This window comes from Acinetobacter silvestris (assembly GCF_002135235.1).
In the GTDB taxonomy this organism is placed as follows: domain Bacteria; phylum Pseudomonadota; class Gammaproteobacteria; order Pseudomonadales; family Moraxellaceae; genus Acinetobacter; species Acinetobacter silvestris.
Window position 1 is genome coordinate 1 of sequence record NZ_NEGB01000011.1, and the last position, 52,641, is coordinate 52,641.

The following is a 52,641-nucleotide window of genomic DNA, read 5'->3' on the forward strand; positions in this document are numbered from 1 at the left end:
ATTCAAGCAATTCTTCATCATCAACAAGGTCACACTTGTTAAGGAATACAAGAATGTAAGGTACACCAACCTGACGAGACAAAAGGATGTGTTCACGAGTCTGTGGCATAGGACCATCAGTCGCAGCACATACAAGGATTGCACCGTCCATCTGAGCAGCACCAGTGATCATGTTTTTAACATAATCGGCGTGACCTGGACAGTCTACGTGCGCGTAGTGACGAGCTGGAGAGTCGTATTCTACGTGCGAAGTATTAATGGTAATACCACGTGCTTTTTCTTCTGGTGCAGAGTCAATTGCAGCGTAGTCTTTCGCTTCGCCACCAAATTGTTTAGCACATACAGTTGCAATCGCAGCTGTTAAAGTTGTTTTACCATGGTCGACGTGACCAATTGTACCCACGTTTACGTGTGGCTTATTACGTTCAAACTTAGCCTTAGCCATGAGAGCTTCCTTTTTAAACTACTCATGGGTCTCCCCATGAGCATTTGGTTTTTAACTATAAATTAGTTTGGACTAATAGTAATCGAAAGATTACTCGTCGTCACCTCTTTTACCACCAGTTTGGAACTTAGAAATAATGCCTTCAGCCACGTTACGTGGAGTTTCAGCATATTTAGCAAATTCCATAGAATAAGTCGCACGACCTTGAGACATAGAACGCATTTGAGTCGCGTAACCAAACATCTCAGCCAATGGAACTTCAGCTTTAATCGCTTTAGTACCACCAGGTAAATCGTCCATACCTTGAACCATACCACGACGACGACTTAAGTCACCCATGATATCGCCCATGTAATCTTCTGGAGTTTCAACTTCAACTTTCATGATCGGTTCAAGCAAGATTGGATCTGCTTTCATGAAACCGTCACGGAATGCATATGAACCAGCCATTTTGAACGATAATTCGTCAGAATCGACATCATGGTAAGAACCATCAAATAATGTCGCTTTGATACCCACAACAGGGTAACCAGCCAATACACCATTTTTCATACGTTCTTGAATACCTTTATCAACCGCGCCGAAGAATTCTTTAGGTACAACACCACCTACAACTTCTTCAACGAATTGGTATTCTTTACCAGCTTCTTCTACATCCATAGGCTCTAAACGAACATATACATGACCGAATTTACCTTTACCACCCGTTTGACGTACGAATTTGCCTTCTTGCTCAACAGTCTTTTTGATTGTTTCGCGGTAAGCAACCATTGGTTTACCAATATTCGCTTCAACGCCAAACTCACGTTTCATACGGTCAACAAGGATGTCAAGGTGAAGCTCACCCATACCAGCAATAATCGTTTGGCCAGATTCTTCGTCTGTGCGAACACGGAACGATGGATCTTCTTTCGCCAAACGACCTAGAGCGATCGACATTTTTTCTTGGTCAGCTTTTGTCTTAGGCTCTACAGCTAAAGAAATTACTGGCTCTGGGAATTCCATACGCTCTAGAGTGATGATGTTTTTCTCATCACACAGTGTATCACCAGTTGAAACGTCTTTAAGACCTACACATGCAGCGATATCACCAGCGCGAATTTCTTCAACGTCTTGACGATCATTTGCGTGCATTTGTACGATACGGCCAATACGTTCACGCTTAGCTTTAACTGGGTTATAAACTGGGTCACCTTGTTTAAGTACACCAGAATATACACGTACGAAAGTTAAGTTACCTACGAATTTGTCATTCATAATTTTGAATGCAAGTGCAGAGAACGGAGCTTCGTCAGATGCTTCACGAATCGCTTTAGTTTCAGCTTTGTCGTCAAGAATACCTTCGATTGCTTTAACTTCAGTTGGTGATGGTAAGAATTCAATTACAGCATCCAACATACGTTGAACACCTTTATTTTTGAATGCAGTACCACAAAGCATAGGCTGAATTTCGCAAGCTAATGTACGCGCACGGATACCTGCAACGATTTGTTCTTTCGACAAGTCGCCATTGTTTAAGTATTCGTCCATCAACTCTTCAGAAGCTTCAGCCGCTGCTTCGATCATGTTAGTACGCCATTCTTCAGCAGTAGCAACTAGGTCAGCAGGGATATCGCCATATTCGAATTGCATACCTTGAGATGCTTCATCCCAAATGATTGCTTTCATTTCAACAAGATCAACAACACCTTGGAAATTATCTTCAGCACCAATTGGAATAACGATTGGCACAGGGCTTGCACCAAGACGTGTTTTCATTTGTTCAACAACACGGAAGAAGTTTGCACCAGTACGGTCCATCTTGTTCACGAATGCTAAACGAGGCACTTTATATTTATTTGCTTGACGCCATACAGTTTCAGACTGAGGTTGAACACCACCTACAGCACAGTAAACCATACACGCACCGTCAAGAACACGCATAGAACGCTCAACTTCAATTGTGAAGTCAACGTGTCCCGGGGTGTCAATTACGTTAATACGGTGTTCTGGGAATTGTTTCCCCATACCAGACCAGAAACAAGTGGTAGCAGCAGAAGTAATGGTAATACCACGCTCTTGCTCTTGTTCCATCCAGTCCATTGTTGCTGCACCATCATGTACTTCACCAATTTTGTGAGATACACCTGTGTAGAACAAAATACGTTCTGAAGTCGTGGTTTTACCAGCATCGATGTGAGCAGAAATACCAATGTTACGATAACGAGAAATTGGGGTTTTACGAGCCATGATTTCTTGCATTCCTAAATTTTGTTGTTTAAAACAGGACGCTTTAAGTTGCAATGCAACTTAAAGCGCTTTGATGACAAATCTGTGACAACTGATTTGTCACCCTCCTGATTAAGGCCTGTTTTAGCCGATTAGAAACGGTAGTGAGAGAAGGCTTTGTTGGCTTCAGCCATACGATGCACATCTTCACGTTTCTTGATCGCTGAACCTTTACCTTCAGCTGCATCAAGCAACTCACCAGCAAGACGTAAAGCCATAGTTTTTTCAGAACGCTTAGCAGCAGCATCTACTAACCAACGCATAGCTAGGGCAGTACGACGGGATGGGCGTACTTCCATAGGCACTTGATAAGTAGCACCACCAACACGGCGTGCTTTTACTTCGACCATAGGACGAACTTTTTCAAGAGTAGTCTCGAAAAACTCAACTGGGTCTACTTTGTTTTTTTCTTGAACGCGGTCTAAAGCACCGTAAACGATACTTTCAGCAATAGATTTTTTACCATCTTGCATTACGTGGTTCATGAATTTAGCGATTGTTTGGCTGCCGAACTTAGGATCCGGAAGGATTTCACGGGCAGCGACTACGCGACGTCTTGGCATTTTAATACACCTATAAATATGACACTTCAGGTTTATCCAGCATGAGTACAAAGTGTCATGTACCTTTCGCTGGCCTTACTACACGTCGCTTGAATTTCACAAAATTAAATGCAGAAATCAGACAAGCGAGACGATAAAGGATTGCGGTTCTACGTTCTCAAAATAATCTTAAAAGATTATTTTTTAGGACGTTTAGTACCGTATTTAGAACGAGACTGGTTACGATCTTTAACACCAGCACAGTCTAAAGAACCACGAACGGTATGGTAACGTACACCTGGTAAGTCTTTAACACGACCACCACGGATAAGAACAACACTGTGCTCTTGTAGGTTATGGCCTTCACCACCGATATAGCTTGATACTTCAAAACCTGAAGTTAAGCGAACACGGCAAACTTTACGCATTGCTGAGTTAGGTTTTTTAGGTGTAGTTGTGTAAACACGTGTACAAACACCACGACGTTGTGGACAAGCCTTCAACGCAGGAACTTTTGATTTTTCAACCAAAGTCGTACGACCCTTACGGATCAACTGATTTGTTGTTGCCATTTGGCAAATCTCCCGTTAATAAAAAGCCTCAAAAAATACCACTTTTTGAGGGCATGCAATTGTAAGCGAAGAAGCATAAATGGTCAACATTCGACATGTATCAAATATCAACCATTTCCCGAACTCTAAATCGCCTTACTTTAAAAGAAATTTGAAATTAGTTTTTACCTTTCTCTGACTCAATATCAGAGGAAGGAGTATTTACTTTACTCGCTGATTTACGTGGCGCTCTTTTCTTTTTCAACACTGGGTCTACAGCTTTTTCCTCAGCTACAACTGTTGATAATAGGGAATCTGATGCTACTTTTTGTTCTAACTGAGATATATCCGTTACTTGGGATTTATGTTCAGCAGCATCTACAGACTCCATAGCCAAGCGTTGTAAACCATCATGCACCTGTTGCTCTACATTATGTGTTTCGCTTTCAGTTATAGGCTTCTTTTCTATTTTAATATCGACTATGGCTTTATTTCCCTCAGAATCATTTAATTTAATACCTACATTTCTCCCCACAATATCCTGAAGTAACACAGGACTCGCTTGTGTGAACATGGATTCTGCTTGTTGATATGCAGATAACGTATCTATATCTTGATCTGGATGCTGTATTAAAAATTGACGAGCTTGTGAAAAAACGGTTTGAGCTTTATCCGTTGCATCATCCACCAGTTTCCAACTATATATGGCACTAATGCCCATACCAGCCAAAGGACTCAGTTTTGAAAAAATCTTAAATTGTGGCAAATGGTTTAACCAAGACCATTTAAATAGACCATCTTCATTCATGATCCATTTTTTTAATAACTCAACATCATTGCTTGAACCCAGCAAATTTTGCAGTTGATTTACTTCATGGCTTTGCAACATATTGGATAATGTACGCACCCCAGCCAGCAATGCTTGTTTTTCAGCCACCGACCCCATGTCGATTTGCTTAAAGATATATTCGACAACAGCATGATCTTCGGCTTTGAGTTCAAAACCATATGCACGACCAGTCTGATACACACTCCGTAATGCCAAAATTAAAGATGTCGGCACATCAATTGCTGCCCCAATTACCCCAGTCGCACCTGTAAGCACGCCCTGAATCGAAGCGATGATTTTGTTTTGATTGGCTAAAGCCATACTAATGCGTTGCGCTCGCGCTGGATCCTTGGCCAATTCGTCCAAGCTTTTTGCCCCAACTTCTTTAAGCACGGCCTCAACCGAGCTCAATTCAGCAACAAAGTCATTCAACTTTTCAAAGAAATATTCCGATAATTTGTCATTTAAATCTGGAGAAATAAAAGACACAATATGATTAAGCTTTTTATAATGACGACCTAGCAACTGACTCGACATTTGCGGCAAATGTTCGCGCATCATTTGTTGTGGATTATCATAAGTTTTTTTTTCAAAAGCCCCTTTTTCACGCGCTGTACCTTGAATAATCAGGTGATCGTTCAAACTACGCGATAAAGGACTGACACTGCCCGGTGTCACATGATTGATGACACTTATGCCTGTCTGACTGAGCTTTTTAGCCACTCCAAACACATTAGAAATTAATCCGTTGGATTGTTTATTATTAGAATTTGCCATTTATTGCCCTTGTTCTATGTCTTTGTCATTTATTATGAATACTAGGTGTAGTCACGATTTAAGACAACTTTAATATGTATCATTTAGTTTTAATCCCGTGAACAAATCTGCCAGCATTGCTTTTCAACAACAGGCATAGATTTGCCATAAGAATTCAAAATTCTTTCTGCTATGATGAACATCATTTCAAATTAAAGTTAGCTTGACCACAGCGGTCTCGATATTCGACACAATATCTTGACGATGAGGCTGAAGCAACTTAAACAACATCACCATATAAGGGATCTGTAGATGAAACGTGTTGTAATCACTGGTATGGGTATTAACTCATGTATTGGTAACTCACTTGAGACCGTTACTCATTCTTTACAAAACGGGATTTCAGGAACACACCACAACCCGACATATGCTGAACTGAATTTTAAAAGCCATGTAAGTGCTGCAGCAGAACAAGAATTTGACCATATTGATCGTAAACTAAAGCGCTTCATGGGCGTATGTGCTATGTATGCCTACAATGCGGCAGTTGCTGCAGTAGAACATGCAGGTTTAACAGCCGAGCAACTTGCGGGTAATCCACGTTACGGTATCGCTGGTGGTTCAGGCGGTGGTTCGACAGCTTCTGTCATTGAAATGAAAGAACTGTTAGACAACAAAGGGGCGCGTAAAGTCGGGCCATTCTTTGTGCCACGCAATATGTCTAACACCATTACTGCAAATGTGGGTGTTGCCTTTAAATTACAAGGTGTAGCACATTCTATTACCAGTGCTTGCGCGACCTCTGCAGATGCGATTGGCTATGCTTACAACCTGATTCAACTGGGTAAACAAGATTTAATGCTTGCCGGTGGCGGTGAAGAAGATCACTGGTCACAAAGCTTATTGTTTGATGCAATGGGCGCACTTTGTTCTAAATACAATGACACACCAGAAAAAGCATCTCGCCCTTATTCTTCTGACCGTGATGGTTTTGTCATTGCGGGTGGTGGTGGTTTCGTGGTGCTTGAATCACTGGAACATGCGCAAGCTCGTGGTGCAAACATCTTGGCCGAAGTCGTTGGCTATGCTGCAAATAGTGATGGTGCAGATATGGTTGCACCAAGTGGTGAAGGTGCAACACGTTGTATCCTGATGGCATTAGAAGAAGCCAAACAACATGGTGTAGATCACATTGACTATGTAAATACACATGGTACGTCTACCCCTGCAGGTGATATCACTGAACTTCAAGCCATGGGCCGTGCCTTTGGTGAAGGTCATGTACCACCACTCAGCTCAACTAAATCGATGACAGGTCATAGTTTAGGTGCTGCGGGTGTACAAGAAGCGATTTATTCTATTTTAATGATGCAGAACGACTTTATTGCACCCAACATCAATGTGACTGAACTTGATGAAGGTACCAAAGGTTATGACATCGTACTTGAAAAACGTGATGCAAAATTGAATACTGTCATGAGTAACAGTTTCGGTTTTGGCGGTGTCAATGCCTGCCTCATTTTCAAAAAATGGGAAGGCTAATTTAAGAAATCTTGGTCATTCATTATTGAAACAAATAGTGAATGATCAACTTCTAGCACACTGCCCTTAAAAGGGTAAATTGATGGATGCTCCTTCAGATGCTTTCCTTTGGGTAAAAGCATTACATATTATTGCTGTGGTGTGTTGGTTTGCGGCATTGTTCTACTTACCACGCTTATTTGTTTATCATGCAATGAGTGATGATAGTGTTAGTCATCAACGGTTCGAAGTCATGGAACGTAAGTTGTACCGAGGTATTATGTGGCCATCAATGGTTGCCACACTCATTACAGCGCACTTTTTGGTGGATTGGGGCGATGCAACACGGCATTATCATGAAGCGACATGGTTTTACCTCAAAGTTGGCTTGGTTGGTTTGTTGGTTATTTACCATTTTATCTGTGGCTATTATCGTAAAAAACTGATTGACAATGCCCATTACAAGTCACATAAGTTTTGGCGTTTCTTTAATGAAATGCCAACGCTCATTTTATTTGCCGTAGTGATTCTCGTGGTGGTAAAACCACAGTTTTGATGTATGCGTTTATTTTGAATAAAAGACCTCCCAAAAGGAGGTTTTTTATTGCCTTAACTAAAATTTTTTCACGGATAAATAAATTTAAGATGATTAATAAAAATATTTTCGTTTTATTTTACTTTCATCGCTCACGCTCCTAAATAAAAAAGAATACTCCACAAACTGACACGTGTTACTTAATAAACCGATGTCTAATCATCAAATTCAAAGGCCTTGAGTAATATTTTTCAATCAACCAACTCAATACAAAAGTAGTGATAAAAAATATCGGTAACAATATTAATTTTTCAGTCGGTAAAGTCTCTTTAGGAAAATAAAAAACTTTAATCAAACCCAAAACAATCAAATGAAATAAATACATTTCATAACTACGTTGTCCAATCCAGACCATAGCTTTAGACATTTTCGACTGAGCTTGTACTTGAGAATTTTGTGCAAAACAGAAAATCAAAACCGCAGCGAGCAATGCAAAAATACTGATACTCCACGTGCTCACTTCTTTAATCGGCGCATATACATAAAGGCCGATCATGAGTAACGAAATAAAAATAATAAGCGACTGCTTAAATTTTCCATTCCATTGAAACTTCTGTGCAATCAAGGCAGTTAAACAACCTATAGCGATCCCATCAAAGCTGGAAAAATAATGATACAGATATGCCCCGCTTTCCTCTGCAAAATGTAATGCACGGAAATATGGCGCATAACAAATTACGGCAAGTAATACAAAAATAAAGCCTTTACTACGTCCCAATAGCAAACATAGCAGTGGAAAAACTAAATAAAAAACCTCTTCTACCGATAATGACCACAATACCCCAAGCGCATAATTTACCCAACCATATTTAATAATCAAGATATTCATCCAAAAACTAAACGCGGAAAGAACCGTTAAAGCATAAGACACTTCAATCTCATTCGGCGCTTGGTTCATAAATGGCTTTAAACCCAAACCACTCAATAGCGTGACCATGAGCACCAGCAAAACCAAACATGGGATAATTCTAGCAATACGGCGAATATAGAAATTTTTTACATTAATCCTTGCTAACCTATGTTCTCTTTTTAGGGTATGTTGGGTAATCAAAAAACCTGAAATAACAAAGAACATGGTCACGCCATAATTACCATTGCGGGCAATTAAAGTGCTCAAGCTTTCTCCCCCAATATGTACACCTAAAAAAGTATCCTGCAATTTATATGGAATATTAAAATGGTGTAATAAAACTAAAAGTATCGAGATTCCACGTAGTACATCTATTTTATAATTTCGCATCCACACTGTTCTTATTTTCAAAGAGCTTTATTAAATGATAATAATCATACAATTGCATTTAATTTTTTTATTTTCATTAAAAAAATTTATGTTTATATTTTTACTCATTTCTACACAAAAAAAAGAGCTGGTGTATCAACATCAGCCCTTTTTGTCATTCAAATCAAATGCTCACTAAAGCATTTCGTTCAGATTTTTCATGCGTGGCTTATACATAATATGATACGTTACCGCCAAAATAACCAACCATAGTGGGCTAATAATTAATGCTTTCAGTGTATCTGGCTCTAAGCTTAAGATCACTAATGTAAACAAGAGGAATGCCAAAACAATGTAGGACATCCATATACCACCCGGCATTTTAAATGTTGATTTGGTATGGAGTTCTGGATTCAGCTTTCTATAGCGTAAATAACACACCATAATCAGACTCCAGATACTAATAAACAAAATCACACATAAAGAACTGGCCAAAGTAAAAGCTTCTATCGTGTTCGGCACAAAATACTGTAATGCCGCGCCACTCATAATAAAGCCACAAGAAAACAATAAGCCTTTTGCTGGTACTGCACGTTTAGAAAGCTCTGCTAACTTGGTTGGTGCTTGCCCTTCTTTGGCTAAACCAAACAACATACGACTAGTTGAAAACACACCGCTATTCATAGAAGAGAGTACTGAAGACAATACCACTAAGTTCATAATGATGGCTGAAATTGGAATACCTGCGTGTAAGAACAAGGATACAAATGGGCTTTTATCTGCAGGAATTTCCGTCCATGGCGTTACTGACATCACAATGAACAAGGCAAGAACATAAAATAAGATAATTCGTGTCGGAATTGCATTGACCGCTTTTGGGAGATTCTTTTCAGGATCTTTGGTTTCAGCAGCCATAGTCCCAATCAATTCAACCCCCACAAAGGCAAATAGCGCGATCTGGAAACCTGCTAAGAAGCCTTCTCCACCTTTCGGGAACATGCCACCATGAGACCAAACATTGCTAAAACTTGCGATTGAACCACCTGGCGATTGATAGTGAGCGAATACCATAAATCCACCAATCAAAATCAAACCAACGATGGCTAGAATTTTAATCAGTGCAAACCAAAATTCAATTTCACCAAATAGTTTAACGGTAAGTAGATTAATCCCTAAAACAAAGAGCACACAGCCTGCACTAATCAGTGCCTGCCCCATGGGGGTGAACGTCATGTCTGGAGGCAACCAAAAGCCTAAATAGTTGATAATAGCGGCTAAATCTGCGATACCCACCAAAATCCAGCCTAACCAATATGACCATCCAATATAGTAACCTGCCCCCGGCCCGATTAAATCATGGGCCATATCAATAAATGATTTATAGTGCAAATTCGATAATAAGATTTCACCCAAGGCACGCATCAGGAAAAAGAACATACCACCAATAATCATATAAATGATGAGAATTGAAGGTCCTGCTAGAGAAATGGTTTTTCCAGACCCCATAAAGAGTCCAGTTCCTATCGCACCACCAATGGCAATTAACTGTAAATGACGGTTTGATAATTTTCGCTGTAGCTCATGGGGCGACGATTGTGCGTCTTCGTGTTGGCTTGAAGTGGTCATAAAATATCCTTTTTGACATATCCCTCAACGGGTAAATCATGCTTTTGGCGTTTGAGCGTTCTACTCAATTTGATTTACCCATCCAAGAATGAAACGAAATGGATGACATTTCAGCTTCACTCTAAGTTTTCATTTGTTTCTCAACAACACCACATTACTTTTGTGCTGCTGTTACTGCGATTTCAATCAGCCAATTTGGATTTACTAGATCAGCTTGAATTGTTGCGCGCGAAGGTGCCACACAACCCTGTAGCCAGTCAATCCAAATTGCATTCACTGCTGAAAAATCAGGTAAATTTTTTAAATAAATCTGCGCAGACAATAATCGGGTCTTGTCTGTATTGGCCAATGCGAGCAATTCATCGATGGTCGCCAAGATCTCACGTGTTTGCCCAGCAACATCTGCATCGGTATTTTTAGGTACTTGACCTGACAAATACACCACTTGATTAAACACGGTTACAGCACTCATCACTTCGTTGCTGTTGATCTTTTGGATATCATTGTTTGACATGGTCATGTCCTTATTCTTGATTGATAAAATTGACACGCGCGGTAACCGCACACATCAGTTCATAGCCAATTGTTCCTGAACTTGCAGCGACTTCATCGATGGGAAGAATCGTTCCATTTGACGATTTCCCCCAAAGTACAACCTCGCTTCCAATTTCGGCATCTTTAATATTTGAAATATCGACTGCGAGCATATCCATACTGATACGCCCGATAATTTTAGTCCGAATTGAATTCACCAGCACAGGTGTTCCTGTCGGTGAAATACGTTGATAGCCATCGGCATAACCGCATGCCACAATACCGATTTTCATCGCTTGCTCGGCAATAAAAGCAGAACCATAGCCCACACTGTCCTGACTTTGGATATATTGAATGGCAATAATCTCACTACGCAAGCTCATGCTCGGCTGCAAATTCCAATCTTGAATGGTGTGTGTTGGATAATCTGGGGAGCTACCATAAAGCATAATGCCACTGCGTACAGTGTCTGAATGTAAGGCTGAATGTCTAAGAATCGCAGCACTATTACAAATCGTTCTTTCGCCGGGTAAATCGCGAATGGTTTCTTCAAAAATGCTGTATTGATAGTCAATACCAGACTCACCAAAACGATCACTGTCTGCATCCGAAAAATGCATCATATGGGTGATGGTTTGAATTTGATCAAGCTGCTTTAATCTTTGCCAAGCAGCTTGATAATGTTCTGGATGGAAGCCTAAACGGTTCATTCCACTATTCATTTTTAAATAAACATCAAACTGAGCAGCTTGATGAAATTGCTCAATCCAACCAATCTGATGTTCACTATGAATGGTAAAACTCAAATTTAAATCGAGGCAATCCTGTAAATCTTGCGCTGAGAAAATACCTTCCAATAATAAAATGGCACCCGTCCAACCAAGCTCACGTAGTCGTCTAGCTTCTGCAATATCCAACAATGCAAAACCATCTGCTGTTTTAAATGACGAATAGACATTGTCAATGCCGTGACCATAAGCATTGGCTTTGACTACAGCATAGACTTTGCTATTCGGCATATGTTGTTTTGCAATACTTAAATTGTGCTGCAAAGCTTCGCTATGAATGATGGCAGTAATTGGACGTGACATTTTATTCTTCCTTGAATAATCAAATCTAAATCATATTTAGGCAGCATGTGGATAGCGTTGAATCGACAAGCCATCGGTACTAATATCTGGCTTATGATTCATGACCAAATCACTAATCAACTTGCCTGAACCACAGGCCATGGTCCAACCTAAAGTGCCATGACCGGTATTCAGGAACAGATTTTTATACGCTGTTGCACCAATAATCGGTGTGCTATCAGGGGTCATTGGACGTAAACCTGTCCAGAAAGAGGCTTGAGCTAAATCACCACCTGGGAATAAATCTTGTGTCACCATTTCTAAGGTTGCACGGCGGTCTAGGTTCAAGCCATGATTAAAACCGCTCAATTCAGCCATACCACCGACACGAATACGTTGATCAAAACGCGTAATCGCAATTTTGTACGTTTCATCTAGCACGGTCGATTGCGGTGCAAAAGCAGGATCAACAATAGGAATCGTCAGTGAATAGCCTTTGACAGGATAAACCGGCAAATTCAAATTGAGGGGTTTAAGAAAATCACGTGAATAACTACCAAATGCCAACACATAACGATCCGCAGTCAGGACTTTACCATCAACCACGACACCTTTGATTTCATCGCCTTCAACCACAAGTCTTTCAACATTTTGGTTAAATTTGAAATCAACGCCTAAACCTTTGGCTAAATTTGCTAAGGCATTGGTGAACATATAGCAGTCACCCGTTTCATCATTCGGCAAATGCAAGCCACCAACCAATTTATCTTTAGCATACTCTAAAGCAGGTTCTACTTTGGCAAGTTCATCTTTAAGTAACAGTTCATAATCGACACCGCACTCTTTCAGCACTTGAATATCACGTTGTACCGCATCAAGTTGAGCTTCATTACGGAATACTTGTAGTGTACCTTTCGAGCGATGTTCGTAACTGATACCCGTTTCTTTTCTGAGCTCTCTTAAACAATCACGGCTATATTCTGCAACACGAGTCATACGCTCTTTATTAATGGCATAACTATTTGGATTGCAGTTTTTCAGCATTTGTGCCATCCAATTCAATTGCCAAATACTGCCATCAATATTAATCGCAAGTGGCGCATGATGTTGGAACATCCATTTTACCGCTTTAAAAGGAATCCCTGGTGCAGCCCAAGGTGTAGAATATCCTGGTGAGATTTGTCCTGCATTACCAAAACTGGTTTCTTCTGCTGGACCAGATTGGCGATCTAAAACAGTTACGGTTGCTCCCTGCTGCGCTAGGTAATACGCACTTGCAACACCAATAACACCACTACCTAAGACAATTACACGCATCGCTCTTCCTTTACGTATATTTAGTTTATTTAACTAGTATATTTCGCAATAAATAGTTTTTTTCACTGTTTTAAGCATTATAATGTAGTTAAATTAATAAATTTAGTATGAAAACCCCCTAAAAAAAGGAAAAAACTCATGCGTAAATTAGATCGAATTGATCATCAAATTTTAGAGATCTTGCAACGCGATGGGCGGATTGCCATTAGTGAGTTAGCATCTCGGATTAATTTATCAACCACACCCTGCTCTGAACGCGTGAAGCGTTTAGAACGGGATGGGATTATTATGGGCTACTATGCTCGGCTTAATCCTGAGCTGGTCAATCGTAGCTTATTGGTCTTTTTAGAAATTAAATTATCGGCTAAATCCGGTGATGTATTTGATCAAGTTGCTCGCGACCTGATCGAGATCCCTGAGGTATTAGAATGCCATCTAATTTCGGGCGAATTTGATTATCTAGTCAAAGCACGCCTAAAAGAAATGAGTGCTTATCGTCGCTTATTGGGTGATTTACTGAAGAAATTACCATCATCCGCATCCTCCCATAGCTATATTGTGATGGAAGAAGTGAAAGAAACTTTATATTTAGATTTGGGATAGAGTTTAAGAACATTCTACGATGCCCCTTAAACTCTAATAGTGCTTAAAACTTTTGTGTAAATAGAATTAACTTTTGAAAAAATTGTAGTCTTTCTATTCTCAGATTAATGTTGCAAGTAATTTAAAAGCTCTGAAAATTGTTGAATCCGAGCTTTGGGTTCGGCTGCATCTAATTCTACTTTTGAACCATAACCATATTCAACCGCAATAGTTTCAATTCCATGACGACGAGCACCAAAAATATCGTGCTCACGATCGCCAACCATTAAACATTCAGATGGATTTAACTGTTCCTTTTTAAGGATGTATTCAATCAAATCACCTTTATTGGTTCGCTCACCGTTTAATTCACTGCCGTATGGATAAATAAAATATTTCAATAAATCAAAATGATCTAAAATTTGTCGTGCGTAAACTTCAGGTTTAGCGGTTGCTAAAAATAAACGATAACCTTGGTTTTGTAAGGTGGCTAAAGTTTTTGCAACATCATCAAACACATGATTTTCAAACAAACCAGTGACTGCAAAACGTTCGCGATAGCCCAATAAGGCCTGTTCTGCCAAAACATCAGTGACATTGACCTGAAGTAATTTTGCTAAAGATGCTTTGAGTGGTGGACCAATGATCCAGTCAATATTTTCACTTTCAGGAATCGGATGACCAATTTTTGCTAATCCATAACGAGCTGAAGTCGTAATGCCTACTTTGGGATCTGTCAATGTTCCATCTAAATCAATCAAAATATTCTTAATCACAAACTGATCCTCACCCTCATCATTTACTTTAAAGAAATTACTATCGAGAGTTCTTTCAAAGTTGCCTATACTAACGCAAATTTTATGTAATAAGGACACCATTGTGCGCCCTACGGTACTTTGTTTTTCTGGTTTAGATCCTTCTGGTGGTGCAGGTTTACAAGCAGATATTGAAGCCATTGGTCAAAGTGGAGCACATGCAGCCATTGCTTGTACCGCACTCACCATTCAAAACTCGCAACAAGTGTTTGGCTTTGAAGCAACCTCTAAAGAATTGCTTTTGGCACAAGCCAATGCAGTGGTAAAGGACTTACCCATTAAATGTGTTAAATCGGGTATGTTAGGTACCACTGATAATATTGCAGCTCTGGCTGAATTTTTACGTGAGCATCCTGATTATCTATATGTCCTTGATCCGGTTCTGGTCGCGAACAGTGGTGGCTCACTCGGTAATCAGGAAACCTTAGTCAAAGCCTTTGTTGAACTCGTCCCTTTAGCAACGGTTATTACACCGAATACCGTTGAATTACGCGCGTTAACAGGCGAGCAAAATTTAGAAAAGGCAACAGCTAAACTATTTGAAATGGGTGCAAAAGCGGTTTTAGTCAAAGGTGGACATGAAGATACACCGGACTATATTCGCAACGCATTATATCTCGCAGGCGAATTGGTTTCTGAAACGAAGTGCCCTCGTCTAGCGGGTGAATATCACGGTTCAGGCTGTTCATTGGCAAGTTTTATCGCAGGTCGATTAGCACAAGGTGACGAACTAAAAGTTGCAGTTAATCATGCTGAAGCATGGTTGTTTGGCGTACTGAAAAAAGCTGAAAGCCCTATTCCAAATGGGCAAAAAATTCCAAAACGCTTTTAAAGTTTATTAGCCCCTTTCAACTTAAGTTTCATTAATATTTATATTGATGAAACTTAAACAAGAAAATAATTTAAATCGTGCTTCTCAAGATTTTTCTGCATGTTGCTCTTTTAAATTTTGCACATGTTGTCGATTTGTTTTCCATGATTTCTCTAGAATTTCTTTTTCAATACGAAGCTGAATTCGCTTTAACTTTAAAGGAGGAATCATTTCATCCTTAAAATTTTTCACATAATCCGTCCACCCAGCACCACGGAAAACATTTACAGGCATTTGTGTTTTAAATTCACAATCCGGCATAAATACAATTACAGAATGTATCAGTGCAGGATCAACAATATCACCCAAGACTGCTTCCAAAGCTTTCTGATGTTTATAATTTTGATGCAAAGGATTTTGAAACTTATATGATTTTTTATAGATTTTTTGTGTCCAGGTTTTCTGACGTTCACCACCAAAAATCCAACCTGTATAGTTTTTGGTTTCAATCACAAAAATACCATAAGGACTTAATAAAATATGATCAATCTGTGTCGTTTTATTTTGCTCATCGGGCAAAGTACAATCATTTAATAAAATATAGTCTTTATCGAGATAAAGCTTTACATGCGTACTTACCGCTAACTCGCCTATTTTACCTTTCAGGAACGGTTTAAATGCATTAAACACACCAATGGCAATGAATAATAAAATTACCCACCATAATTGAGAAAATAAAGGTTCAAAAATTTGTGAAATCATTTTTAAGTTTTAATATTATAAGTACTTACCTATAGTTTATTGTAATTGTTCAATTTTTAAAAGAATTTCCTTGTTATCTAAGCCACCGGCAAAACCCACCAACTTTCCATTTGCACCCACCACTCGATGACACGGCGCAATAATTGAAATCGGATTTTTACCATTGGCGGCACCCACAGCACGAACGGCTTTGACATTCCCTACTTGCTCTGCAATCTGCTTATAACTACGCGTTTCACCAAAAGGAATCGTCAGCAGAGCCTGCCAAATTTTCTTTTGAAAATCCGTGCCAGCAAAATCTAAAGGCAAATTAAATTGAGTGCGCTGACCAGCAAAATACTCATTCAACTGCTTTTCAGTTTCTAACAAAATCGGATGCATTTTATCTTCGACCAATTCAGCCAAACGTACTCGTTTAGGATTTTCATTTTCCCACAGTACCGCCACCAAAGCCTGATCTGTGGCAACCAATTTAAGCAAGCCCACAGGAGAAGCCATTTCAATAAATGCCAATTTCATCGACCTCTCCTATAGTTAAATAAAATTAAAATACTTTAATCAATATTACGTTGATGACAACTTCATCAATACTAAACCAGCAACAATTAATACAGCAGCTAACATTCGCATTGCTGTTGCAGGTTCACCTAATATCAAAATCCCAATTAGGAATGAACCGACGGCACCAATTCCCGTCCAAATGGTGTAGGCTGTTCCTAGTGGTAAACTTCGCATTGCATACGCAAGTAAAGCAAAACTCAGCACCATAAATACAAGGGTAACAATACTTGGGGTTAACTTACTAAAGCCCTCAGACATTTTCATTGAATATGCCCAAACCACTTCAAATAAACCCGCCAAAATAAGCATAAACCAAGCCATAAAGCCTGCCTCCAGTTGATTAGAGTCAGGTCGTCCTGACGAATTTTCTCGCAATTCTTGATTTAAAATATCGAGGGAGGTCGTTCCTCCAAGTCATATTAGAATTATATGAGCTTTTTTTTAGAATTGGCAGCAACACTTACAAATTTTGCTTACTCAAAGCAGGCCACACCTCCAATCAAGCAAGTTTTAAATAACCATAATGCGACTGAATCACTTCAATCGCATTTTTATACTCATATAAATTAAAATTTAAATCTTAGCCCAGCACCATAAACCCAACCGCTTTCAGAAAAGGATTCAGCCTGCCAATCCGTGTGTTGATTACCTTTATCATACGCATAGGCGACATCAAGATACGGGATGATCTTCTTACTGATTTCATAACGGGTTTCGAGCCCCGCTGTAGCGCCGCTTAAACCTGTTTTTTGTGCATACTTAGAGTCATCATTAAATACAACATCAAGCTCAAGATAAGGCTTTACAATCAATTTTTGGGTCAATAAAAGGTCACGTTCTGTTTCCAGACTAAATCCAGCAAAATGATCTTCACCTACATATAAATAAGCATCCGTTTCGAAAAAATACGGCGCCATGCCATGTAAACCAATTACCCCGTCCAGTTTTGCTGCAGAATCTTGACGATTATGATCTAGTTCAACTTTCTCATAACGATAACGCACACCAGCCTGAGCATCCCAAAAATCTAAAATCATTCGACTGTACAAAACTTTGGCATCAAATGCTGCATCTTGAGATTCATGCTTATCTACATGCAATTTAATGAAAATTTTATTTTCATCTGTCCCAATACGCGTTTCCAATTTAGATTTTAAAGCACCACCACCATCTTCATCGATCAACCATTTATTATCCACAGTTGCCACTGCATAAACTTGCGCACCATGTTCTGTACGATGATCATGAGCTTGATGTGATGATTCTGAATCAGACTGTACGGATGCTGGCACCATTTTACGCATCGAATGATCAGCAGAATCCATGTTGATTACCAACCTATCCGAACTTGCCGTTGTCGATGATGGTGAATCTAGCATCGGCATAGAATGTCCTTCATGTGCGGCAACCAAACCACTGATCATAAAAATTGAAACGGTCAAAACTGATTTTGAACAAAGATTAATGATGCGCATGTGAATCTCCCTTCATGTCAGTTGATGGGGCAATTTTTGCGTCCACCGTCTGACTAGGTTGTGAGGGTTGAATTCTCTGAGTAGAAACCTCTCCATCAGTCACATTGGCAACAATCAGCTTATTCATCATACCCGCGCTCATGTGATACAACAGATGGCAATGAATCGCCCATTCCCCTAACTCATCGGCAGTCAGCAAGGTAGTCACCGTTTTACCTGGTGGCACAATAACCGTATGTTTATTGGGCATATCTACAGATGCTTGGCCATTTTCAAATTGCATAAACATGCCATGTAAATGCATCGGATGCGCCATCATACTGTCGTTAATAAATTTCACTCGGATACGCTCACCATATTTCACTTTCAATGGTTCAGCATCACTGAATTTTTTACCATTAATGGTCCAAATATAGCGCTCCATCGTCCCACCTAAACGAATCACCAATTCACTCTCAGCTTCACGAGTGTCTAGCTGTGGATTTAATGACTTTAAATCACTATATTGCAAAGCTTTATCACCTTGCGGTGTAGAGGCATTTGCCCAGCCATAAACCACATTTTCATTTTTAGGCTTGGTTTTAGCTACAGCTTGATGTTCAGAGTGATCCATATCTGACATCAGAGCGTGATTCATCTTCGAATGATCCATGTCTGGCATAGACGCTTGACTCATTGCACTATGATCCATTTTAGAGTGGTCCATATCCATACCATCATGGCCCATATCTTCCATCGTTAATAATGAACGTGGGCGAGATTCAGGCATGTGAATAGCATGATGCATGGGTGTTAATTCATTATGCAAAGTCCCGATTGCAAAGCCAGAACGATCGATAGATTCAGCTTCAATCTGATAATGTCCGGTTTTCGGCTCGACAATGACATCATAGGTTTCTGCTGTCCCGATCCGAAACTCATCTACGGGCACAGGTTTGACTGGCTGACCATCCGCACTGACTACCGTCATTTTTAAGTTTGGAATACGCACATCAAAAAATGACATTGCTGAAGCATTGATAAAACGTAACCGTACTTTTTCATTTGGCTTAAACATGGCTGTCCAATTTTGTTCAGGTGTTTTGCCATTCACTAAAAAGGTATAACCTGTGACATCTGATAAATCGGTTTTTAACATCCGCATCTGATTCCACATTTTGCGGTCAGACCACGTTGCTTTTACGCCATCACGCTGTACTTGTTTCCAGACATCGCCCAGCGTTTCACGTTGGTTTTGATAGTACTCTGCTGAAATTTTTAGATTTTTTTGAATCTGATCACTGGTTTGCTCATGAAAATCTGACAACATCACCACATAATCACGATCCGTCTGTTCATGTTGAGCTAGTGGCTTTTTATCTTTCGGATAAATCACCAAGGAGCCATATAAACCATCCTGCTCCTGTCCTTTGGAATGTGCATGGTACCAATAGGTTCCACTTTGGCGAACTTTGAATTTATAGACAAAATCACCATTGGGCTTAATTGCATTAAAACCATTAAAACCTGGTACACCATCCATGAGACCAGGCAGTAATAAACCATGCCAATGAATAGAAGAATCTTGGTTTTTTAAATTATTATGTACATGAATGACCGCATCTTCACCCTCTTCAAATTCTAAAAGTGGCGCAGGGAATTGACCATTCACCGTAATGCGTTTGACTGACTTGCCCGTAATATTGACCGTACCTTCAGCAATATTTAGATGGTACTCTTTGACTTCTGCCAACACCCAAGTGGATGCAGATAGACATAGCCCTAAAAGCAGAGCTTGCTTGATATGAATAGACATAACTTAACCTTAATATTTAAAAATAAAATGAATTTTAAAAAAGTTAGGTTAAGTTTTTAGGAGGTCGTAGAATTTCTTGCCAATGCCCTGCAAGATGCCGAGCTTGATAAGCATGACCTGAAGATTGATTTTGATAGACCATCACAGGCGGAGAAAGCTCAACCGCAGCAACATTCAACCATACAATCATTGCCTGACATGCCATAAGACTACAATCCGGACACTGTTGATGCTGTATTTGTCCCGCATCTGATACAGAGATACAGCTGGCTTTTTGTGCCATATTTTTTAAATCGGCAAATGCTGCTGATGTTGTATCGTTATTGCTCTGCTCCAGCATCTGCTGACAATGACTGCTCATCTGTGCAGCTGACATGTCCGACATATCATGTTTAGCACTTGCATCACTGCTTGATAAATCACTGTTCGACATTTCTGAATGAGTCTGCATCATCTGTTCATGTTGAATCCGCATCTCGATATGCATGCTCTGAGTTGAAGCAACAGACACACCACTCCACCCTATGGCAAAAACCATAAGACAAACAAACCACATCTGTTTGCAGAGCTGTATGAACAAAATAGAACCTACGGTTATATTTATGATGAATAATCAGAGCATAGCCAATAAATTTCGGATTGGCAAATCCGTGACCTTATATTTTTAAAATAAAAAACCACTCGCTGATAAATATTTATCCAGAACAATTATTAATCACAGATAAAAAATACAGCACCTTTGTATATGACGTTATAAGATAAAAAAGAGCTCACTTGAGCCCTTTTTATACACTTTCTGTCTATAGTATAAACAATTGATCTCACTTTGTTTAATCTATGCTCAGCTTATCCATACTGTTATCAACATGGTTATCCATAGATTTATCTACAAACTTATCCACAATTTTACAATTAAACTGTGAGAATACTAAGCGTTTACAGAACCAACTTTCGCAAGCTCTAAACGCATTTCATCAATCACAGCTTTATAATCAGGTTTACCAAAAATTGCTGAACCTGCAACAAACATATCAGCGCCTGCTTCCGCAATTTCACGAATGTTTGCTGGTCCTACGCCACCATCGACTTCTAAACGAATATCACGACCAGAAGCATCAATAATTTGGCGTGCTTTACGTAATTTTTCCAAAGTCATCGGAATAAATTTTTGACCGCCAAAGCCTGGATTGACACTCATAATTAAAATTTGATCGACTTTATCTAAAACATAATCTAAATAATGTAATGGTGTACCTGGATTAAACACTAAACCAGCTTTGGCTCCGCCATCTTTGATCAACTGCAATGAACGGTCAATATGATGCGATGCCTCAGGATGGAAAGTGATGATATCCGCGCCTGCTTCTAAAAAGTCACCAATTAAGCGATCTACAGGTGAAACCATCAAATGCACATCAATTGGTGCTTGAATCCCATATTTTTTTAAAGCCTTACATATACCTGCACCAAACGTTAAATTCGGTACATAGTGGTTATCCATCACATCAAAATGAACAACATCTGCACCAGCTTCAAGTACATTATCGACTTCATCTCCTAAACGAGCAAAATCTGCAGATAAAATTGAAGGTGCGATTAAGTATGGCTTAGACATGGAATAACCTAGATGTGAGTTTTTGAATATCACAATTATAGCAAACTTGGCCCGTTTCAACTTTTCAAATCTAGATTCTTTTCTAGATTTAAATCATCGCGTGTTAATGCCTCTGGACGAATATTGCAAAAATGCAACGTATTGTTCTATTTCTACAGCAGGCTTATAGTCTCAACTTTGCTAAATTAGCCCTTAAAATTAAGAGTAAATCAGAATGAAAAGCCATACTTCAATTTCAACCCATGAAGCAAAGCGCATTGCAAAAAGACTTTTAAATCATTGGAAACATAAATTTGAAGTCTCTGAAACAGAAACGATGTTTAGTATTTTTATGCCTGAAACAACCGTTGTTTTAACTGCTGAAATCGATCAATTAATTGTTGATATCGACACGCAGCTTGAAGACTATACGCGAATAGAACAAGTAGTGGTTGACCATCTAAATCGAATGGCACAACAAGAATTTTTAGTAGCATGGCAACATACTGCTTAATTAAACATTAGCCATCTATTTAGATGGCTGTTGAATATTTGATTGTGAATGTTTTAGCTCAAAATCACGTACCATTTGAATCCGCTCTGCTGTAGCAGGGTGTGAAGATAAAACCTCCCAAATATCTAAATTTATCGAATTTTTACGATCTGTCTGTTTTTCATGTTGTTGCTGATCTTTTTCAGTATTAATCGATGCTTCATTTAAACGCTGTAAAAAATTTGCAAAATGAGCAACTTCAATATTTTGCTTGTACATTAAATTTAAAGCATATAAATCAGCTTCTTGTTCAAATTTACGCGAGTAGTTAGCGCCCAAAACGGCCACGGGAATAGAGCTAAGTAAATCTGAACTATCACCAGTCATCGCAATATATAAAATGCTAAATCCTAAACTTGATAAGGCTTGTTGTAAGCTATGCCGTTGTATTAAATGCCCTTGCTCATGTGCCAATACCGCTAAGATTTCTTGATCACTATGTGCCAACTCAACCAATTCATCTGTCACGACAATGGTATTATTGGGCAAAGCTAAAGCATTCGCACCTAAACGCTCTCCATTGCGGAATATAATTTTGGCAGGATGACCTTGTGCAATTTTACTCAAATATTCTGACTGAATTTGCGCTTGTTGCCCCTTGGCTAGCTGCGTCGGCTTGGTCCAATCCATCACATATTCTTGAGCTTGATTGCCCAATTTTTGTAATGTATTTTCGGGTAATTCATCGGCCACAATTTTTGCTGCCATGGGGATGCCCCATTTGAGTACGGCGAATCCTAAAGCAATTACAAAGACCATACTGAAAATAATGAGCGATGGGGTTTTTTCTAGTTTCCATATTTTTTGCTGAAAATTTTTATGGCCCAGTTCTAACCATTCTGGAATTTCATTGTTCAAAAATTCAATTCGCGCATCATGATCCAATTCAATGACGGGGTATTTTTTACCTAAAGCACCAATCAGTATCATCTGTGCTGTCTGCAATTTTTGGTTTTTCATCCCATGATCATGATATTTAACCAGAACAGAATACTGATCTAATGCCATTAACTCAGCCTGATGAGGTTTAGAGAGCACACCATCATAAAAAATAACGGAAACAGATTTCATCTTCGTCTATCCCCTCTTACTTATAATGAAATATCTAAATCAAAAATATCACTTATTTCTTCTGCTATCGCACTATGATCCGTCTGAATCATGTTCATCATCCGATCTGGATCATCTTGTAGATGTAAACTTAACGACTCAACTTGATATTTATATAAGCGAATGGCAGCCCAAGCAGACATCAAACCAATACTTAAAATTTTCACAATCCAATTACTCGCCACAATCCAAGCATAACGCCATTGATTACAATCTGTTTTAAATTGGCTTTGGCTAATGGTGGTATTATTCCAAGTTGTAATAAAAATTCGTGCTTGGATCAATGGTCTAACAAAAATTAAAGCGCAGATATAAATGACTAAAACGATCCCCGCACCTGATTGAGTTAAATTAATATTATGGGAAAAATTCATGCCTAAAATGATTAGTAAGATGATTAATATTATAAAAATCCCGACCAATAAAAAGATAGGAACATATACCGCAGACATATAATCTGCCCATGAATTATTTAATTTAAACTTCAATTGTCCCGCATAAAGATGATTCAGCACATAACGCTTATATAACCAGATGACGACAGGCGTAAATAAACCGAGTGTAAACACGATAATTAACAAGCTAAGAAAAAACTGTTTATAGGCTTCTTTATTTGTACCATCAAAATAAAAGCGACTATTGGCATATTTACTATTACGTGAAGTAAACCGAATGGTTGCGCGTAATAACCAAGGCAATGCCAAATAAATGAATAGACCACCAAATACAGCAATCCTCATTTCCAAGTATCCAGCTACTGCAAATGCAGCCCATATACTGATTGCAATTAAGCGACCAATTAAAATCTTAGTCGGTAAGCCGGTAAAATCAAAAAAACGTTGGAAAAACTCAGTATTACTATAAAAATATCTGAGTCGCCTTACTTTAGCCCATGGTGCATACAAGCTTAAAGTTGCAATGGTTAACAGAATATTCACGATCCATATACCAAAATATTCCATGGCCTCACCATGAAATTTAAAACGATATACCTTAGCTAAATCAGATCGTTGCGTCGGAGGCTCTGTAGGAATAGAAGAAGGAAATCTAGGATTATGCGATTCTGAAAAAATGTGCTCTTGTTGTTCTTGCATTATTTTCTCTTATTTTTAAGTATGAAAGAATTCATCACAAATTATTTTATGCTGTTAGTTTATATTCTTTTAAGTGGATAATAAATAGTCGTAAAATTAAATAACTTAGCTTAACTAGATATCTTATGTCTATTTTTTATTTTCTAAGTCAATCGCTTGCAATAAAAAATTAATTTAATATCAGATATCTAGCCTCAGCTCAAACCATTACTTTTGTAGTTGTAATGCATGGAATTGTAGATGATCATCCATAAAGCTTTGAATAAAATAATAACCGTGATCATAACCGTCGTGTAATCTTAAAGTCAGCTTTTGTCCGACTTTATTGCACGCTTGTTGAAATGTTTCAGGATGTAACTGGCTATAAAATTGATCATTTAAACCTTGATCAATTAAGACTTCAGTAAATTTTTGTCCCATAGTTAAGACTAATTGAGTTGCATCATGCTTTGCCCATTCAGCTTGATCATCGCCTAAATAATTTGAGAAGGCTTTTTCACCCCAAGGACATTCAGTTGGCGCACATATTGGTGCGAAAGCAGAAACAGACTTAAATTTTTCAGGATATTTCCACGCTAAGGTTAATGCACCATGCCCGCCCATGGAGTGCCCAAAAATCCCAATTGCATGATTTAAAATTGGAAAGGTTTGTACAATGGTAGGATAAATCTCATCGACAATATAACTTTCCATTTGATAATGCTCAGCCCACGGCTGTTGAGTCGCATTCAGATAAAAGCCTGCACCTTGCCCTAAATCCCAAGCATCTACATCTGCAACGCCTTCTCCACGGGGAGAAGTATCTGGTGCAATGAGAATTAAACCCAATTGTGCTGCCAATCGTTGTGCATGTGCCTTAATAACAAAAGTATCTTCAGTACAGGTTAAGCCTGCCAAGTAAAATAAAGCAGCACATTTCTGCCCTTGTAATGCTTGAGGTGGCAAATATATAGCTAGCTTACTCTTGCCACGAAGTGCTTGAGATGTCATTTGATAAATACGTTGCTCGCCATCGAAACAGCGATTCGTTTGAATAAGCTCCATCATATTTTCCTTGTTATTGGTGAGCAACGGTTAAATTCTGTGGCGTTATCTTTTGAGTAGGTATGACTACAGACTCGGTATGACTTGTGGTTTGTATATTGGCTTGAGGAAATAAATGTTGTTCTAATTGTGGCAACATTAATTCCATATTTTTACCAATTACCCACTGAGGTTCCGATGGTTCAAAACCTTGGGCACTTTCCCATTTTGCTACCGTTTCAGCTGCTTGATTAAATGCGGCTTTAATGGTTTTTTGTTCACGCATCGCTTGATCAAAAAAGGCGCGACCAAAATAAGTATAATCGGCTTCATTTGAACATCCAAATGATGCCCGATCAGCTGCGGATGCAGTGATAATTAAGGTATCAGGAGATTGTAAAGCAGGTACAAAACTACCTGAATAACATGCTGAAATCACAATGACTTTCCAACGAATGCCTGATTTATCTAAAGCCTCTCTCAACCATTTTGGATCGACATCATCTAAAGCGATTGGCTCATTTTCCATTTCAAACTGATTGGGCAAACCGTGTGATGTCATATATAAAAATAAGACATCACTTTCCTTATTCATTTGTTGTCCAATACGGCGTAAAGCTAAATCCATACTGGTTTTCGATGCAATGGGAATGTCAGTCAAAGTTTCAGGATTATTCACCAACTCCATCGAACGACCAAAAGTGCCAAACCGTGTATCAAACTGTTCTTTAATTCGCTCTATTTCAAATTTAAAAACATCTTGATAACTGGCGCCTGCAACACCTAAAAAATACCAATGTGTTTGAGCAAACTCACCAAATTGAATTTGCTCAATGGATTTATTTAATAGGCGACTTTGCGCATAGAAAGCAGTTTCAGATAATGTGGCTGGAGACTCTTCAACCTTCCAAATGGGTTGATCTTTAACTGACATTTGCCACACGATTAAAGTGAATAATGTTGCGAGCATAATTAATGCACGCTCCCACCATGGCCACTTCAGTTCACGTGCAAAAACCCAAACGACCGCTAAGCTCTGCCAGACAAATAACACCATAAAAATGATCGGTAGATAATCGTAGGTAAAGCTGGGAAGAATATCTAAACTACCCAAATATTGAATGAAACTTTGCAATAAGGCAATATGTGTATCTAGCACCAACCACAATAAAGCGGGCACTAACATCAAGCGTGAATTATTGGTTCGTTGTGAAAGAAAAATACCCACAATCAGGGCAATAAATGGCCACAATGCATAACTGACGAGGCCTTGCTTATTAAATACGCCACCATCACCTGCGACTAACCAACTAAATAAGGTATTCGCACTCCCACCTAAAATCCCCCAAAAAATCAGTTGGAGAATTGAGGGACGAACGATTTGTAACGATTTTCGAGACCCTAAAAATAACCACAAACCTGCACGTTGGTTACTTTTTAAATCATGCCAGAAATTAATCGAGGGTTTAAGGTCTATCATAGAAATTCTGTTCAGGCAGAAGGCTTTAATCAGCCCTTCCTAGTGTATGCTCGGCTAAATTTTTATCAATGCTACTTTTAACTATATCGCAATTTTTTGACTATTTTTAAGTCGCTTACCAAACTACTCAACAACTATTTAGAAAAATAGGCATCAAAACGACATGCATCACCTTGCCATTGATGATCTGGTATACGTTCAGCTAAATATACGGCAAGGCGTGGTCGTTTCACAATAACGCGTTTAGCGATTTGTATGGCCAATTCGAGTAAATTGTCACCCAAATCCATTTCACCATCTTCAGGTAAAAGTAGGTGTAAAAGCTGCATCTGTTTTTTGACTTGTGCCTGTTTTTTAATTGCCTGTTGATTTTGATCGCGCTGTGGAAACATTGGATCTAAATACACCACATCAACCTGATGATCTTGTCCGATCTGCTGTTGTAAATAAGCAGTAGAATCGGAAAACACCAAATCAATGCGTTCCACGACTTTGGCTAAGAATGGATCACCTGCGGCTTGTTTTTTTGAATCTTCTAGTAACGTAAATAAAATGGGATGACGTTCAATTAATATGACGTGCGCGCCCAAATGCGCCATCAGTAAACTGTCGTGACCCAAACCCGCCGTCGCATCGATCAAGTTTGGTTTCTCAGATAAATTACAGGCTCGCGCAATCATTTCAGATTTAAGGCTTGCTCTTTTTAATCTTGCGATTTCTGCTTTCCAATCAGGCTGCATTTTCATACCATTCGCACAAAGCCATAACCCTTGATCATCGACACATAACGCTAATTCAGGATTTAAACGTAGAAAACGAGCATTTAATTGATCAATAACGTCAATATTTACATTCACCAAACGTGAAGAAAGCACAGCCTGATATTGCTGTGCTTTCTGTAAATGTTCTGTTTCGGTAAATAAGCGAATTTCGCTTACCATAATTTCCAACCTGTTAAAGCAAACAATAAAATGATTAAACCAGATGCAATACGATACCAAGCAAATACCATAAAATCACGCTTAGCCACATACGCAACCAAAGCGCGAATCAGAATAAGCGCGGAAACAAATGAAACAATGAGCCCCACAAAAAATACAGTCCAATCTTGGGTAGTTTCATAGATATGATAATTTTTATATAAATCGAGTAAGCCTGCACCAACAATAACGGGAATACCCAAAAAGAATGAGAACTCTGTGGCTGCTTTACGTGAAATACCCAGCATCATGCCACCAATAATGGTCGCACCTGAACGCGAGGTTCCCGGAATTAAGGCTAAGACTTGAATTAAGCCAATATAAACTGCCTCTCTTAAAGAAATATTTTCAACTTCTGCTGCATTCACTTTTTGTGGATTTTTTTCGACCCACCAAATAATCAATCCGCCTACAATTAAGCCAATAGCTACAGAGATATCATTAAATAGCAGTGCCTTAACAGTTTCACCAAAGGTCAGGCCAACCAACATAATTGGAATAGAAGCGACAATAAGCGTAACCCCAAGATGTCGTCCCTTTTTTTCACCCGTCAATAAACCTGTAGCTGCACCCCAAAGTTTTGCCCAATACTCATAAACAACAGCAAGAATTGCCCCCATCTGAATTGCAACTACAAAAAGATCACTTTTCTCTTTGGTCCAGAAATTCATTAATTCAGCGGCAAGAATTAAATGCCCTGTACTCGAAATGGGTAAAAACTCAGTAATGCCTTCAACGATGCCCATGATGGCTGCTTTAAGGAGCAGTAAAAGATCCATGTATTTTCCTAAATTTTATGGTTTGCCTTGTTCTGGAATTTTTTTCCAAGCATTATCACGTAAATAAACAGGTAATGCATGTTCCGCACTCACCCATTGTTGTTGCTTTGCATTGTATCTTGCAATTTCGGCAATATCGTCTGCATTTGCATGAATATGTTGGTATTCTGTAGCTTCAGGCTTAATTAAAACTGAACCAGAACCAATTAAAATAAATTTTTGATATTCAGCGGCATGAGCATAATCGAGTAATTTTTCCTCATCGACCAATTGCATAATATTATTTTCATCGCATTGAAAACTGGCCAAATAAACTTCTTTCATTCGTGCATCTAAAACGGCGGTAACCGCCGTTAACTTCGCCTCACGATAAGCAGCTTGCGCCAAAGCTTGTAATGTTGACACAGGAATAACCGGTAAATCATTTGCCCATGCCAGTGCTTGAGTTACCGCCGCATTAATTCGAACCCCACTAAATGAACCAGGGCCACGACTAAATGCAATCGCAGTTAAGTCAGGCAATTCTACATTCGTCTGCGCCAGACCTTGTTCAATGAGTGGCAAAATAGTTTGCGTTTGTGCTTTTGCTCTTTCATCTAACTGAAAAAAAAGTGTTTGTGTTTCATCAACTATAGAAACAGAACACTGCTCATTGGCAGTTTCCAATGCCAGCAATTTCATGCACAATCCAACTATCTTAAAAAGTGCGAGTATTCTACTCTACTCATTTTAATAGCGCGAGAAATTCTAGATACAGAAACAAAAAAGCCAAGTCATTCACTTCAAGAAATGTTCTTGGCTATAACATTTAATCTACGTCTTGCTGGGTGATAGAAATATGAATTCTTAGAATTCAAATTTCTCTAAATGCATAAAATCTTTAAAGTGTTCTGCATAATGCATAGCACTCATTTTTAAACGTACTTCGGCATGTTCATCTAAAGTTTTTACCACTTTTCCAGGAGAGCCAACCACTAAGGAATTATCAGGGATCACTTTGCCTTCCGGAATCAAAGTATTTGCACCAATAATACAATTTTTTCCAATCACAGCATGATTTAAAATCACAGCATTAATGCCAATTAAACTATTATCACCAATAGTACAACCATGTAGCGTTGCTTGATGTCCAATCGTAACATAGGCACCAATATTCATTTCGATACCCGCATCGGTGTGTAATACGGCATTTTCTTGGACATTACTGAAGTCACCTAAACGAATTACACTATTATCACCACGAATAACTACACCAAACCAAATACTCACCTGCCGTCCTAACTCAACTTGTCCAATCACTGTGGCGGTGTCTGCCACCCAGCCATCCCAAGGTTGTTGTGTTGCTTTTGGCGAATACTGTTTAAACTTATACATCATAAATAAAATCCATTTACTGTCGTAAATTTTAATGATCGGTTATTTTATTAAAAATTTTTGACTTAAACGCAGGGGAATTCAGTAAAAAAGGCCATGACTTGTGATAGTTCAAGCCATATTGAAATAGTGAAATCAAAATTCGAGCGGTCAAGCCCCAAACAATCTCATTTTCGACACGCAAGCTTGGAAAATACAAAGATTGATGCGCCAATCGAACCTCATAAGGAATGGGTTTAGATTCCATTAATTTTCTTAAAGATACAAAAAATATTCTATCAATTTCTGAAGGTTGTGCAATTAAATTAATATCTGCAGGAATTAAACCAACGACAGGTTTGACCGTCATACCACTCTTTGCTCGTTCCATGGGTAAGTCGCCTAACAGCTGCACATCAAATGGATTAAGTGCTGTTTCTTCCCATGCTTCTCTGAGAGCAACCACAATATTACTGGTATCACTCGGATCTCGCTTTCCACCTGGAAAAGAAACTTCACCTGCATGGTTATTTAAATAAACAGAACGACGCGTCAATAAAACTTTAGGATCCGATTCATTCGTAATCGCTATTAACACAGCGGCATTTGCTGGCTTAATTATTTTGGAAAAGCGTAAGCGCTGCTGCAATTCTTGTGTTAATAAGTCATCCTGCATTTGCTCTCTTCCTGTTTTTGTTGTGACTTTATCATAGCCCAAATTTTATGGATTAGGCTATAAATGATGCGAAAGTAGAAAATATCGGTTATGCTGAGTTATCTTGAAAATTCAACGAAGCTTATGAGTTTTTGTACTGCCTGCGGACATAAAACAATAGACCAAATCCCTTTGGGAGACCATAAAGTTCGCCAAGTGTGTTCAAATTGTGGAACTATTCATTATATTAATCCAAAAGTCATTTGTGGTGCTTTGGCATTGTGGGACAACAAAGTTTTGCTGTGTAGACGTGCAATTGAGCCACGCTATGGCTTATGGACTTTACCTGCAGGATACATGGAACTTTTTGAAACCATGGAGCAAGGTGCAGCACGTGAAACTCGTGAAGAAGCTGAAGCTGATGTGGACATTGAACAGCTGTATTGCATGTATAACATCCCTCGCATTGGACAAATTTACGTGTTATTTAAAACTCAACTTGTCGATGGAAAATTTGGTGCCGGTGAAGAAACTATCGAAAGTCGCCTATTTTCAGAAGATGAAATTCCTTGGGATGAACTCGCATTTCCTAGTGTTGAACGTACCTTACGCCATTATTTTGAAGATCGTAAAAACAACCAATTCCCAATGCATTTAGAAACCTTGGGTAGTCGTTTAGATCAGACAGGTTAGCAAAATAAAAAATATTCCATAAAAAAACCATCCTCAAGGATGGTTTTTTATGTGCTTAATCTTTATTTAGTTTTTAAGGTATAGCAACTTGGTAATTCGATATTAATCGTACCACTTGCGCGTTTAGCTAAATCTAGTTGTGCCTGATTTGCTTTATCTTTATTTGCAGTATTAAAAATGGATTGAGAAATGGCTTGCATATTCCCCCATTCAGCCTCTGTCGCAAACTGTCCATTCCATCCGGTAATATTAATCCCATGTGCCGTCGATTTATCCACAATCAAATTCTGTAGATTCATACGCACACCACCTGAAGTAAAAGATGGCACTTCACCTGAACCAGTTTGTGGCAAGAACATCAAACTTTCATTTAGCCCAACTAAAACACCATCCAAATTACCAAAAACTGGATTGGATAAAATCATACGCAATGTTAAAGACTTATCACTATTATCGTAGTTTGCTGCACCCGTTGTTCCGATGCGGTATTGCTGAACCCCAGTGGCTGTATCTTTATATGTAATCGGATTTACATCAGAACACACCGTAGAACTTAAATCGGTACTGGTTGCATCCGCGCCAATATTGGTTCGAATATCACCATTCTCATCCACAACAATGCCCAGTTTCATCTTAGGAATAGTTTTATCTTCAAAACTAAACACGAGGTTTGCATATAGTGGAAATATATATTGCTGACCAGTCTTCACCGTATTGATCGTTTGAAACACTCGTTTATCTAAATACGTCGCTGGATTGGTCTTATAAACATCAATCGAACCTGTAAATTGCTCACCTGCAGATGTTTGTCGCCACTTTCCATAGACACTTGAATCTAATGGTGGCTTGGTATCACCCGTTATCCGTTTATACATAAATTCAGTGCCAGGAATAGTGGTTCCATTAAATAACGTTCCCTGAAAAATCTCTAAATTGTCCGAAAGATTATCGACTGAATGTAGCTTAAAAGGCTCTGTAACTCTTTTTGATAAAGGATTAATCCAATGTAACTGCGCATCTGCATTAAGTTTATTCGGCGACACTTGCGTCAATAAATTAATACGCGCGATTGAACTGATGACTTGCTCACCAGTGGTAATAGGTGTCCCCATCCACTGCACAGCATAACCCGTGGTATAACCTTGACGTGTGGTTAATAAATACAAATTTGCAATGGCTTCTTTGCCTGAAGGACTTGCACCAAAGAAACCACCTAAATCTACATTTGCGCCAGAAACAGCAAGGAAATTTGCTGTATAAACATTTACATTGGAAAGATTAATGAGTTGTACAGCCACTTGTTGTGCCGCAGTCTCATTCACTGGCGTGAGATCTAACCATGGTTTTAAAATATTGACATAACTTCCATCCAAGAAGTTTGCGACATCAATCGAAGTTTCAATTTTACTTAAATCATTTTTAAATTTTTTAGATAACTCGATAGGTTGAACATCGCCAACTAAATTTGTATCTTCTACTACTGCAATGGCTTGAAAAATTCGCGTCAAACCCACCATTACTTTAAAAGTATCATCATTCATAGACATTGATGCGGGTACTTTACCAGTCATGCCTGTTGCTATATCAATCAGGCCAATCTGTGTCGGCTGTCCTGTGACTTTTAGTGAATTTAATTTACTCAAATCAACTGAGCCTAAAGCTATTTTTTTACTTGTTTCAGATCCTTGAATATAAAAATTAACTTTATCCCCAACACCACAACCGCCAATCGCTACATTTTGCACCATTTCAGTAATAAAATGATTCTTTTGATCACTACTACAATCAAAATTTAACCCTTCAATTGGATAATCCACCACAAAAGATTGACACTTTTCTGCTGATGGCAAACAACCATTGGTTGATGTTGCAATCCCTTTATTTGGATCTTCATGAATTACGGCACTTTCACCACCACAGCCCGATAAAGCAGTTACTAAGCCTGTTAGGGCAAAAGGTAAAATAAATTTATTTTTCATAATCCTAATCTCTTTGCTTATCGAATAACACTAAGCTTGATCTGTCCTTCATTAGACAATTGTTTGTTTTCAACATCTACAGCAGATGATAATGGCGTCATAAACAGATAACTGGCAGACTGTGGTTTTTTTAAGACCCCTTCAATCGCGGCATGCTGAAAATCACTTTCAGCAAATTCTTGATTTTTAAAACCACTCACACCCTCAATCACACACCCACTTCCATCTAAAAATACGACCAAAGGCCAATAATAACTCGGTGTTTTTTGTGTCGATGCGAAAGAAGTAAGTAAAATATCTTGAACGCTTGGATCTATTTTTACGACTTCATAGACAAATTTTTCTTTAATGGGTGCTACAGGCCAAAATCCAACTTCACGATTATTCAGTGTTAAAGACTTTGCCTTAGCAATTTTTTTGCCAGTAAAACAGGTCTGCTCTAAAGTATTCACAACTTCATCTTTAGGTAAGCGATAATAAGTCGAGGCGAGAATCATCGGCGAATTTACAACAGGTTTTTCATTTTTCAATTTATCAATGAATGAACGACTTAGTCCTTTTTCTCGTTCCACTGTATCAAAACGACTGCTGCCCCCAACAACATTTGGCATGACATAAAAACGTTTTTTCCCTTCTAAATTAAATTCCCTATCTTCTAAAAATTCATTATTAACGTATTTTACGCCATCAATAATGGTGTATTGATGTTCAGATCCTGCTATCTTGGTATTATCGATGGGTTGAGTCTCATGTGTCGTTACTTTCGCAGACACTACAGACGTCACTTCTGAGGGAGTCACCTGAGCCAATGGCAATTTTTTAGATGATATTCCTTCCGATTTTTTTTGGTCACTTTGTTGTTGATCACTCACATCACCTATTAATGACACAACATTTTTTTTGGGGGTAATGCTTTGATGATCAAGATCAACTTTATCTTTTTTTCCCTCAATCTGATTTTTTAAGCTTACTTGATCATGCTTGACCACACTCTTATCAGAAGACAAACTCCCTGTTGAAACAATATTGCTGCGCTGATCGACATTCGGTCGAATTTTTGAAAGTTGACTCTCCTGCACAGCTATAATTGCTTTCGGTTCATCAACTTTTTGTACTGCCTTTTTTTGTTGGACCACCATTGGGTGTCCATCTGGCCCAATAATAGTATAAAAACCACCCGCAGACACCGTAGAAGCTATTCCAACAGAAAGAAATAAGGTGCACGATGTATACATGGAAGCTTTTAATTTTTTCAGAAACATTACCATCTCGTTCTATAATTTAAACCAAGAATTGTGACTTTGGTATTTGTTTTAATATTCAAACCCGCGTAAGGATTTAACAGTAAATTATCAACACCAGTTTTGTTGGCCATGCTACTGCTATTGGCTGGAATATTATCTCGACTACGTAAAAAACCAACGGATAAATCAATATCAGTATCTTCATCAAAACGATAACCCAGCCCTAAACCAAAGAGTTGAGCATTATTGATTGGCACTAATGTATTTCGTTTATCATCTGGAATCGAACTGGTCCGTGGCTCATAACCGGCACGAAGTTTTAAACGATCAGTCGCTGAATATTCAAAGCCAATCCCCCAGTTCCACGGCGATTGAAAACCTAAAGGCAAAGCTAAAGACTGGTCTGATACATTATTGGATAATAATTTTGCAATTTTTAAAGCCGAAATCTGTCGATCAAATTCAAATTTAAATTTTTCCCATGCTTTAAAATCAGTCCACCCCAAGTCAAAATTGACTTGTAAATCTGGTAAAATTTTATATTTAATCCCACCCTGAACGTGAGCTGGATATTCCAAATCCATCGCAATCAAACCAGACTCAGTTGGTGGAATATAACCAGGGAATCCTAAAATTGCAGCTAAAATTTGTCCAGTAGCAGAGGAGTTTAGACCTTTAATTAATTCTCGTGGCGCATTGGCGTTATCAATAAAGTATTTGCCTTTTAAACGCATTTTTGCAGCACTTTGATACACTATACCAAAGCCAAAGTCATCACTTGGATCCCACAAAACACCAACATTGAAACTTGGACTTAAACTTTGTTCCATTGAAACTTGCATTTGTCCAAATTTACCAAATGGATTCATACTCTCATTGGTATTACACATCCCAAATAAAAGAAGATCTGTAATAACGTTGGAATTTCCCCTAAATGGTGCACAGACAGCTTCATCCACCATCCGTAACACACCAATCATTTCATTCGGGAAACGCAGATCAGTTTTCAACGCTACTGCTTGATAAGACATTCCGACCGATGCACCGATCGAGAGTTCATCATTCACTTGATAAGCAATAGATGGTGACAAATACGTAATACGCTCAATTGCCACCTGTTGTCCCATAAAATTACCGGGATTTCCATCTTCTGAACCAAAACCAGCAACCATGGGTGCATATGCTGCTGTTGCATAAGTCAGTTTTGATCCCGGCGGATTATATGAAATTCCTGCTGTCGGTGCGACTACAGGCCAACCCGCACCTAAATCGACAATTTTTTTCAAGATAGGGACATACAAACTGGCATACTCCACATCCCCATTGGCTTTATCTTTATAATCTGTACATAAACTTGACGGATTATCGGGTGCATCATTACAAATCAATGGATCATCTGAATATCCAAAAACGTTATATCCTTGTGGAGCAGAAAACTCTTTCTGAATATTAAAGTTCGCAACAATACCCTGAACATCGGTTTGTAAGCCTTTCAATTTAGTCAATGCTGCTGGGTTAAAGTGAATTGCACTAATTCCCGGAGGGTCTGCCGTAACAGCATTTCCCATGGTTAATGAACGAACATCAACAGATAAGTTTAAACCCAACTGAGCAAATACTGGTGTCGAGCAACCCGTTAAGAAAATCGCAGCAACTAACGGGCGTAATTGTATGTTTTTCATACTTAAATCCCTTTAAATTGCTTTTTTCTTCTTACCAAAACCTAAAATATCAAGTGGGAAAGATAAACCTAATGAGACATCAGGAGAGTCTTCAGTTAAACCAATTCCCAATGTTCCATTAACAATCGTTTCTGGCGATACGCGAACACCTAATGCAATTGAGAACATTGCACTGGTTTGTCCCGCCGCTTTATAAGACTCACCATTGGTATAAGTAAAGGACGTATTACTATTAAATGATTGTTGATAAGACATAGTCATTGAGACATCGTAATTAAATGAGTACGCATATCCAAATGAAAAACCACCAGTAATTCCCGGCTCAAACGTATCTAGAACACGTCTAGTTGTGTCACCACCACCGCGCACTTGATTTAATCCAGTTTCTTTTAAGCCATAACTGGCAGAAAAAGAAGCAAACAATACAACAGGATCAATATATTTGCGGGTACTCGCCCCTACACCAACTGAATAATAGCCCTTACCTGTAGACAATTCTTTTTCCGGATTGATTTCATAAGGACTATCACCGGTTTTAGTTGAAAGGCTACCAAATAAAATAAGCGGTAAACGTCCTGCCTTCAATGGGAATGGTTCCCAACGTGCACCAAAACCGATATCACCTAAACCCGCAGTTGTCGTGTCTTTTAAGTTATCTGATTTAGCAATTAAAGGAATAGATGCACTTAAGGTTAAATTATCAGATAAACCATACTGCCCCGAAAAGGTATTGGTAATAGTATGACTGGCATCTTCATCAACACGCAGTTGATACAAACTCCCTTGATCCATAGCTGCATTAATTTGTGAATCACGATAATACGAATAATCTAAATCATAAAAAGTTGAAATTTCACCTTTTTTAATTAAAGAATATTGACGTTCATTCGATGTAAAAACTTCTTGTAAATTGGTTTCCTTTGTCGCATCACCTTCTTGTTGTTTCAAGGCTTGAGCGGCTTTACTGCCCTCTTTAGGAAGTAATGATGGTGTTTCATCTTTATTCATTATATTCGGTGCTGTAGTGTCCGTACCAACTTCACTTTGACTCTGATTTTCTTCAACACCATCTACATCTGATACGGCTTCCGCTGCATAAACCCCTCCAACTGCAACCTGAATACTGATAGCAAGTAAAGTTCTCTTCATCCATTGATTATTCATTTGATTCCTACCAAAAGTTTGATTATTTAATTTTTAAATCAATTCATTATTTACGTTTATAATAGAGGCGCATAAAGGTTGTAATTGGCTGATTGTATGTATCTGAGTTCTTGTTTTGGTCAATTACACGACGCATAGTAGAGGCTTTATCTGCAATTTTATTCATATAATCTGTTGAAAATTGGGCATCTACGAGCGCATAACGATTAATTGTTGCATCATCTACATGACGTAAATCTGCATCCTGCAATGCTAATAAATTTTTCTGTTGCGCTTTTGGTACACTAATTAAAAATAAAGTATTGTTTTCCCAAATCTGTTTAAATCGTTCTTGATCAAAACTAATGTTGCCCAAAGCTGGATCTGCAACATAGACTCGACCATTTTTATAGGCTTTATACACCACAAAATGCTTAAAACCAGCATAAGAAATAGGAACGATTGCGGGTTGATCTTGCTTAATCAGATCTGAAAATTCGCCTTTAAAGCCACCACTCTCAAATCCAATTGCAGTTACAAATCGTTTCATATCTAATAATGAAAAACTACGACGTTCTACAATACGATTATATTCTCCAAATCGGAGTAAACCTTCCATGGTTTGTTGTTCAGTTAACTGTGCCCCGACATGTCCATTTAACAATGTCGTGAGTGCAGCAGAACCACAACTGTAATCATAGGCTTGACGTACAATGCCTCTGAATTGATTTTCTAAGGCAGGCTTAATCTCTACAGTTTCACGATGGAATCTTGAAAAAGATTTATCACGAGGATCAGCAAGCTCTGTGTAATACACAGCATTGGCTGGTTTCGGCTTAATGTCTAATGCATGGCTGGCAAAATAATAGATCATTGCCGAACCTAAAGTAATTTCTAACATATTTTAACTATTCTAGTATCGGCAAAGTATGCCTTAAGTGCTGATATTATTTTTAGAGCAAACACTCTACTTCCCTGTAAATAGAAGATACCTTCTTTTGTAAAAAAATACAGTATTTTTTTTACTTTTTGATGTATTTCACAGTTTTCTTGTTAAAAAAAAACGCGTGTAAACACGCGTTTTTAGTTCATACTAAATTAGTGACCAGAAATAGTAATCACGGCGCCAGGAGTTGTTCCTGCTGCACCATTAAATACTTTCATACCACTTACAGCCACATCACCAATTGAACTCGCTGCTGAACCTAAACCAATCTTTTTGATATAAATATCTGTTGATGTAGTCATAGCAGTGATTACTAAACCTGTTGGTTTAACAGCAATCGCAGCATCAGTAGATAAGTCGGTTCCACCATTGTCATTTAAGTGAATTGAACCAAGTACGATATCACCACCACCATTTGTTGATGCATCATGTAGTGATACATTACCAATGGTTAAACCACCCGTCATACTACCAGCCAATTTAATCATCGCACCTTGTGGCGTATTACCCAGTTGAATATTTGCTGATGTAGCACCAGTGGTTAAATCCAAACTATTTAAAATAGTTGCAGTACTTGCACCAACTTTATATGGGGTTGCAGCATCACCTGACTTAACATCATTTACTTCAATTTTACCTAAATGAATACTTAAGCCTGAAACCGCAGCACCAATATTTAAGAATGGATTACCATTACCACCATCTGTATCAATTGTTACATCAGCAAGATTATGGCTTGGTAAAAGTGCAGCTACATTTGCGCCAATTACGATATTATTAACAGTAATTGCACCAGCATGACCATTAGCATATACAGTTGGATTACCACCTGTAAGATTAACAGTATCGGTATAACCAGCAGCTAAGCCATCTCCATCGAAAACGTGTACTTTATCAATCTCAATTTTTGAAATGCCAATCCCAATGGAAATACCATCTTGACCCGTTGTAGCACTTAGCGATGCATCATCCATTGCCTGCATTGCCATTGCATTTGCACTAATTGTCATTGCGGAAACTAAAGCAAGTTTAGTAAATAATTTCATGTGTACTCTCCCAAGAGCATTTTTTTTCATTTTTAACCACTCTCCGCAATCTCTATTGTTTTTTGCTTTTTTTACAACAGAAACATCAATCCTTGAGTAGTCCGTTTTGCCTTTTCAAATTAACTGCATGTTACTTTTTGTTCAACTACTGTTTATCAAAAAAGATAAATACCCGACAAACGGTATATATGTGAATCAGTGTGCAATTTGTAGTAAAATACAAGAAATTATTTTTTACGATTTAAGATGCTAAACACCTCATTTTTCAAGAAATCTTTAATATTTTCTGAATATAAAGTAGTAGATATTCTCAAAAAGCTAGATTCTTTATTTGGTTGCGTTTATCTTGAAAATAACCATGCCCCTATCGTTGCATTTTTGCCTTCAAAATACTGTATATATCAGCATGATAAAATTGAATTTTATACTCGAAACAATCTTATAGAATTTGCTTTAAGTACACTAGATCAATCTTTAAATCATTTCTTAAAATTCTCCAATCCCATAAATATAAGCACGAACAACCATTCTATTTCAGGTTTTTGTGGTGGTTATATCGGTTTTATTGATTATAATTTTTCCGCACATTCGCAAGCTACAACGTGCTTTAAAACACAACCCAATCTATTTTTAGGTGCATATCAAAGCTTTTTAAAATTTGAAGATCAGCAATGGTTTTTCTATAGTACAGAACCTGAAGCTGTAGAACTATATGCTCTAATCAATCAATTAATCTCGTCAGAATCAATCTCAGCACCCTTTAACATGCTGACCATTACTCAGGCGCGCTGGTCTAAAGATCAGTATCAACAAGCTTTTTTACAAGTACAAGAATATATTAAAGCAGGCGATTGCTATCAGATTAATTTAACACAAGAATTTACTGCAAAAGCGCAGGGTTCCCTTTTAAATACAGCTGAAAAGTTTTGGCAACTGACTGATGCACCTTATTCAGGCTATCTAAAAATAGGTGATTTTGAACTCTTAAGTTGCTCACCAGAATTATTTATTAATTTTGAAAAAAATCAAAAAATCGTCACGAAACCCATTAAAGGCACAATGCCTCGCTATGATGATCCAATATTAGATCAACAATCTAAATACACGCTAGCTCACTCAGAAAAAGATCAGGCTGAGAATGTCATGATTGTAGATTTATTACGCAATGATTTGAGTGTTTATGCTGAAACAGGTTCGGTAAAAACGCCGAAATTATTTGAAATAGAAAGCTTTAATCAAGTACATCACATGGTTAGTGAAGTCACTGCAACCTTAAAAAAAGACGTTAACCCATTTGAAGTACTCCTATCCGCCCTGCCTGGTGGTTCAATTACAGGCGCACCTAAAATTCGCGCGATGCAAATTATTGAAGAGCTAGAAGGTGCGCCACGTGGTGCGTACTGTGGCTCAATGGGTTATTTTAATTTTGATGGTACAGGCTCATGGAATATTTTAATTCGCTCAATACAAAAATATCAAGATGACATCTCATTATGGGCAGGTGGTGGAATTACCATCGCCTCAAACTGTGATGCAGAATATCAAGAATGTTTCGATAAAGTTTCTGCCATGCTTGATTTACTCAATACATGGCATAGTCCTGAATAATTCAACGCTATGATTAAGCTAAAATAGTGTTCTTTAAAGTATCGACTAAACGCTGATTTTGCTCATCTGTACCCACAGTAATACGTAAAAACTGGTTGATTCTAGGCTTATTAAAATAGCGCACAATAATACCTTGTTCACGTAATTGTGCTGCCAATTCACCTACATTTTTAGACGGCAGTGAAGCAAAGATAAAATTCGCCTTTGAAGGTAATACTGTAAAGCCCAACTCTTCCAGATTCGCCACTAATGTTTCGCGGCTTGCAATCACTTTTTGACATTGTGCTTCGAAGTAAGTTTGATCCTCAAATGACGCGACCGCTGCAGCGATTGCAAAACGATCCATCGGATAAGAATTAAAACTATTTTTGACTGCTTCTAAAGCGGCAATTAAATGTGGTTGTGCTATGGCAAAACCAACACGTAAACCCGCCAGTGAACGTGATTTAGATGTGGTTTGACAAACCACTAAATTTTCGTATTTTCCCACTAAATCAACCGCTGATTCAGCCCCAAAATCGACATAAGCCTCATCAATCACTACGACTGAATTTGGGTTCGCTTGTAAAACTTCTTCAATTGCAGATAAACCTAAGGCAATGCTGGTCGGTGCATTTGGATTGGTAATAATAATCCCGCCATTCGGCTGTTTATAATCCTCCACAATGATCTCAAAATGATCGTTCAGTGGAATTTCTTGAGTTTTCACCCCAAAAAATTGACTATAAACAGGATAAAAACTATAGGTAATATCCGCATATAGAATAGGCTGTTGTTGCACAAAAAATGCTTTAAAAATATGTGCTAAAACCTCATCCGAACCATTACCGACAAAAATATTGGATACTGCGACATTTTGTTGTTTGGCAATGGCTTGTTTTAATAACGTTGCATCAGGATCCGGATAAAGACGTAATACATCAGCAGAATCAGCTAAAATGGCCTGTACCGCTTCCACCACTTTTGGTGATGGTGGATATGGATTTTCATTGGTATTTAATTTAAGTAAATTTTGGATTTTCGGTTGCTCGCCCGGCACATAAGGTTTTAATTCACGTACTTCAGGACTCCAAAACCGCATTTTTTCTGTTGTAATGTTCATTTTTCAATATCTCAATCAAATCTGTTATAGGCTTAAAAAAAGGCTGATCAATCAGCCTTTTTTATTCATCAAAGCTTATTGATAACGATAACGTGCTGAACGTGCATGTGCATCCAAGTTTTCTTGTTGTGCCAAAATATCAGCTGTTTTCGCCAAAGGTTTTACCCCTTGTTCAGAACACATAATTAAGCTGGAACGTTTTTGGAAATCATAAACTCCCAATGGTGATGAAAAACGTGCTGTACCTGAAGTCGGTAAGACATGGTTTGGCCCAGCACAGTAATCACCTATCGCTTCAGGCGTATAACGTCCCATAAAAATCGCACCGGCATGACGAATATTTTCCGACATGGCTTGTGCATCATCCACACAAAGTTGGAGATGCTCAGGTGCAACTTGATTAATTAAATCAATCGCTTCTTGACGATCTTTGACTAAAATGAATGCACCACGATTAGCAATTGAAGTCCGTGCAATTTCAGCTTTGGGTAAAATTGCTAAATGTGCTTCAATGGCTTGTGCAACGTCATTTAAAAGTTGTTCATCTGGGGTAATGAAAATCGCTTGTGCAACGGTGTCATGTTCAGCTTGTGATAACAAATCCATAGCCAGCCATTGCGCGTTATTCTTACCTTCCGCATAGACCAAAATCTCAGATGGCCCTGCAATCATATCGATACCGACTTGACCGAATACCGCACGTTTTGCCGCAGCAACGAAGCGGTTTCCTGGCCCAGTAATTTTATCAACTGCTGGAATGGTTTCGGTACCATACGCCAAAGCCGCAACAGCTTGCGCACCACCAATGGTAAATACGCGACTTACACCTGCTAAATAGGCGGCTGCCAAGACCAATGAATTTAACTCCCCATTTGGCGCTGGTACCACCATAATAATTTCAGGTACACCTGCGACATGTGCAGGTACAGCATTCATCAACACGGATGATGGATAAGAAGCTAAACCACCGGGCACATAAATGCCCACCCGGTCGAGTGGTGTCACTTTTTGACCTAAAGTATTGCCCAACTCATCCACATAAGACCAACCATCTTGCTTCTGTGCTTGATGAAATGTTCGAATACGTTTGGCTGCGAATTCTAAAGCTTCGCGAACCTCTGCCGTTAACCCATCAAAGGCAACTTTTAATTGCTGTTGTGAAAGCTCTAAGCTTGAAAATTGATGCGCTGGATGTCGATCGAACTGCTGAGTGAGTTTAAGTACATGTGCATCACCATATTGGCGTACATCTGCAATAATTTGGTCTACTGTTTTTAAAAGCTCAGGGTCACTCACTGTCTCAAAAGCCAACAAATCTGCAAAAACTTGTTTGAAATTTTGATCTTGAGTCGATAAACGTCGCATCAATTTATCCACATCGTGAAAAAAGGAAGCATTAGTTTACCTTGTTTCATGATACTTGTGGACAGGATATCGCCATCTATACCTAAAGTTTGATGGAAAATAACTTTTAAAATCATTCATAAAATAATTTTATTTATATTTTTAATACTTAAATATTATCCATAAAAAAACCGTCGTGAATCACAACGGTTTTTTAGCAAAAATAAAATCGATTGTTATTTTTTGCTTTGACGCTCAGCAACTGCTTTTTCAAGCTGTGCAAGAATCGGGTTTAATAACGCTTGTTTGCGCTTAAAACTGGCTTTATTTACAATCAAACGTGAAGATACTTGGCAAATTTCTTCCAATGGCTCCAAACCATTGGCACGTAAAGTATTACCCGTATCGACCACATCAACAATGTAATCACCTAAACCCACAAGTGGTGCAAGCTCCATAGAACCATAGAGCTTAATCACATCGACTTGCTCACCTAAACTGGCATAATATTGACGGGTTAAATTGACATATTTAGTCGCAATTTTTAAACGACCTTTCGGACGAACCATGCCAACTTTACCCGCTGTCATCAGCTTACATACAGCAATTTTTAAGTCTAAAGGTTCATAAACATTTTGTGCACCATGTTCCATGAGTACATCTTTACCTGCAACCCCAATATCTGCCGCACCGTTTTCTACATAGGTGGGTACATCAGAGGCACGTAAAATTAAAATACGCACGTGTTTATGGGTGGTTGGAAAAATTAACTTACGTGATTTATCTGGATCTTCCAGTAAGTTAATTCCTGCTGTTTCAAGCAAGGGTAAAGTTTCTTTTAAGATACGTCCTTTGCTTAATGCTAAAGTTAAACCATGATCAAAATTGCCCATTACGTCAAAGTTTAGATCATCGTTTCTCATATCACTCATTAACTTACTCGCTTAATTTGGGCACCTAAACCCTGTAACTTCGCTTCAATCTCTTCATAACCGCGATCAATATGATAAATACGGTCAATCAATGTTTCCCCATCTGCGGCGAGAGCTGCTAGAACTAAAGAAAACGAAGCACGCAAATCAGTTGCCATTACAGGCGCAGCAGAAAGTTTTTCTACACCCGTTACCACAGCATCATTACCTTCAATCTGAATATTTGCACCCATACGTGACAACTCAGGCACATGCATGAAACGATTTTCAAAAATCGTTTCAGAAATCGTAGCAAAACCACGACCAATCGCATTCACCGCCATAATCTGTGCTTGCATATCTGTCGGAAATTCTGGATGTGGTAAAGTCTGGAAGCTGACGGCTTTTGGACGTTTGCCCATCATATCCAGCTCAATCCAATCGTCGCCACGCGTAACTTCTGCGCCCATTTCTTCGAATTTATCTAGGACAGCTTCAAGAAGATTTGGATCAGTATGGGTAGTTTTAACTTTACCGCCAGTAATTGCAGCGGCAGCAAGATATGAACCAGTTTCAATACGATCAGCAACCACTGCATATTCGCAACCATGTAAACTTTCCACACCCGTTACCACGAGAGTATCGGTATCTAGACCTTCAATTTTTGCGCCCATTTTAATCAGCATTTGCGCAAGATCAGTAATTTCAGGCTCACGTGCAGCATTACGAATGGTGGTTACACCCTCCGCCAATACCGCAGCAGTTAAGATATTTTCCGTACCGCCCACGGTCACCATATCAAAGACAACTTCGCCACCTTTTAAGCGACCATCGACTTTGGCATGTACATAACCATTTTCAACTTCAATATGCGCACCTAGAGCTTCTAATGCTTTTAAGTGTTGATCCACTGGACGTGACCCAATGGCACAACCACCTGGAAGTGACACTTGTGCACTACCATAACGCGCCAATAATGGACCAAGCACCAAAATAGATGCTCGCATAGTCTTCACAAGTTCATAGGGTGCAAATTGATTATCTAAAGTAGAAGTATCCGCAATGACGGTATCACCCTCATAACTGATTTTCACCCCTAAACCGCCAATCAACTCGACTAACGTATTGACATCTTTAAGATTTGGAACATTGGTTAAGGTAATTGGTGAATCTGCAAGAATCATTGCAGCAAGAAGTGGTAATGCCGCATTTTTGGCACCTGAAATACGCACTTCACCTTCGAGTTTCACACCACCTTGTATTAAAAATTTATCCATTAACGCTTAAGCTCCAAACAGACTAGCTTTACGCCATTCTTCTTTCGTCATTGCACGAATAGTCACAGCATGCACCTCACCACTGGCAATATATGAGTTTAATGGAGCATATACCGTTTGTTGACGGACAACTGGACGTTTACCTTCAAATTGATTATCCACAATACGAAGATCAAACTTACCTGCTTGCCCACTTACAGCGACTTCAGCATCAGGGAAAGCTGTTATTAAGATTTCAGTGAGCTGTTCACTATTCATTGCATCGACCTCATTATAGGACTGACAGTGTAAAAACCGTGTATTTTACTCTATTTAATAAAAATAATTCATTAACTCATACAAAAATTATCGATAAAAAAAAAGAGGTGTTTTTCAACCTCTTTTTTTAATTTTTTAAGTTTTACGTTATCTGTATTTCCAGCGGCTGAAAATTGGTTTGCATATCCCGATGGCGCTGTAATTGTTTTTTGATTTTTTCCATCATCTTTTTAATTGAAGCATACATATCATCCGCTGATGCTTGAGCAAAAAGCTCAATTCCTGGCAAACGAATGATGGCTTCTGCAATGTGATTTTCACTACCTTTTTTTGAACGCTTATCCACTTGATGATCTTTGGTCAGCTTCACTTGCATGCTACTCACTTGATCTAAGTGCTGAGTCATCAACTCAAATTTTTGACGGATATTTTCTTCTATTGCTGGCGTAACGGTTAAATGATGTCCACGAATTGTAATTTGCATATCTGATCCCTTTCCCTATACAGGATGTGACGAGCCATGTAATTCAAACAAATGTATGACTAAATTTTCACATTGAAAACTTCATGACAGAATACGGCTGGATCAATTCTGCAAGATACTCATACACGCATTTCAATCACTCCAAAAAACAAAAAAGATTCATTATTTCGTCATAATGAATCTCTAGAATAATCACACTTTAAAATTTAGATCAAGACTTTTCTATCTGATGAAGAAGCAATATGTAACGATTCACGATATTTCGCCACAGTCCTTCTCGCCACATCGATACCATCATCTTTTAAAAGATTCGCAATGCTATTATCGGACAATGGCTTTCTTGGATTTTCATCCGCAACAAGTTTTTTAATTTTAGCCCGAATTGCTGTAGATGATGCCTCTCCACCTGAGGTTGTTCCGACATGGCTCGAAAAGAAATATTTCAATTCAAATAGGCCTCGTGGAGTGAGTAAATATTTATTCGTTGTTACCCGAGAAACGGTCGACTCATGTAATTCCACCTCATCTGCAACCTCCCTCAACACGAGTGGTTTCATTCCCTCAACACCAATTTCTAAAAATTCACGTTGATGTTGCACAATGCAGCTTGCCACTTTAAGTAAGGTTTTATGACGTTCATCAATACTTTTAATAAAATTTTTAGCTTCAAGCATTTGATTGCGTAAATATTGATTATCATCACTTTGGTCTGCACGTTTAATCATGCCTGAATAAAAAGCATTAATACGCAATTTCGGGATCACATCTGGATTTAACTGAACATTCCAAGCACCATTTTTCTTGGATACCACGACATCTGGAATCTGATAATCTAAATCTTTATACTCAAACTCTGCTCCTGGATGCGCCTTTAGTGTTTTTAATAATTCTACAGCAGCCTTCAACTGTTCAAAATTCAATCCAGTTTGTTTAACTAATTTATTCAAATCATTACTAATTAATAACTCATAATGTTTTAACAACAATAACGCTTCTTGCCTGAATTCAGTTTGTATCGGTAAAGTATCTATTTGAACAAACAAACATTCAGCTAAATTACGTGCACCTATTCCAATAGGATCGAGACGCTGAATATGCTTCAGCACAGCCAAAACCTCATCTTCTTCGACATCAACCACATGATCCATTTGAGTTAATAAATGTTGAACCGATAAAATAATTTCCGCTAAATCAGCATCTAAAAAACCTTTTTCATCCAAAGCATCAACAATACAATAGGCAATCAATTTATCAACAGCTGAAAAATTTAAGAGATTAATTTGACCCAGCATGTGTTCTTTTAATGACGTATGTCCCTGACGGTTATCCTCTCGCTCATCAAATTCTGGACGTTCCATTGCTGTAGATTGATGTGTATAAACATCATCCCAATCCGTATCTACGGCAAGTTCATCTGGTAAATGATCGGCATTTAATGATTCAGATAATTCCTTTTCGTGCTGATCTGGTTGAGGATGATCTAAACTTTCATTTGAATCTTCATCCTCAATTTTTTCAAGTAAAGGATTACTGTCGAGCTGAATCTGAACTTCCTGCTCTAATTCAAGACTGGATAATTGCAGCAATCGAATGGCCTGTTGCAGTTGTGGTGTTAATGACAACGAATTTGCAACCTTTAATCCAAGCGATAACTTCATATAGATACATATCCTTAATACTACAAAAGCATAAGCAAAAATTATGCCTACTTATTTTTATAGCACATCATTTTATATTTTTGCAGTAATTTTTATATTTTTAAATAAACATTCAGCTATTCAACGTGCATTAGAGTTCATTAAATTTATTTAAAAATCAGGCCGTGAATCTTAAAAATTTGGAGCCAAAAAAACATAAAGATACTCATCATTTGCAAAAATATAAATTGAAAAGCTATATCTTGAAATAAATACTCAACCTAGGTCTTATTGTTTATTTTTCCAATAGAATATAAAAATGAAAAAGCGATGTAATTCACATATTAGCCATTCTAAATTTATTATTTTTATCCTTTACTTATTTTAAGTGAAGGTATAAAAATAAAGAGATAAATGATGTATGAAGGATCATACATTTTGGCTCGATATTTGCTTATTAACAAACTAGAGCCGATTTAATAACTATATACCTATCAAATAAATAGCAAATGGAGTCTTCATAATGAAGAAATTGTCTACCAAAGTTTTAACAACAACACTTGGCGTTCTCTTGGCTGGCGGTGCTTTTTCTCAGGTTCAAGCCGCAGATACGCTGGCTAAAATCAAACAGTCTGGAAAAATTATTATTGGCTATCGTGAATCTTCAGATCCTATTTCCTATATTGTAGGTGGCAAACCTATGGGTTATGCAGTTGATATTTGTAATAATTTTGCAAATGAACTGAAAAAAGACCTGAAAATGCCGAATCTCAAGGTGGAATACAAAGCAGTCACCTCTTCAACGCGTATTCCAGAAATGTTGGCTGGAAATATTGATATGGAATGTGGTACGACAACCAACTCTATTCAACGCCAACAACAAGTCAGTTTCTCGACCAATTACTATGCCACTGAAGTTCGTATGGCCGTTAAAGCCAATGCACCTATTAAAACGATTGCTGATTTAAATGGTAAAGCGGTTGTAACCACTCAAGGTACAACCTCTGATAAATACATTAAAATGGGTGAAAAAGGTGAACACATTAACGTAAATAATGTGTATGGCAAAGACCACTCAGATTCATTTGCGATGGTTGCTTCTGGTCGTGCAGCGGCATTTGTGATGGATGATAATATTCTAGCGGGCTTAATTGCTAAGTCATCAAATCCAAAAGATTTTAAAATTGTAGGTCCTATTTTATCTTCTGAGCCTTATGGCATTATGTTACCTAAAGATGATGCAGCCTATAAAGCCATTGCAGATAAAGTGGTCAACATGATGTGGAAAAATGGTCAAATGGCTGCCCTGTATAAAAAATGGTTCCAATCTCCAATTGCACCTAAGAACATCAACCTAAATATGCCAATGAGCCCTTCATATTTAAAACTTAAAGCCCATCCAACTGATGCTGGTATTAGCTAAAATTTAGACATAAATATACCCATTCATTATAGGTCAAGATATTCGCGTATTTTGATCTATAAAACATTTTAAAATTCGAAAATAAAAGGAGCACACATGTCCGTTGGCTCACTTAATTGGACCGCTTATTGTCTCCCCTCAAATGAATATAGCTTAGATAAAGCAGCATGGGCTGAAACGATATGTAAGGCGATTGGTGGTGAAAGTTATTCACCTGTCGCAGATGCTCCCACATGGTTACAACTTTTAGGGGCAGGTGTTTGGACCATGGTATGGACAGCACTTGCAGCCTTTGTGGTTGCTTTTGTGATTGGTTCTATCATCGGTATTCTACGCACAGTTCCCAATAAATCTTTAGCTTTCATTGGTACCTGCTATGTTGAGTTATTTCGCAATATCCCCCTTATCGTTCAATTATTTTTCTGGGCATTTGTCTTTCCAGAACTACTCCCTTTAAGTTTAAGTACAGGTAGTGGTGAAATGGTACATGGCGGATGGTGGCAAAACATTCTCAATGACAACCCGACCATTATTGGGGTATTTGCCTTAGGTTTATATACTGCTGCACGTATTGCTGAACAGGTTCGTGCCGGTATTATCACTGTGTCTACTGGTCAAAAAAATGCTGCGTTTGCAATTGGTCTGACCCAAGCACAAAGTTATCGCTATGTCATTTTACCGGTTGCATATCGAACAGTTTGGCCGACTCTAACCTCGGAAGCCATGAACGTATTTAAAAATGCTGCAGTTTTATATGCACTCAGTATTCTCAATTTTTTCGCCTACACCAAAACAATGCGCGAAGAAACCTCGCAAGATATTGTAATTCTTATTTTATCAACGCCTGTGTATTTGATTATTACCTATAGTATTAAACTCATGATGGCGTGGGTTGAGAAACGTATGGCTGTTCCTGGCCTTGGCTCAGGAGATCAGTAATTATGGATTTCAGCGTATTACAAAACCAAGATGTCATGACGACATTGCTGCATGGCTTTAAATTTACCGTTACCGTTACCATTTTGGCAGTTATTGGCGGAATTTTAATTGGTACGCCTTTAGCAATGATGCGACTTTCAAAAAACAAATTCGCCAGTAATTTTGCAAAAATTTATGTCGATTTTTTTCGTGGTGTACCGTTAATTCAAGTCATTTTCATTTTCTATTTTTTACTACCAAAGTTTTTTGAATTTCAATCAGATACTTACTATGGGCCACTTTTTTCAAGTGTGGTCACATTTGCAATTTTTGAAGCAGCATTTTTTTCAGAAATTGTTCGTTCAGGAATTCAATCTGTATCCAAAGGTCAAGTCAATGCAGGCTACGCACTTGGTTTTACCTATGGACAAACCATGTCAAATGTTGTTTTACCGCAAGCCTTCCGTAATATGCTGCCGGTATTACTGACACAGTCCATTGTATTGTTTCAAGACGTTTCATTGGTGTATGTCATCAGCGCGCCTGATTTTTTAGGCAATGCCAATACCCTTGCTAATACCTATGGTTCAGAAACCAAAGCTACATTCTATCTAGTTGTAGCGATTGTTTACTTCTGTATTTCCTTTGCGCTTTCACGCTTGGTTAAGCGTTTACATCAAAAAATAGCCATAATTCGTTAAGGAGAATCGATATGCCAATGATAGAAATACAACATATCTCAAAATGGTATGGAGATTTTCAAGTTTTAACTGACTGCTCAACAGCCATCGAAAAAGGTGAAGTTGTGGTGGTCTGTGGGCCTTCAGGTTCAGGTAAATCTACGCTCATTAAAACTGTAAATGCTTTAGAACCTTTCCAAGAAGGTAACATTATTGTAGATGGTACCGCACTGAAAGACCCTAAAACTGATTTAGCGAAATTCCGTTCTCGTGTCGGCATGGTATTCCAACACTTTGAATTATTTCCGCACATGACTGTACTTGATAATTTAATGATAGGGCAAATTAAAGTGCTGAATCGAACTAAAGATGAAGCAAAGAAAAAAGCTCTTCAATATTTAGATCGTGTTGGTTTAGCTGTACACAAAGATAAATTTCCAGGTCAACTTTCAGGTGGCCAGCAACAACGTGTCGCGATTGCGCGCGGCTTATGTATGGATCCAGTTTGTATGCTTTTTGATGAGCCAACCTCTGCACTTGACCCTGAAATGGTTGGCGAGGTTTTAGATGTCATGAGTCAACTGGCTAAAGAAGGTATGACTATGATGTGTGTCACCCACGAAATGGGCTTTGCGCGTAAAGTTTCAAGTCGTGTGATCTTTATGGATCAAGGGAAAATCATTGAAGACTGTTCAACATCTGACTTTTTTAATAAACCGGAAGAGCGACATGAGCGGACAAAACACTTCTTAGATAAAATTTCAATGGTGCATTAATTTAGGACTTTTTTATTTAATCAACTTAAAAGCAGATCACCTGATCTGCTTTATTGTAATGCTGCAACAAGCGACGATTCATACTTCGTTAAAATCATATTCTAACTACATAGGGAACAGGAAGTTTCCTAGACAAAAAACAACAATAATCGGTCTGAGTAATAGGAAGCCAGGTAGAACAGGAGTTTACCTAATGCACATATATGAAGCAACCCCCGTCAGAAATGTGTAATTAGCAGTTGAACAATGTTCAAATAACCATTTTCTGCTGTAGCTTGCAATGCAATATAACCCTCATCATCTCATCTTTTCTAATTTCATTACGAAAAATAGTATATATGTTGACATAACTTAGACCAGATCTAAACTTAAATTCTTTAAGTATATTCTCTAATTTATAAGAGTTTTATTTTATTTCAGAAGATGATAAATCCTCTAAACAATATATAAAAGAATAATTCTGAAAATATAATCTAGTAAAAACTGTAAACTTTTCTAAGCTCCAATCCTTATCTAATAAAATTTTATACGCAGGTTTAATCTTATTCATATTATTTTATTTTTTAACTTCGTATTATTTACTTCCTTATATTTCCCCCATAAAAAAACACCCCAACTGTTAAGTTGGGGTGTTTTTAGAATTAATGAGCTGGCGATGACTTACTCTCACATGGGTAACCCCACACTACCATCAGCGCTAAGAGGTTTCACTTCTGAGTTCGGGAAGGGATCAGGTGGTTCACTCTTGCTATTGTCGCCAGCACAACTGTTTATGCTTACTCGCCAAGGTCTTAT

At 38.3% G+C, this 52,641-nt stretch carries 51 protein-coding genes and 1 rRNA gene; 11 read left to right on the forward strand and 41 right to left on the reverse strand.

The window, feature by feature from the left end:
* The 5 genes from B9T28_RS13830 to B9T28_RS13850 all read right to left on the reverse strand — a co-directional run.
* Window positions 1–445: GTP-binding protein (locus B9T28_RS13830; RefSeq protein ID WP_143222621.1), on the reverse strand; the 445-nt coding region annotated here is incomplete at its 3' end.
* A 90-nt stretch (window positions 446–535) separates the two neighbouring features.
* The gene (fusA, locus tag B9T28_RS13835) at window positions 536–2,674 is read right to left on the reverse strand and encodes an elongation factor G (protein WP_086204568.1); all 2,139 of its coding nucleotides are present in this window, start codon (window positions 2,672–2,674) and stop codon (window positions 536–538) included.
* Window positions 2,675–2,805: 131 nt separating this feature from the next.
* Complete coding sequence (gene rpsG, locus B9T28_RS13840) at window positions 2,806–3,276, reverse strand: 30S ribosomal protein S7 (protein WP_016657334.1); 471 nt, start codon at window positions 3,274–3,276, stop codon at window positions 2,806–2,808.
* Window positions 3,277–3,452: 176 nt separating this feature from the next.
* Window positions 3,453–3,827 carry a 30S ribosomal protein S12 gene (gene rpsL / locus B9T28_RS13845; RefSeq protein ID WP_002050319.1) on the reverse strand — a complete coding sequence of 125 codons (375 nt, stop codon included), beginning with the start codon at window positions 3,825–3,827 and terminating at the stop codon, window positions 3,453–3,455.
* 157 nt (window positions 3,828–3,984) lie between these two features.
* Window positions 3,985–5,412, reverse strand: coding sequence for an EcsC family protein (locus B9T28_RS13850; RefSeq protein WP_086204569.1), 1,428 nt, complete (start codon window positions 5,410–5,412; stop codon window positions 3,985–3,987).
* Between the two features lie 291 nt (window positions 5,413–5,703).
* Here B9T28_RS13850 and B9T28_RS13855 point away from each other — a divergent pair, with 291 nt between their 5' ends.
* A complete protein-coding gene (locus B9T28_RS13855; RefSeq protein ID WP_086204570.1) occupies window positions 5,704–6,933 on the forward strand; it encodes a beta-ketoacyl synthase N-terminal-like domain-containing protein in 1,230 nt (409 codons plus the stop codon).
* 82 nt (window positions 6,934–7,015) lie between these two features.
* Window positions 7,016–7,468: a protoporphyrinogen oxidase HemJ gene (gene hemJ, locus B9T28_RS13860; RefSeq protein ID WP_086204571.1), complete on the forward strand. Its 453-nt coding sequence runs from the start codon at window positions 7,016–7,018 to the stop codon at window positions 7,466–7,468.
* A 175-nt stretch (window positions 7,469–7,643) separates the two neighbouring features.
* Here hemJ and B9T28_RS13865 read toward each other — a convergent pair whose 3' ends face one another.
* The 5 genes from B9T28_RS13865 to B9T28_RS13885 all read right to left on the reverse strand — a co-directional run bounded on the left by B9T28_RS13865 (window position 7,644) and on the right by B9T28_RS13885 (window position 13,273).
* Window positions 7,644–8,747, reverse strand: a complete 1,104-nt coding sequence (locus tag B9T28_RS13865; protein ID WP_086204572.1) for an acyltransferase family protein — start codon at window positions 8,745–8,747, stop codon at window positions 7,644–7,646.
* Window positions 8,748–8,921: 174 nt separating this feature from the next.
* Window positions 8,922–10,352 carry an amino acid permease gene (locus B9T28_RS13870; protein ID WP_086204573.1) on the reverse strand — a complete coding sequence of 477 codons (1,431 nt, stop codon included), beginning with the start codon at window positions 10,350–10,352 and terminating at the stop codon, window positions 8,922–8,924.
* 154 nt (window positions 10,353–10,506) lie between these two features.
* Window positions 10,507–10,866: a RidA family protein gene (locus B9T28_RS13875; RefSeq protein ID WP_004648007.1), complete on the reverse strand. Its 360-nt coding sequence runs from the start codon at window positions 10,864–10,866 to the stop codon at window positions 10,507–10,509.
* 10 nt (window positions 10,867–10,876) lie between these two features.
* Entirely contained in the window at window positions 10,877–11,977 is a 1,101-nt protein-coding gene (alr, locus tag B9T28_RS13880; RefSeq protein WP_086204574.1) for an alanine racemase, read from the reverse strand.
* Between the two features lie 36 nt (window positions 11,978–12,013).
* Complete coding sequence (locus B9T28_RS13885) at window positions 12,014–13,273, reverse strand: D-amino acid dehydrogenase (protein WP_086204575.1); 1,260 nt, start codon at window positions 13,271–13,273, stop codon at window positions 12,014–12,016.
* 138 nt (window positions 13,274–13,411) lie between these two features.
* Between B9T28_RS13885 and B9T28_RS13890 the strand changes: the two genes are divergently transcribed.
* On the forward strand, window positions 13,412–13,876 hold the full coding sequence (locus B9T28_RS13890; RefSeq protein WP_086204576.1) for an Lrp/AsnC ligand binding domain-containing protein: 465 nt from the start codon (window positions 13,412–13,414) through the stop codon (window positions 13,874–13,876).
* 104 nt (window positions 13,877–13,980) lie between these two features.
* Here B9T28_RS13890 and B9T28_RS13895 read toward each other — a convergent pair whose 3' ends face one another.
* Window positions 13,981–14,631 (reverse strand): HAD-IA family hydrolase, encoded by a 651-nt coding sequence (locus B9T28_RS13895; protein ID WP_086204613.1) that lies wholly within the window; start codon window positions 14,629–14,631, stop codon window positions 13,981–13,983.
* A 103-nt stretch (window positions 14,632–14,734) separates the two neighbouring features.
* Here B9T28_RS13895 and B9T28_RS13900 point away from each other — a divergent pair, with 103 nt between their 5' ends.
* Window positions 14,735–15,502 (forward strand): hydroxymethylpyrimidine/phosphomethylpyrimidine kinase, encoded by a 768-nt coding sequence (locus tag B9T28_RS13900; protein WP_086204577.1) that lies wholly within the window; start codon window positions 14,735–14,737, stop codon window positions 15,500–15,502.
* 84 nt (window positions 15,503–15,586) lie between these two features.
* On the opposite strand, the gene B9T28_RS13905 is transcribed toward B9T28_RS13900, so the two are convergent.
* From B9T28_RS13905 to rpe, 7 genes are all read right to left on the reverse strand, one after another.
* The gene (locus B9T28_RS13905; protein ID WP_086204578.1) at window positions 15,587–16,243 is read right to left on the reverse strand and encodes a nuclease-related domain-containing protein; all 657 of its coding nucleotides are present in this window, start codon (window positions 16,241–16,243) and stop codon (window positions 15,587–15,589) included.
* A gap of 36 nt (window positions 16,244–16,279) precedes the next feature.
* Window positions 16,280–16,762: a methylated-DNA--[protein]-cysteine S-methyltransferase gene (locus tag B9T28_RS13910; RefSeq protein WP_086204579.1), complete on the reverse strand. Its 483-nt coding sequence runs from the start codon at window positions 16,760–16,762 to the stop codon at window positions 16,280–16,282.
* Window positions 16,763–16,807: 45 nt separating this feature from the next.
* The gene (gene sugE / locus B9T28_RS13915; RefSeq protein WP_086204580.1) at window positions 16,808–17,125 is read right to left on the reverse strand and encodes a quaternary ammonium compound efflux SMR transporter SugE; all 318 of its coding nucleotides are present in this window, start codon (window positions 17,123–17,125) and stop codon (window positions 16,808–16,810) included.
* Between the two features lie 245 nt (window positions 17,126–17,370).
* On the reverse strand, window positions 17,371–18,279 hold the full coding sequence (locus B9T28_RS13920; RefSeq protein WP_086204581.1) for a copper resistance protein B: 909 nt from the start codon (window positions 18,277–18,279) through the stop codon (window positions 17,371–17,373).
* On the reverse strand, window positions 18,266–20,074 hold the full coding sequence (locus B9T28_RS13925; protein ID WP_086204582.1) for a copper resistance system multicopper oxidase: 1,809 nt from the start codon (window positions 20,072–20,074) through the stop codon (window positions 18,266–18,268). The genes B9T28_RS13920 and B9T28_RS13925 overlap by 14 nt, the downstream gene beginning before the upstream one ends.
* A 43-nt stretch (window positions 20,075–20,117) precedes the next feature.
* Window positions 20,118–20,612, reverse strand: coding sequence for a hypothetical protein (locus B9T28_RS13930; protein WP_086204583.1), 495 nt, complete (start codon window positions 20,610–20,612; stop codon window positions 20,118–20,120).
* Window positions 20,613–21,002: 390 nt separating this feature from the next.
* Window positions 21,003–21,689, reverse strand: a complete 687-nt coding sequence (gene rpe / locus B9T28_RS13935; protein ID WP_086204584.1) for a ribulose-phosphate 3-epimerase — start codon at window positions 21,687–21,689, stop codon at window positions 21,003–21,005.
* Between the two features lie 214 nt (window positions 21,690–21,903).
* Between rpe and B9T28_RS13940 the strand changes: the two genes are divergently transcribed.
* Window positions 21,904–22,182, forward strand: coding sequence for a DUF2218 domain-containing protein (locus B9T28_RS13940; RefSeq protein ID WP_086204585.1), 279 nt, complete (start codon window positions 21,904–21,906; stop codon window positions 22,180–22,182).
* Between the two features lie 15 nt (window positions 22,183–22,197).
* On the opposite strand, the gene B9T28_RS13945 is transcribed toward B9T28_RS13940, so the two are convergent.
* The 9 genes from B9T28_RS13945 to B9T28_RS13985 all read right to left on the reverse strand — a co-directional run bounded on the left by B9T28_RS13945 (window position 22,198) and on the right by B9T28_RS13985 (window position 30,716).
* Window positions 22,198–23,292 (reverse strand): M48 family metallopeptidase, encoded by a 1,095-nt coding sequence (locus tag B9T28_RS13945; protein ID WP_086204586.1) that lies wholly within the window; start codon window positions 23,290–23,292, stop codon window positions 22,198–22,200.
* Between the two features lie 20 nt (window positions 23,293–23,312).
* A complete protein-coding gene (locus tag B9T28_RS13950) occupies window positions 23,313–24,425 on the reverse strand; it encodes a YjgN family protein (RefSeq protein ID WP_086204587.1) in 1,113 nt (370 codons plus the stop codon).
* A 207-nt stretch (window positions 24,426–24,632) separates the two neighbouring features.
* Window positions 24,633–25,469, reverse strand: coding sequence for an S-formylglutathione hydrolase (gene fghA / locus B9T28_RS13955; protein WP_086204588.1), 837 nt, complete (start codon window positions 25,467–25,469; stop codon window positions 24,633–24,635).
* Between the two features lie 13 nt (window positions 25,470–25,482).
* Entirely contained in the window at window positions 25,483–26,928 is a 1,446-nt protein-coding gene (locus B9T28_RS13960) for a C13 family peptidase (protein ID WP_086204589.1), read from the reverse strand.
* 134 nt (window positions 26,929–27,062) lie between these two features.
* A complete protein-coding gene (locus B9T28_RS13965) occupies window positions 27,063–27,869 on the reverse strand; it encodes a class I SAM-dependent methyltransferase (RefSeq protein ID WP_086204590.1) in 807 nt (268 codons plus the stop codon).
* Window positions 27,863–28,687, reverse strand: a complete 825-nt coding sequence (locus tag B9T28_RS13970; protein ID WP_086204591.1) for an undecaprenyl-diphosphate phosphatase — start codon at window positions 28,685–28,687, stop codon at window positions 27,863–27,865. Before B9T28_RS13970 ends, B9T28_RS13965 begins: the two co-directional genes overlap by 7 nt.
* A gap of 15 nt (window positions 28,688–28,702) precedes the next feature.
* Window positions 28,703–29,368, reverse strand: a complete 666-nt coding sequence (gene tsaB / locus B9T28_RS13975) for a tRNA (adenosine(37)-N6)-threonylcarbamoyltransferase complex dimerization subunit type 1 TsaB (protein WP_086204592.1) — start codon at window positions 29,366–29,368, stop codon at window positions 28,703–28,705.
* A gap of 165 nt (window positions 29,369–29,533) precedes the next feature.
* Window positions 29,534–30,064 carry a gamma carbonic anhydrase family protein gene (locus tag B9T28_RS13980; protein WP_086204593.1) on the reverse strand — a complete coding sequence of 177 codons (531 nt, stop codon included), beginning with the start codon at window positions 30,062–30,064 and terminating at the stop codon, window positions 29,534–29,536.
* A 28-nt stretch (window positions 30,065–30,092) separates the two neighbouring features.
* Entirely contained in the window at window positions 30,093–30,716 is a 624-nt protein-coding gene (locus tag B9T28_RS13985) for a CoA pyrophosphatase (protein WP_086204594.1), read from the reverse strand.
* 123 nt (window positions 30,717–30,839) lie between these two features.
* Between B9T28_RS13985 and B9T28_RS13990 the strand changes: the two genes are divergently transcribed.
* Window positions 30,840–31,388 carry an NUDIX hydrolase gene (locus B9T28_RS13990; RefSeq protein WP_086204614.1) on the forward strand — a complete coding sequence of 183 codons (549 nt, stop codon included), beginning with the start codon at window positions 30,840–30,842 and terminating at the stop codon, window positions 31,386–31,388.
* Between the two features lie 62 nt (window positions 31,389–31,450).
* Here the strand turns inward: B9T28_RS13990 and filF are convergent, their stop codons facing one another.
* The 6 genes from filF to filA all read right to left on the reverse strand — a co-directional run bounded on the left by filF (window position 31,451) and on the right by filA (window position 39,428).
* On the reverse strand, window positions 31,451–33,367 hold the full coding sequence (filF, locus tag B9T28_RS13995; protein WP_086204595.1) for a putative pilus system protein FilF: 1,917 nt from the start codon (window positions 33,365–33,367) through the stop codon (window positions 31,451–31,453).
* A 17-nt stretch (window positions 33,368–33,384) separates the two neighbouring features.
* Entirely contained in the window at window positions 33,385–34,629 is a 1,245-nt protein-coding gene (gene filE, locus B9T28_RS14000) for a putative pilus assembly protein FilE (RefSeq protein ID WP_086204596.1), read from the reverse strand.
* Window positions 34,629–36,293, reverse strand: a complete 1,665-nt coding sequence (gene filD, locus B9T28_RS14005) for a putative pilus system OmpP1/FadL family transporter FilD (protein WP_086204597.1) — start codon at window positions 36,291–36,293, stop codon at window positions 34,629–34,631. Before filD ends, filE begins: the two co-directional genes overlap by 1 nt.
* Before the next feature lie 12 nt (window positions 36,294–36,305).
* Window positions 36,306–37,457, reverse strand: coding sequence for a putative pilus system protein FilC (filC, locus tag B9T28_RS14010; protein ID WP_086204598.1), 1,152 nt, complete (start codon window positions 37,455–37,457; stop codon window positions 36,306–36,308).
* 46 nt (window positions 37,458–37,503) lie between these two features.
* Entirely contained in the window at window positions 37,504–38,337 is an 834-nt protein-coding gene (filB, locus tag B9T28_RS14015) for a putative pilus system C39 family peptidase FilB (RefSeq protein ID WP_086204599.1), read from the reverse strand.
* 197 nt (window positions 38,338–38,534) lie between these two features.
* The gene (filA, locus tag B9T28_RS14020; protein ID WP_086204600.1) at window positions 38,535–39,428 is read right to left on the reverse strand and encodes a putative pilus system protein FilA; all 894 of its coding nucleotides are present in this window, start codon (window positions 39,426–39,428) and stop codon (window positions 38,535–38,537) included.
* 246 nt (window positions 39,429–39,674) lie between these two features.
* Here filA and B9T28_RS14025 point away from each other — a divergent pair, with 246 nt between their 5' ends.
* Entirely contained in the window at window positions 39,675–41,036 is a 1,362-nt protein-coding gene (locus tag B9T28_RS14025; RefSeq protein ID WP_086204601.1) for an anthranilate synthase component I family protein, read from the forward strand.
* 13 nt (window positions 41,037–41,049) lie between these two features.
* Here the strand turns inward: B9T28_RS14025 and hisC are convergent, their stop codons facing one another.
* The 7 genes from hisC to B9T28_RS14060 form a co-directional block, all read right to left on the reverse strand.
* Entirely contained in the window at window positions 41,050–42,138 is a 1,089-nt protein-coding gene (gene hisC / locus B9T28_RS14030; protein WP_086204602.1) for a histidinol-phosphate transaminase, read from the reverse strand.
* A gap of 75 nt (window positions 42,139–42,213) precedes the next feature.
* Complete coding sequence (hisD, locus tag B9T28_RS14035) at window positions 42,214–43,515, reverse strand: histidinol dehydrogenase (protein WP_171263530.1); 1,302 nt, start codon at window positions 43,513–43,515, stop codon at window positions 42,214–42,216.
* A 203-nt stretch (window positions 43,516–43,718) separates the two neighbouring features.
* Window positions 43,719–44,414: an ATP phosphoribosyltransferase gene (gene hisG, locus B9T28_RS14040; protein WP_086204604.1), complete on the reverse strand. Its 696-nt coding sequence runs from the start codon at window positions 44,412–44,414 to the stop codon at window positions 43,719–43,721.
* Entirely contained in the window at window positions 44,414–45,670 is a 1,257-nt protein-coding gene (gene murA, locus B9T28_RS14045) for a UDP-N-acetylglucosamine 1-carboxyvinyltransferase (protein WP_086204605.1), read from the reverse strand. Before murA ends, hisG begins: the two co-directional genes overlap by 1 nt.
* 6 nt (window positions 45,671–45,676) lie before the next feature.
* The gene (ibaG, locus tag B9T28_RS14050; RefSeq protein WP_086204606.1) at window positions 45,677–45,928 is read right to left on the reverse strand and encodes a BolA family iron metabolism protein IbaG; all 252 of its coding nucleotides are present in this window, start codon (window positions 45,926–45,928) and stop codon (window positions 45,677–45,679) included.
* Between the two features lie 142 nt (window positions 45,929–46,070).
* Window positions 46,071–46,412, reverse strand: coding sequence for a ribosome hibernation-promoting factor, HPF/YfiA family (gene hpf / locus B9T28_RS14055; RefSeq protein WP_086204607.1), 342 nt, complete (start codon window positions 46,410–46,412; stop codon window positions 46,071–46,073).
* 206 nt (window positions 46,413–46,618) lie between these two features.
* Window positions 46,619–48,070: an RNA polymerase factor sigma-54 gene (locus B9T28_RS14060; RefSeq protein ID WP_086204608.1), complete on the reverse strand. Its 1,452-nt coding sequence runs from the start codon at window positions 48,068–48,070 to the stop codon at window positions 46,619–46,621.
* Window positions 48,071–48,572: 502 nt separating this feature from the next.
* On the opposite strand from B9T28_RS14060, the gene B9T28_RS14065 reads away from it, so the two are divergent.
* The 4 genes from B9T28_RS14065 to B9T28_RS14080 all read left to right on the forward strand — a co-directional run bounded on the left by B9T28_RS14065 (window position 48,573) and on the right by B9T28_RS14080 (window position 51,846).
* Window positions 48,573–49,472, forward strand: a complete 900-nt coding sequence (locus tag B9T28_RS14065) for an amino acid ABC transporter substrate-binding protein (protein ID WP_086204609.1) — start codon at window positions 48,573–48,575, stop codon at window positions 49,470–49,472.
* 96 nt (window positions 49,473–49,568) lie between these two features.
* Complete coding sequence (locus B9T28_RS14070) at window positions 49,569–50,411, forward strand: amino acid ABC transporter permease (RefSeq protein ID WP_086204610.1); 843 nt, start codon at window positions 49,569–49,571, stop codon at window positions 50,409–50,411.
* Between the two features lie 2 nt (window positions 50,412–50,413).
* Window positions 50,414–51,091 (forward strand): amino acid ABC transporter permease, encoded by a 678-nt coding sequence (locus B9T28_RS14075; RefSeq protein WP_086204611.1) that lies wholly within the window; start codon window positions 50,414–50,416, stop codon window positions 51,089–51,091.
* A gap of 11 nt (window positions 51,092–51,102) precedes the next feature.
* Window positions 51,103–51,846, forward strand: a complete 744-nt coding sequence (locus tag B9T28_RS14080) for an amino acid ABC transporter ATP-binding protein (RefSeq protein ID WP_086204612.1) — start codon at window positions 51,103–51,105, stop codon at window positions 51,844–51,846.
* A 647-nt stretch (window positions 51,847–52,493) separates the two neighbouring features.
* On the opposite strand, the gene rrf is transcribed toward B9T28_RS14080, so the two are convergent.
* A 5S ribosomal RNA gene (rrf, locus tag B9T28_RS14085) occupies window positions 52,494–52,608 on the reverse strand.
* Between the last annotated feature and the right edge of the window lie 33 nt (window positions 52,609–52,641).

What these genes read in the sequence shown, in the direction of transcription:
- fusA (WP_086204568.1), bottom strand. Translation starts at nt 2,674, where the DNA reads ATGGCTCGTAAAACCCCAATTTCTCGTTATCGTAACATTGGTATTTCT.
- rpsG (WP_016657334.1), bottom strand. Translation starts at nt 3,276, where the DNA reads ATGCCAAGACGTCGCGTAGTCGCTGCCCGTGAAATCCTTCCGGATCCT.
- rpsL (WP_002050319.1), bottom strand. Translation starts at nt 3,827, where the DNA reads ATGGCAACAACAAATCAGTTGATCCGTAAGGGTCGTACGACTTTGGTT.
- B9T28_RS13850 (WP_086204569.1), bottom strand. Translation starts at nt 5,412, where the DNA reads ATGGCAAATTCTAATAATAAACAATCCAACGGATTAATTTCTAATGTG.
- B9T28_RS13855 (WP_086204570.1), top strand. Translation starts at nt 5,704, where the DNA reads ATGAAACGTGTTGTAATCACTGGTATGGGTATTAACTCATGTATTGGT.
- hemJ (WP_086204571.1), top strand. Translation starts at nt 7,016, where the DNA reads ATGGATGCTCCTTCAGATGCTTTCCTTTGGGTAAAAGCATTACATATT.
- B9T28_RS13865 (WP_086204572.1), bottom strand. Translation starts at nt 8,747, where the DNA reads ATGCGAAATTATAAAATAGATGTACTACGTGGAATCTCGATACTTTTA.
- B9T28_RS13870 (WP_086204573.1), bottom strand. Translation starts at nt 10,352, where the DNA reads ATGACCACTTCAAGCCAACACGAAGACGCACAATCGTCGCCCCATGAG.
- B9T28_RS13875 (WP_004648007.1), bottom strand. Translation starts at nt 10,866, where the DNA reads ATGTCAAACAATGATATCCAAAAGATCAACAGCAACGAAGTGATGAGT.
- alr (WP_086204574.1), bottom strand. Translation starts at nt 11,977, where the DNA reads ATGTCACGTCCAATTACTGCCATCATTCATAGCGAAGCTTTGCAGCAC.
- B9T28_RS13885 (WP_086204575.1), bottom strand. Translation starts at nt 13,273, where the DNA reads ATGCGTGTAATTGTCTTAGGTAGTGGTGTTATTGGTGTTGCAAGTGCG.
- B9T28_RS13890 (WP_086204576.1), top strand. Translation starts at nt 13,412, where the DNA reads ATGCGTAAATTAGATCGAATTGATCATCAAATTTTAGAGATCTTGCAA.
- B9T28_RS13905 (WP_086204578.1), bottom strand. Translation starts at nt 16,243, where the DNA reads ATGATTTCACAAATTTTTGAACCTTTATTTTCTCAATTATGGTGGGTA.
- B9T28_RS13910 (WP_086204579.1), bottom strand. Translation starts at nt 16,762, where the DNA reads ATGAAATTGGCATTTATTGAAATGGCTTCTCCTGTGGGCTTGCTTAAA.
- sugE (WP_086204580.1), bottom strand. Translation starts at nt 17,125, where the DNA reads ATGGCTTGGTTTATGCTTATTTTGGCGGGTTTATTTGAAGTGGTTTGG.
- B9T28_RS13920 (WP_086204581.1), bottom strand. Translation starts at nt 18,279, where the DNA reads ATGCGCATCATTAATCTTTGTTCAAAATCAGTTTTGACCGTTTCAATT.
- B9T28_RS13925 (WP_086204582.1), bottom strand. Translation starts at nt 20,074, where the DNA reads ATGTCTATTCATATCAAGCAAGCTCTGCTTTTAGGGCTATGTCTATCT.
- B9T28_RS13930 (WP_086204583.1), bottom strand. Translation starts at nt 20,612, where the DNA reads ATGGTTTTTGCCATAGGGTGGAGTGGTGTGTCTGTTGCTTCAACTCAG.
- rpe (WP_086204584.1), bottom strand. Translation starts at nt 21,689, where the DNA reads ATGTCTAAGCCATACTTAATCGCACCTTCAATTTTATCTGCAGATTTT.
- B9T28_RS13940 (WP_086204585.1), top strand. Translation starts at nt 21,904, where the DNA reads ATGAAAAGCCATACTTCAATTTCAACCCATGAAGCAAAGCGCATTGCA.
- B9T28_RS13945 (WP_086204586.1), bottom strand. Translation starts at nt 23,292, where the DNA reads ATGAAATCTGTTTCCGTTATTTTTTATGATGGTGTGCTCTCTAAACCT.
- B9T28_RS13950 (WP_086204587.1), bottom strand. Translation starts at nt 24,425, where the DNA reads ATGCAAGAACAACAAGAGCACATTTTTTCAGAATCGCATAATCCTAGA.
- fghA (WP_086204588.1), bottom strand. Translation starts at nt 25,469, where the DNA reads ATGGAGCTTATTCAAACGAATCGCTGTTTCGATGGCGAGCAACGTATT.
- B9T28_RS13960 (WP_086204589.1), bottom strand. Translation starts at nt 26,928, where the DNA reads ATGATAGACCTTAAACCCTCGATTAATTTCTGGCATGATTTAAAAAGT.
- B9T28_RS13965 (WP_086204590.1), bottom strand. Translation starts at nt 27,869, where the DNA reads ATGGTAAGCGAAATTCGCTTATTTACCGAAACAGAACATTTACAGAAA.
- B9T28_RS13970 (WP_086204591.1), bottom strand. Translation starts at nt 28,687, where the DNA reads ATGGATCTTTTACTGCTCCTTAAAGCAGCCATCATGGGCATCGTTGAA.
- tsaB (WP_086204592.1), bottom strand. Translation starts at nt 29,368, where the DNA reads ATGAAATTGCTGGCATTGGAAACTGCCAATGAGCAGTGTTCTGTTTCT.
- B9T28_RS13980 (WP_086204593.1), bottom strand. Translation starts at nt 30,064, where the DNA reads ATGATGTATAAGTTTAAACAGTATTCGCCAAAAGCAACACAACAACCT.
- B9T28_RS13985 (WP_086204594.1), bottom strand. Translation starts at nt 30,716, where the DNA reads ATGCAGGATGACTTATTAACACAAGAATTGCAGCAGCGCTTACGCTTT.
- B9T28_RS13990 (WP_086204614.1), top strand. Translation starts at nt 30,840, where the DNA reads ATGAGTTTTTGTACTGCCTGCGGACATAAAACAATAGACCAAATCCCT.
- filF (WP_086204595.1), bottom strand. Translation starts at nt 33,367, where the DNA reads ATGAAAAATAAATTTATTTTACCTTTTGCCCTAACAGGCTTAGTAACT.
- filE (WP_086204596.1), bottom strand. Translation starts at nt 34,629, where the DNA reads ATGTTTCTGAAAAAATTAAAAGCTTCCATGTATACATCGTGCACCTTA.
- filD (WP_086204597.1), bottom strand. Translation starts at nt 36,293, where the DNA reads ATGAAAAACATACAATTACGCCCGTTAGTTGCTGCGATTTTCTTAACG.
- filC (WP_086204598.1), bottom strand. Translation starts at nt 37,457, where the DNA reads ATGAATAATCAATGGATGAAGAGAACTTTACTTGCTATCAGTATTCAG.
- filB (WP_086204599.1), bottom strand. Translation starts at nt 38,337, where the DNA reads ATGTTAGAAATTACTTTAGGTTCGGCAATGATCTATTATTTTGCCAGC.
- filA (WP_086204600.1), bottom strand. Translation starts at nt 39,428, where the DNA reads ATGAAATTATTTACTAAACTTGCTTTAGTTTCCGCAATGACAATTAGT.
- B9T28_RS14025 (WP_086204601.1), top strand. Translation starts at nt 39,675, where the DNA reads ATGCTAAACACCTCATTTTTCAAGAAATCTTTAATATTTTCTGAATAT.
- hisC (WP_086204602.1), bottom strand. Translation starts at nt 42,138, where the DNA reads ATGAACATTACAACAGAAAAAATGCGGTTTTGGAGTCCTGAAGTACGT.
- hisG (WP_086204604.1), bottom strand. Translation starts at nt 44,414, where the DNA reads ATGAGTGATATGAGAAACGATGATCTAAACTTTGACGTAATGGGCAAT.
- murA (WP_086204605.1), bottom strand. Translation starts at nt 45,670, where the DNA reads ATGGATAAATTTTTAATACAAGGTGGTGTGAAACTCGAAGGTGAAGTG.
- ibaG (WP_086204606.1), bottom strand. Translation starts at nt 45,928, where the DNA reads ATGAATAGTGAACAGCTCACTGAAATCTTAATAACAGCTTTCCCTGAT.
- hpf (WP_086204607.1), bottom strand. Translation starts at nt 46,412, where the DNA reads ATGCAAATTACAATTCGTGGACATCATTTAACCGTTACGCCAGCAATA.
- B9T28_RS14060 (WP_086204608.1), bottom strand. Translation starts at nt 48,070, where the DNA reads ATGAAGTTATCGCTTGGATTAAAGGTTGCAAATTCGTTGTCATTAACA.
- B9T28_RS14065 (WP_086204609.1), top strand. Translation starts at nt 48,573, where the DNA reads ATGAAGAAATTGTCTACCAAAGTTTTAACAACAACACTTGGCGTTCTC.
- B9T28_RS14070 (WP_086204610.1), top strand. Translation starts at nt 49,569, where the DNA reads ATGTCCGTTGGCTCACTTAATTGGACCGCTTATTGTCTCCCCTCAAAT.
- B9T28_RS14075 (WP_086204611.1), top strand. Translation starts at nt 50,414, where the DNA reads ATGGATTTCAGCGTATTACAAAACCAAGATGTCATGACGACATTGCTG.
- B9T28_RS14080 (WP_086204612.1), top strand. Translation starts at nt 51,103, where the DNA reads ATGCCAATGATAGAAATACAACATATCTCAAAATGGTATGGAGATTTT.